Source organism: Hymenobacter aerilatus, assembly GCF_022921095.1.
Taxonomy (GTDB): Bacteria; Bacteroidota; Bacteroidia; order Cytophagales; family Hymenobacteraceae; genus Hymenobacter; species Hymenobacter aerilatus.
Window position 1 is genome coordinate 57,672 of the sequence record NZ_CP095054.1, and the last position, 56,981, is coordinate 114,652.

52 protein-coding genes (2 of these 52 cut by a window edge) are annotated in these 56,981 nt (G+C 59.4%); 38 read left to right on the forward strand and 14 right to left on the reverse strand.

The annotated features are described in order from the left end of the window. Positions 1 to 1,591: the 5' portion of a heavy metal translocating P-type ATPase gene (locus tag MUN82_RS21860; RefSeq protein WP_245097787.1), read on the reverse strand. It extends 677 nt beyond the left edge of the window; only the first 1,591 of its 2,268 coding nucleotides appear in the window; the start codon lies at positions 1,589 to 1,591; the stop codon falls past the left edge of the window. A gap of 134 nt (positions 1,592 to 1,725) precedes the next feature. Further along, complete coding sequence (locus MUN82_RS21865) at positions 1,726 to 2,637, reverse strand: S1 family serine peptidase (protein ID WP_196294784.1); 912 nt, start codon at positions 2,635 to 2,637, stop codon at positions 1,726 to 1,728. 520 nt (positions 2,638 to 3,157) lie between these two features. On the opposite strand from MUN82_RS21865, the gene MUN82_RS21870 reads away from it, so the two are divergent. The 16 genes from MUN82_RS21870 (at position 3,158) to MUN82_RS21940 (ending at position 19,453) form a co-directional block, all read left to right on the forward strand. Further along, positions 3,158 to 3,505 (forward strand): hypothetical protein, encoded by a 348-nt coding sequence (locus tag MUN82_RS21870; RefSeq protein WP_245097790.1) that lies wholly within the window; start codon positions 3,158 to 3,160, stop codon positions 3,503 to 3,505. Between the two features lie 128 nt (positions 3,506 to 3,633). Further along, entirely contained in the window at positions 3,634 to 3,765 is a 132-nt protein-coding gene (locus MUN82_RS22325) for a hypothetical protein (protein ID WP_262386163.1), read from the forward strand. Between the two features lie 49 nt (positions 3,766 to 3,814). Continuing rightward, entirely contained in the window at positions 3,815 to 4,762 is a 948-nt protein-coding gene (locus MUN82_RS21875) for a DUF8832 domain-containing protein (RefSeq protein ID WP_245097793.1), read from the forward strand. A 50-nt stretch (positions 4,763 to 4,812) separates the two neighbouring features. After that, complete coding sequence (locus tag MUN82_RS21880) at positions 4,813 to 5,640, forward strand: DUF305 domain-containing protein (protein WP_196294787.1); 828 nt, start codon at positions 4,813 to 4,815, stop codon at positions 5,638 to 5,640. 37 nt (positions 5,641 to 5,677) lie between these two features. Continuing rightward, positions 5,678 to 6,199 carry a heavy metal-binding domain-containing protein gene (locus MUN82_RS21885; protein WP_245097795.1) on the forward strand — a complete coding sequence of 174 codons (522 nt, stop codon included), beginning with the start codon at positions 5,678 to 5,680 and terminating at the stop codon, positions 6,197 to 6,199. 91 nt (positions 6,200 to 6,290) lie between these two features. Beyond that, positions 6,291 to 7,532: a TolC family protein gene (locus MUN82_RS21890; protein ID WP_196294789.1), complete on the forward strand. Its 1,242-nt coding sequence runs from the start codon at positions 6,291 to 6,293 to the stop codon at positions 7,530 to 7,532. Continuing rightward, positions 7,532 to 8,143 (forward strand): hypothetical protein, encoded by a 612-nt coding sequence (locus tag MUN82_RS21895; RefSeq protein WP_196294790.1) that lies wholly within the window; start codon positions 7,532 to 7,534, stop codon positions 8,141 to 8,143. The genes MUN82_RS21890 and MUN82_RS21895 overlap by 1 nt, the downstream gene beginning before the upstream one ends. Further along, positions 8,127 to 9,275: an efflux RND transporter periplasmic adaptor subunit gene (locus tag MUN82_RS21900; RefSeq protein ID WP_196294791.1), complete on the forward strand. Its 1,149-nt coding sequence runs from the start codon at positions 8,127 to 8,129 to the stop codon at positions 9,273 to 9,275. Before MUN82_RS21895 ends, MUN82_RS21900 begins: the two co-directional genes overlap by 17 nt. Positions 9,276 to 9,278: 3 nt before the next feature. Further along, positions 9,279 to 12,500, forward strand: coding sequence for an efflux RND transporter permease subunit (locus tag MUN82_RS21905; RefSeq protein WP_196294792.1), 3,222 nt, complete (start codon positions 9,279 to 9,281; stop codon positions 12,498 to 12,500). 10 nt (positions 12,501 to 12,510) lie between these two features. Continuing rightward, a complete protein-coding gene (locus MUN82_RS21910; RefSeq protein WP_245097680.1) occupies positions 12,511 to 13,107 on the forward strand; it encodes a helix-turn-helix transcriptional regulator in 597 nt (198 codons plus the stop codon). Positions 13,108 to 13,312: 205 nt separating this feature from the next. Then, complete coding sequence (locus MUN82_RS21915) at positions 13,313 to 14,278, forward strand: HNH endonuclease (protein ID WP_262922860.1); 966 nt, start codon at positions 13,313 to 13,315, stop codon at positions 14,276 to 14,278. Between the two features lie 62 nt (positions 14,279 to 14,340). Continuing rightward, a complete protein-coding gene (locus MUN82_RS21920) occupies positions 14,341 to 14,682 on the forward strand; it encodes a four-helix bundle copper-binding protein (RefSeq protein WP_196294795.1) in 342 nt (113 codons plus the stop codon). Between the two features lie 136 nt (positions 14,683 to 14,818). Then, positions 14,819 to 15,028, forward strand: a complete 210-nt coding sequence (locus MUN82_RS21925; RefSeq protein WP_196294796.1) for a heavy-metal-associated domain-containing protein — start codon at positions 14,819 to 14,821, stop codon at positions 15,026 to 15,028. Positions 15,029 to 15,149: 121 nt separating this feature from the next. Further along, positions 15,150 to 16,202 (forward strand): DUF2231 domain-containing protein, encoded by a 1,053-nt coding sequence (locus MUN82_RS21930; protein WP_245097685.1) that lies wholly within the window; start codon positions 15,150 to 15,152, stop codon positions 16,200 to 16,202. A 6-nt stretch (positions 16,203 to 16,208) separates the two neighbouring features. After that, positions 16,209 to 18,659, forward strand: a complete 2,451-nt coding sequence (locus MUN82_RS21935; protein ID WP_196294798.1) for a multicopper oxidase domain-containing protein — start codon at positions 16,209 to 16,211, stop codon at positions 18,657 to 18,659. Between the two features lie 170 nt (positions 18,660 to 18,829). Next, entirely contained in the window at positions 18,830 to 19,453 is a 624-nt protein-coding gene (locus MUN82_RS21940; protein WP_245097688.1) for a DUF6122 family protein, read from the forward strand. A 1-nt stretch (position 19,454) separates the two neighbouring features. Here MUN82_RS21940 and MUN82_RS21945 read toward each other — a convergent pair whose 3' ends face one another. Continuing rightward, on the reverse strand, positions 19,455 to 20,381 hold the full coding sequence (locus MUN82_RS21945) for a toxin-antitoxin system YwqK family antitoxin (RefSeq protein ID WP_245097690.1): 927 nt from the start codon (positions 20,379 to 20,381) through the stop codon (positions 19,455 to 19,457). A gap of 199 nt (positions 20,382 to 20,580) precedes the next feature. Between MUN82_RS21945 and MUN82_RS21950 the strand changes: the two genes are divergently transcribed. The 4 genes from MUN82_RS21950 to MUN82_RS21965 are packed head-to-tail and all read left to right on the forward strand — an operon-like array spanning position 20,581 to position 22,757. Further along, a complete protein-coding gene (locus MUN82_RS21950) occupies positions 20,581 to 20,958 on the forward strand; it encodes a hypothetical protein (RefSeq protein WP_245097693.1) in 378 nt (125 codons plus the stop codon). Next, positions 20,951 to 21,985, forward strand: a complete 1,035-nt coding sequence (locus MUN82_RS21955; RefSeq protein WP_196294801.1) for a site-specific integrase — start codon at positions 20,951 to 20,953, stop codon at positions 21,983 to 21,985. Before MUN82_RS21950 ends, MUN82_RS21955 begins: the two co-directional genes overlap by 8 nt. A gap of 38 nt (positions 21,986 to 22,023) precedes the next feature. Then, positions 22,024 to 22,395 carry a hypothetical protein gene (locus tag MUN82_RS21960; RefSeq protein ID WP_196294802.1) on the forward strand — a complete coding sequence of 124 codons (372 nt, stop codon included), beginning with the start codon at positions 22,024 to 22,026 and terminating at the stop codon, positions 22,393 to 22,395. Next, the gene (locus MUN82_RS21965; protein ID WP_196294803.1) at positions 22,392 to 22,757 is read left to right on the forward strand and encodes a hypothetical protein; all 366 of its coding nucleotides are present in this window, start codon (positions 22,392 to 22,394) and stop codon (positions 22,755 to 22,757) included. Before MUN82_RS21960 ends, MUN82_RS21965 begins: the two co-directional genes overlap by 4 nt. Here MUN82_RS21965 and MUN82_RS21970 read toward each other — a convergent pair. Continuing rightward, positions 22,754 to 23,791 carry a hypothetical protein gene (locus tag MUN82_RS21970; RefSeq protein WP_245097696.1) on the reverse strand — a complete coding sequence of 346 codons (1,038 nt, stop codon included), beginning with the start codon at positions 23,789 to 23,791 and terminating at the stop codon, positions 22,754 to 22,756. The genes MUN82_RS21965 and MUN82_RS21970 overlap by 4 nt on opposite strands. 413 nt (positions 23,792 to 24,204) lie before the next feature. Continuing rightward, positions 24,205 to 25,338 carry an ATP-binding protein gene (locus tag MUN82_RS21975; protein ID WP_245097699.1) on the reverse strand — a complete coding sequence of 378 codons (1,134 nt, stop codon included), beginning with the start codon at positions 25,336 to 25,338 and terminating at the stop codon, positions 24,205 to 24,207. Between the two features lie 237 nt (positions 25,339 to 25,575). On the opposite strand from MUN82_RS21975, the gene MUN82_RS21980 reads away from it, so the two are divergent. The 6 genes from MUN82_RS21980 to MUN82_RS22005 all read left to right on the forward strand — a co-directional run bounded on the left by MUN82_RS21980 (position 25,576) and on the right by MUN82_RS22005 (position 33,463). Further along, a complete protein-coding gene (locus MUN82_RS21980) occupies positions 25,576 to 26,052 on the forward strand; it encodes a LexA family protein (protein WP_196294806.1) in 477 nt (158 codons plus the stop codon). Between the two features lie 2 nt (positions 26,053 to 26,054). Further along, complete coding sequence (locus tag MUN82_RS21985) at positions 26,055 to 27,413, forward strand: Y-family DNA polymerase (protein WP_245097702.1); 1,359 nt, start codon at positions 26,055 to 26,057, stop codon at positions 27,411 to 27,413. A gap of 96 nt (positions 27,414 to 27,509) precedes the next feature. Further along, a complete protein-coding gene (locus MUN82_RS21990; protein WP_196294808.1) occupies positions 27,510 to 29,612 on the forward strand; it encodes an AAA family ATPase in 2,103 nt (700 codons plus the stop codon). 216 nt (positions 29,613 to 29,828) lie between these two features. After that, complete coding sequence (locus tag MUN82_RS21995) at positions 29,829 to 30,986, forward strand: dsDNA nuclease domain-containing protein (RefSeq protein WP_196294809.1); 1,158 nt, start codon at positions 29,829 to 29,831, stop codon at positions 30,984 to 30,986. A gap of 3 nt (positions 30,987 to 30,989) precedes the next feature. Next, positions 30,990 to 31,556, forward strand: coding sequence for a hypothetical protein (locus MUN82_RS22000; RefSeq protein WP_196294810.1), 567 nt, complete (start codon positions 30,990 to 30,992; stop codon positions 31,554 to 31,556). After that, on the forward strand, positions 31,556 to 33,463 hold the full coding sequence (locus MUN82_RS22005; protein WP_196294811.1) for a hypothetical protein: 1,908 nt from the start codon (positions 31,556 to 31,558) through the stop codon (positions 33,461 to 33,463). Before MUN82_RS22000 ends, MUN82_RS22005 begins: the two co-directional genes overlap by 1 nt. A gap of 30 nt (positions 33,464 to 33,493) precedes the next feature. On the opposite strand, the gene MUN82_RS22010 is transcribed toward MUN82_RS22005, so the two are convergent. After that, positions 33,494 to 33,865, reverse strand: coding sequence for a hypothetical protein (locus MUN82_RS22010; RefSeq protein ID WP_196294812.1), 372 nt, complete (start codon positions 33,863 to 33,865; stop codon positions 33,494 to 33,496). Beyond that, on the reverse strand, positions 33,835 to 35,781 hold the full coding sequence (locus tag MUN82_RS22015) for a DNA topoisomerase (RefSeq protein WP_245097703.1): 1,947 nt from the start codon (positions 35,779 to 35,781) through the stop codon (positions 33,835 to 33,837). Before MUN82_RS22015 ends, MUN82_RS22010 begins: the two co-directional genes overlap by 31 nt. A 94-nt stretch (positions 35,782 to 35,875) precedes the next feature. On the opposite strand from MUN82_RS22015, the gene MUN82_RS22020 reads away from it, so the two are divergent. From MUN82_RS22020 to MUN82_RS22045, 6 genes are all read left to right on the forward strand, one after another. Then, the gene (locus MUN82_RS22020; RefSeq protein ID WP_245097706.1) at positions 35,876 to 36,739 is read left to right on the forward strand and encodes a hypothetical protein; all 864 of its coding nucleotides are present in this window, start codon (positions 35,876 to 35,878) and stop codon (positions 36,737 to 36,739) included. Between the two features lie 19 nt (positions 36,740 to 36,758). Beyond that, positions 36,759 to 37,142, forward strand: a complete 384-nt coding sequence (locus MUN82_RS22025; RefSeq protein WP_245097709.1) for a hypothetical protein — start codon at positions 36,759 to 36,761, stop codon at positions 37,140 to 37,142. Between the two features lie 142 nt (positions 37,143 to 37,284). Then, positions 37,285 to 37,809, forward strand: coding sequence for a hypothetical protein (locus MUN82_RS22030; RefSeq protein ID WP_245097711.1), 525 nt, complete (start codon positions 37,285 to 37,287; stop codon positions 37,807 to 37,809). Positions 37,810 to 37,812: 3 nt separating this feature from the next. Next, on the forward strand, positions 37,813 to 39,270 hold the full coding sequence (locus MUN82_RS22035) for a hypothetical protein (protein ID WP_245097713.1): 1,458 nt from the start codon (positions 37,813 to 37,815) through the stop codon (positions 39,268 to 39,270). Positions 39,271 to 39,358: 88 nt separating this feature from the next. Beyond that, complete coding sequence (locus MUN82_RS22040) at positions 39,359 to 40,042, forward strand: recombinase family protein (protein WP_245097716.1); 684 nt, start codon at positions 39,359 to 39,361, stop codon at positions 40,040 to 40,042. A gap of 12 nt (positions 40,043 to 40,054) precedes the next feature. Beyond that, entirely contained in the window at positions 40,055 to 43,075 is a 3,021-nt protein-coding gene (locus MUN82_RS22045) for a Tn3 family transposase (protein ID WP_245097717.1), read from the forward strand. Positions 43,076 to 43,090: 15 nt separating this feature from the next. Here the strand turns inward: MUN82_RS22045 and MUN82_RS22050 are convergent, their stop codons facing one another. Further along, positions 43,091 to 43,501, reverse strand: coding sequence for a toprim domain-containing protein (locus MUN82_RS22050; protein ID WP_245097720.1), 411 nt, complete (start codon positions 43,499 to 43,501; stop codon positions 43,091 to 43,093). Between the two features lie 266 nt (positions 43,502 to 43,767). Here MUN82_RS22050 and MUN82_RS22055 point away from each other — a divergent pair, with 266 nt between their 5' ends. After that, positions 43,768 to 44,370 carry a hypothetical protein gene (locus tag MUN82_RS22055; RefSeq protein WP_196294814.1) on the forward strand — a complete coding sequence of 201 codons (603 nt, stop codon included), beginning with the start codon at positions 43,768 to 43,770 and terminating at the stop codon, positions 44,368 to 44,370. 31 nt (positions 44,371 to 44,401) lie between these two features. Here the strand turns inward: MUN82_RS22055 and MUN82_RS22060 are convergent, their stop codons facing one another. The 6 genes from MUN82_RS22060 to MUN82_RS22085 all read right to left on the reverse strand — a co-directional run bounded on the left by MUN82_RS22060 (position 44,402) and on the right by MUN82_RS22085 (position 46,694). After that, positions 44,402 to 44,716, reverse strand: a complete 315-nt coding sequence (locus MUN82_RS22060; protein ID WP_196294815.1) for a hypothetical protein — start codon at positions 44,714 to 44,716, stop codon at positions 44,402 to 44,404. Positions 44,717 to 44,772: 56 nt separating this feature from the next. After that, complete coding sequence (locus MUN82_RS22065) at positions 44,773 to 45,267, reverse strand: hypothetical protein (protein ID WP_196294816.1); 495 nt, start codon at positions 45,265 to 45,267, stop codon at positions 44,773 to 44,775. Positions 45,268 to 45,342: 75 nt separating this feature from the next. Continuing rightward, positions 45,343 to 45,678, reverse strand: coding sequence for a hypothetical protein (locus MUN82_RS22070; RefSeq protein WP_196294817.1), 336 nt, complete (start codon positions 45,676 to 45,678; stop codon positions 45,343 to 45,345). Positions 45,679 to 45,710: 32 nt separating this feature from the next. Then, the gene (locus tag MUN82_RS22075; RefSeq protein ID WP_196294818.1) at positions 45,711 to 46,040 is read right to left on the reverse strand and encodes a hypothetical protein; all 330 of its coding nucleotides are present in this window, start codon (positions 46,038 to 46,040) and stop codon (positions 45,711 to 45,713) included. Positions 46,041 to 46,050: 10 nt separating this feature from the next. Next, entirely contained in the window at positions 46,051 to 46,341 is a 291-nt protein-coding gene (locus tag MUN82_RS22080; RefSeq protein WP_245097721.1) for a hypothetical protein, read from the reverse strand. 8 nt (positions 46,342 to 46,349) lie between these two features. Next, entirely contained in the window at positions 46,350 to 46,694 is a 345-nt protein-coding gene (locus MUN82_RS22085) for a hypothetical protein (protein ID WP_245097724.1), read from the reverse strand. A gap of 1,298 nt (positions 46,695 to 47,992) precedes the next feature. On the opposite strand from MUN82_RS22085, the gene MUN82_RS22090 reads away from it, so the two are divergent. The 5 genes from MUN82_RS22090 to MUN82_RS22110 all read left to right on the forward strand — a co-directional run. Continuing rightward, positions 47,993 to 49,135, forward strand: coding sequence for a replication initiation protein (locus MUN82_RS22090; RefSeq protein WP_196288757.1), 1,143 nt, complete (start codon positions 47,993 to 47,995; stop codon positions 49,133 to 49,135). Between the two features lie 65 nt (positions 49,136 to 49,200). After that, positions 49,201 to 54,240, forward strand: a complete 5,040-nt coding sequence (locus MUN82_RS22095) for a hypothetical protein (protein ID WP_245097727.1) — start codon at positions 49,201 to 49,203, stop codon at positions 54,238 to 54,240. A 23-nt stretch (positions 54,241 to 54,263) separates the two neighbouring features. Then, the gene (locus MUN82_RS22100; RefSeq protein ID WP_245097730.1) at positions 54,264 to 55,508 is read left to right on the forward strand and encodes a hypothetical protein; all 1,245 of its coding nucleotides are present in this window, start codon (positions 54,264 to 54,266) and stop codon (positions 55,506 to 55,508) included. A 455-nt stretch (positions 55,509 to 55,963) separates the two neighbouring features. Beyond that, entirely contained in the window at positions 55,964 to 56,104 is a 141-nt protein-coding gene (locus tag MUN82_RS22105; RefSeq protein ID WP_179225616.1) for a hypothetical protein, read from the forward strand. Between the two features lie 88 nt (positions 56,105 to 56,192). After that, positions 56,193 to 56,981 carry the 5' portion of a LysR substrate-binding domain-containing protein gene (locus MUN82_RS22110; protein WP_073285409.1) on the forward strand. 123 nt of this gene lie beyond the right edge of the window, so only the first 789 of its 912 coding nucleotides appear in the window; it begins with the start codon at positions 56,193 to 56,195; its stop codon lies beyond the right edge, outside the window.

A 56,981-nucleotide genomic window follows, 5' to 3' on the forward strand; every position in this document is an offset into this window, starting at 1 on the left:
CGGCCAGCAGGCGGCGGTTGCCAATCAGCACGGCCTGGCCGTTTACGGTGGCGGCGGCCCCTTTGCCCTCCACGGCCCGGAAGCCGGTGGCGGTCAGGCTGGCGGCACCCTGGGCGTCGGCGTGGCGCACCACGGCCTCGGCCAGTGGGTGCTCGCTCTGGCGCTCCACGGCGGCCACCACCGGCAGCAGCTGGGCGGCCTCCTGGCCGGGCAGCGTCCAGAAGTCCGTCACGGCGGGCTCGCCCTTGGTAATGGTGCCGGTTTTGTCGAGTAGCACGGTGTTTACCTGGTAGGCTTTTTCCAGCGCCTCGGCGTTGCGCACCAGCACGCCATGCTCCGCCCCCTTGCCGGTGCTGACCATGATGGCCGTGGGCGTGGCGAGCCCCAGCGCGCAGGGGCAGGCAATGATGAGCACGGCCACGAAGTTGACCAGCGCCAGCGGCAGGCGCGTGCCCGCCGGGGCCAAATCAAACCAGATAACGAACGTGAGAATGGCAATGACCACCACCGTGGGCACGAAGATGGCGCTGACCTTATCGGCCAGTCGCTGAATGGGGGCGCGGCTGCCCTGGGCATCTTCCACCAGCTTCACAATCTGCGAGAGCATGGTATCGGCCCCTACTTTGGTCACGCGAAAACGGAAGGAGCCGGTTTTGTTGAGCGTGGCCCCGAACACGGGGTCGCCCACCTGCTTCTGCACCGGCAGGCTCTCGCCCGTGAGCATGGCCTCGTCCAGGGCCGAGCTGCCTTCGGTGATGAGGCCATCGGTGGCCACCTTCTCGCCGGGCCGCACCACCACCAGGTCGCCCAGCTGCACCTGCTCGATGGGCACGTCGACCTCCGCGCCATCGGGGCGCACCACGCAGGCGGTTTTGGCTTGCAGGCCGATGAGGCTGCGCATGGCGGCCGAGGTCTGGGTCTTGGCCCGCAGCTCCAGCACCTTGCCCAGCAGAATCAGGGCAATGATGGTGGCCGTCGTGTCGTAGTACACCTCGGGCATCAGGCCCCGGCTGGTGAAGAAGCCAGGCACCACCGTCGCCGCCAGGCTATACAGAAACGCCGCGCCGGTGCCCACGGCAATCAGCGTATCCATGTTGGCGGCCCGGTGCTTGAAGCCGTTCCAGGCCGACACGTAGAACTCGCGCCCGCTGTAGAGCAGCACGGGCAGCGTGAGCAGCAGCAGGGAATAGTTGAGCCACTGCATGTTGACGCGCGCCATCATCGCCGGCCAGAGCATGAGCATGCTCAGCGGCATGATGATGACGGCCAGCCCCACGGCCACCCAGAAGCGGCGCTTGAGCTTCTGGTAAGCCAGGGCTTTCTGGCAATCGATTTCGGCGCTGCGCTCGGCGGCGCTGGTATCGGGGGCGCGCTCCACCACGCCGTAGCCGGCGTTGATAACGGCTTCCTTCAGCGTAGCCGGAGAGGCCTGGGTGGGCACGTAGTCCACGGTGGCCTTCTCGGTGGCAAAGTTGACCATCGCCCGCTGCACGCCGGGCGTGCGGCTGAGCGACTTCTCGACGAAGGACGCGCACGAGGCGCAGGTCATGCCTTCGATGTCGAGGGTTTCGGTTTTAGTGGCAGGTTCCATAAAAAGTAGCGTAGGGAGTGGTTTTTGGGCGGTTCGGCCAGCTGGCGAAAGCCCAGAATCACGCTACAAAGGAACGGCTACCCCATGGCGAAGTTAGTACTAAATACCGCCGCAGAATTGCATAATTTGACGGCCTATACCGCCGTACCACCATCCTTGGCAGCCTGTTTTGCCTGCCATTCAGCGTAGCGCCACCGGGCAGACCCCAAGTTTACCTTAACGGTCGTGGAAACGGGAATTTGCAAGCCGAAGCTCTGGCGTAAAAACTCCAGCAGCACGGTGGTTCGGGTCACAAGCAGGTACTTCTTTCGGTTGAGCGTCAACTCTTCGGTTACGATGCCCACCAGCTTCTTTTCCAGGGCAGGGTCGTGCAGCAGATAGTTGCCCGTATCCCAGAGGCCGCTGCCGCTGATGCCTTCCATTTTGGGGCGCTTGTGCGGCTGGGGATTGGTGGCCGACAGCACGTCGCCCGTAAAGTCGAGCACGAGGTGAATAGCCGGGTGGAGCCCAGACCGGGCATAATCAAATTCACCTGTTAATTGGGTCTGCAGCGGGTACGGTGCTGATTTCACTTGGCCATCAAAAGACCTGGTCTTCGCCGCTGGAAAGCCAACGGACAGGTAAACATCCGTCAGGTGCCTGGGACTCGTGGAGAGTTCCGAAAGGGTTAGGAAGTGGTAGGCTTCCTGCAGGCGGGCAAGTTGGGATTCGTCGGTCAGCTCCAACGCAGCTAGGTCTATTTTGTCGTCCTTCCGTTTGCCAGAGGCAGGCAATGAGGTAATGCGCAGCTCACCGGCCAGGGTGACTTCGTGCGGGGGCAGAATCACGAACGTCTCGTAATACTTGCCGGCAATAACGTGTGCCGCCGTCACCACAAAATACCGACCATCCAAGGTTAGTAACACCCCGCTGCCGCAGGCGGCGATGCGGCCCTTGTGCGTGTAAAAGAACTGGATGGTCGATTTGAGGATTGCTGCGGTAGCAATACTGAGAGGTTGAGTTTTGACTTCTTGTAAAAGCGAAGGAGAGGTAGGCGTAGAGGCCATGGGTAAAGGGTTAAAAAATTTAGTTATTGATTGGGGGCACCAAGAATTAAGCTTACTAACCCCTCTCACAGATAAATACGAAATCCACCCTGCCACTTGGAAAATGGCCCTGAATTATTTTTGATGCCCCTTGGCTTTATCAGGCAGTTACCAGCAAACAGCTTATAAAATCACGCCAGCAACTTGCATAATTTTGCTTTTCCGCTCGGACTAGGGTGTATCCAAAATGGAAGCTGATGGCCCTGAGTTGCTCAGTAACGCCATTTTATCAACCTGCGCCCACCTTGCGCAAACCACCACCGGAACCCTTTCGCGGCATTGCGGGTAAAGAAGCAGCTCTACTCTTCTGAGGAGATAAGTCTAATTTTGCGGTTGCTTCATGCCCGTTATGTTCCGTAGCCTGTACCCTTTCCGCCGTTTGCTGGCGACGAGCTTCCTGCTCGTCTTCGTCAACGTGTTCGTGGGGCAGTGCTGGTGCGCAACGGTCAATCCGCTGCCGCCGGCTCCGCCGATGGCGGCCATGGACCACCACCAGGCCGAGAAGCCGGCGCACCCGGGCTGCCACGGCCACGGCGCGGTGGCGAAGCATTCGACCAAGCAGCACGGCCACGGCCACCCGACCAAGCCGGGCACCAGCCACGACTGCTGCAAGGACAAATCGGCGTCGCTGCTGTCCTCGCTGACGACGCCCGCCCAGAAGCACTTATTCCTGCCTGCCCCGGCTGTACTGCCGGCGGCTATCGAGTTTCATTTCCGGCCCCTGGCTGGCAAGTGGGACCGCACGGCTACGGTGGCCCTGGTTCCGCCCCGGCACCTCAAGCCCAAAATACCCGACATCCGCATTTTCATCCAGTCGCTGACTGTCTGATTCTTCCGACGCGCTAAGGCTCGCGCCGGCATAGCTATGCTATGTCCGGGGCGGGCCTTTTCGTTTGCTCGCTCGCGTGGCTAAGCTGCGCCCCCTTCCCCTATTTTCCTGGTTTTCCCTCCCCCGCAATGAAGAGTTGCTGTCAGGAGGCCGGTGCGCCGCCCCCCCGTGGGCCGGGCCGTCGCTGGCTGTCCTACCTGCTCTACGCCGGGCTGGCTGCCGCGCTGGGCTTCGTGCTCTGGCAGCAGTGGCAGGCGTAGGCCCCAACGGCCTTTTCGGCCCCGCATTTCCCATTCCATACCCGTTTTCATGAACCGCTTTCTTGTTCCGCTGCTGGCCGCTGCCAGCATTTTCACCGTTGCCAGCTGCTCCTCGGATTCGTCCAGCAGCAGCGCCACCAACACCGTTACCACGCCCACCGGCACCGCGCCCGACAGCACGGCCGCGCACGCCGGAGGCCACACCTACGCCTGCCCCATGCACCCGGAGGTGACCAGCACCAAGCCCGGCGAGAAGTGCCCCAAGTGCGGCATGGAGCTGGTCCACAACGACCAGGTGAGCAACGGCAAAAGCTACCAGATACAGTTCGAGCCGAAGCCCATGCAGCTGGTGGCCGGCCAGCCCGCCACGCTGACCTATACCCCGCAGGAAGTCGGCAACGAGAAAGCACCGGTGCCGCTGGCGGTGGTGCACGAGAAGAAAATCCACCTCATCATCGTCCGCAAAGACCTGTCGGTGTTCGACCATGAGCACCCCGAGTTCACGGCTGATGGCAACTACAAAGTACCGTTTACCTTCCCCAAGGGCGGTGAGTACGTGCTGTTTCAGGACTACACGCCCGACGGCAGCGGCCACCAGCTCGGCCGCCAGGTGGTGAGCGTGCAGGGCCCCAAGTACACGCCCGTCAAGTTCAGCAAAGACCAGCTGCAGTGGAGCAAGAATGGCTATCAGGCTACCCTCGCATTTGACAAAGAGCTGAAAGTTGGCCAGCTGCTGGGCATGAAAATCAGCCTGAGCAAGAATGGGCAGCCGGTGACGGACCTGGATAAGTACCTCGGGGCGCTGGGCCACGTGGTGGTCATCAGCGAAGACACCGAGCGCTACCTGCACGTGCACCCCAACGACCAGGCCGACAAGGGCCCGGTCATCGGCTTCAACACCAACTTCGAAAAGCCCGGCCTGTACCGCGTTTTCCTGCAATTCAACCACGGCGGGCAGATTCACACCGGCGACTTCACCATCAACGTGAAGGCCTAGCCCGCGCCCATACACCTCATTTTTTCACCTTCAATCCCAACCCAAACCCCATGAAAAAGTCTGCATTTATCCTCGCCGCCCTCTGTTCGGGCACCCTGCTGCTGGGCAGCTGCAACGCCGACAAATCGGCCGACTCCACGGCTACTGAGACGACCTCGGCCACGGCCGACACCACCGCTGCGGGCGGCGACATGGCCGGCATGGACCATTCGACAATGGCGGACGGTGCCGCCGGCGCTTCGCCCCTGATGGCCTCCATGAACGACATGATGGCTAAGATGGACGCCATGAAAATGAAGGGCAACACCGACCACGACTTTGCCCACATGATGCTGGAGCACCACAAGGGCGCGGTGGCCATGGCCGACATCGAGCTGCGCGACGGCAAGGATGCCACCATGCGCCAGATGGCCGAAAAAATCAAGGCCGACCAGCAGAAGGAAATCGGCGAAATGGAGCCTATTGCCGAGCGCCTCGACTCGGCCCCGACCAACTACAAGCCCCAGGACCCGGCCGACCCCTTCACCGCCCAGATGAAGGCCTCGATGGACGGGATGATGAAAAACATGCCCCAGATGGTGGCGGACCCCGACATGAACTTCAACATGCTCATGACGGTGCACCACCAGAGCGCCGTGGACATGGCCAAAGCCGAGCTGGCCCACGGCAAGGACAGCAAGCTCAAGGAGATGGCGCAAATGATGATTGACGCCCAGCAGAAGGAAATCCAGCAGTTCAAGGACTGGCACACCAAGAACGAGGGCAAGATGAAGACCTCGGCCGCCGTGTACGAGTGCCCGATGGGCTGCGAAGGCAGCCGCAGCAACAAGCCCGGCAAGTGCCCCACCTGCGAGATGGATTTGGTCAAAAAAGCCTAATCCCACTCCAAATACACCGCTACAGTCCTCCATGAAAATGCTTCGCACCCTCTTCGCCGCGCTGGCTTTGCTGGCCGCCGCGCCCCTCGCCCACGCCCAGCACGCCGAAATAGCGGCGGGCGAAACCCACGCTCACGTAGCCCCCCACGGCGGCGTGGTGCGCTCGGCCAGCCCCTACCACCTGGAGCTGGTGGCCCAGCCCACCGAGTTGGCTTTTTACCTGCTGGGAGCCAAGATGAGTGCCGTGCCCAACAAGGGCATGAGCGGCTCGGTGCTGGTGCAGCTGACCACCAATGCCACCGTGACCGTGCCGCTGGCCCTGGCCGGCGACGACCACCTCACGGCCAAGCTGCCCGCCGGGGCCAAGGTGCGCACGGCCATCGTGACGCTGAACACGGCCGATGGCAAAGCCCTGACCGTGCGCTTCGACAAGCTGGACGAGGCCCACGGCCACAAAGCCGTGGGCGCGGCTTTCGCCTGCCCCATGCACCCCGAAGTGGCCGCCACCGCGCCGGGCAAATGCCCGAAGTGCGGCATGGCGCTGGTCAAAAAATCCTAGCTACCGGCGCGGTCCGACTCCGGGCCGCCCTTCGTGTCCCGCTCCCCTCCGTCGGCTGCCGGCGGAGGGGCCAGCGGCCTAACTCATGCTTATGAACAATCTTCCCATTCGCCAGCGCCGGTTCAGGCTCTTGCTGCTCCTGCTGGTACTGCTGGCCGGACCGGCGGGGGCGCAGCAGGTCGTGGTGCGCCTCGACAGCGCCGAGCAGCAGGCCCTGCGCCGGCACCCGCGCCTGCGCCAGTCGGCTGAGGAAATCGCGGAGCAGCGCGCCCTGAAGCGTGGCAGCTTCTCGCCCACCAACCCGGACTTTCTGTTTTCCGCGCCCACGGGCGAGCGGTGGGCCCCGGGCGTGGTGCAAACCATTGATTTCCCCACGGTGTACCGCCGGCAGGCCCAGGCCGCGCAGGCCGGCATCACCCTGGCCGAGCGGGGCCTCGACGTGAACCGGGCCACCGTGCGGCGCGACGTGCGCCAAGCCTACCTGAGCCTGCAGTTTGCCGAGGCGCAGGTGCGCCAGCTCACTTATCAGGACAGCCTGTTTCGGGCGTTGCAAGTGGCCACCGACCGCCTGTTCAAGGCCGGCGAGGTAACGGCCTTGCAGCGGGTGAGCACCGAGGCCGAAGCCCGGCAGGTGCGCAATCAGCTCGACCAGGCCGTGGTGGACCAGCGTTCGGCGCAGCGCCGCCTAGGCCTGCTGCTCGGGCAGCCGGAAGCCAACCTCACCGCCGATGCCGACCTGCGCCAGACCGGCCCCGAGCTGGCCCGCGCCGGCGCGGAGCTGCTGGGCACGCTACCCCAGCAGGACAGCGCCGCCGTGGCCTTGAGCCCCACGCTGGCTTACTACGGCCAGAACGTGGCGCTGAGCCAGTCGGGCATCAGCCTGGTGCGGGCGCGGCGCACCCCGGCCCTGACGCTGGGCTATCAGAATCAGGCCTATGAGAACTCGCTGGTAAAGTACCGCTTTCAGTTCGGCGTGTCGGTGCCCATCTGGTTCTGGACCTACCGCGCGCAGCTGCAGGCGGCCACGGCGCGCAGCAAGGCCGCCCAGGCCCAGCTGCAGGTGCAGCGCCTCGACCTGGGCACCCAGTACCAGCAGGCCCTAGCCGACACGCGCAAGTTTGCCGCCTCGCTCACCTACTACGAGCAGACCGGCCTGCCCCAGTCGCGGGCCATCATCAGCCAGTCGCAGCGCCTGTTCAAGGCCGGCGAAATCAGCTACCTGGTGCTGATTCAGAGCCTGAACCAGGCCTTTACCATTCAGAATACCTACCTGACCACCATCCGCGACTACCGTCAGGCCATCGTTGCACTTAACTACCTGCGGGGACAATAATGAAGAACCTCCTCCTGCTTTTGCTGGCCCTGCTGCTGGCCACCGGGGCCCGCGCCCACGGCGGCGAAGACCACGGCGACGCGGCCAAACCCTCGGCCGGGCCGGTGGCCACCACCTTCTCGGTGGCGGCGCTGTCCGAGAGCTTCGAGCTGCTGCTGCGCTTCGAGCCGTTGAAAAAAGGTGAAGACGCCGACATGCGACTGTTCGTGTCGGACTACGCTACTAACGCGCCCATCAAGGGAGCCAAGCTGACGGTGACCTGCCCGGAAGCGGCCGACCTGAAATTCACGGTATCCGAAAAGTCGCCGGGAGCCTACCTAGTCGAGGGCACGTTTCCGGCCAATAAGAAGTACAGCCTGGCCGTGAACATCGTGGCCGGCGACAAGGCCGACTTGATGCTGCTCTCCGGCATTGAGGTCGGCAAGCTGCTGCCCGTGGCGGCGGCCCCGGCTCCGGCCGCCGCGCCCCTCATCGGCTCCTGGAAAACCGTGCTGCTGCTCTTCGGGGCCTTCGCGCTGGGCATTGCCCTCACTGCCCTGGTTATGCGCCGCCGTCGCCCGGCCGCTGCCGTCCCCACTTCAACGCCCGCTGTTTATGAAAACCACGCATAAGTTTCTCGCCGCTACGGCCGCCCTCGGGCTGGCCTTTTCCGTGCTGCTGCCCCCGCCCGCCGCGCTGTGGGCGCACGGTGGCGAAGACCACGGCGACGCGGCCCACGCTTCCAGCGGTGTGGCCATGACCGATGCCGTGGCGTTGCCCAAGGAAAGCCAGTTCCTGTTCGGGGTGCGCACGGCCCTGGCCGGCTACTCCGATACCTATAACCGGCTGACCCTCTACGGCACCGTGGCCTCAGCCGCCGGGGGCGAAGGCCGGGTGGTGGTACCCCAGACCGGGCGCATCGTGAGCCTCGCGGCCAAAGTAGGGCAGCCGGTGCGCGCCGGGCAGGTGCTGGCCGTCATCGACCAGACCCTGGACGCGACCCAGCAAATCGGCCTCAGCACCGAGCGGGCCAACGCCCAGGCCGAGCTGCGGGCGGCCCAGCAGGACTACGCCCGCCTGCAGACCATCGCCGACATCGCGGCCCGCAAGGACGTGGTGGCCGCCGAGCTGCGCCTGCGCCAGGCCCGCCAGAACGCGGGCATTCTTAACGGGCAGGCCAGCAACCGCCGCGTCACCATCACTTCGCCCATCAGCGGCACGGTGGACGTGTTCACCCTCGCGGTGGGCCAGCAGGTGACCCAGGGCGACGAGCTGTTTCGGGTGCTCAACCCCGGCAAGCTGCGGGTCGAAGCCCAGGTGTTCGCCCAGGACTTGGACAAGATTCCGGCCGGGGCCCAGTTTCAGGTGGAAGGCCTGCAGGGGCAGGCCGGCAGCGCCCCGGCCCGGCTGGTGGTGTTCAGCAACGTAGTGAACCCGGTGAACCAGGCCCGCCAGCTGGTGCTGGAACTCGACCCCACCGGTACCAACCTATTCCGCGCCGGCCAGGCCGTGAACGTGCAGGTGCTGGGCCGCAGCGGCGGCGGCAAAAAGCAGCTGGTGGTGCCCACTTCGGCGCTGACCGATTTGAACGGCAAGCCCGTGGTCTTCGTGCACACCGACCCCGAAACCTTCAAAATCCGCTACGTGCAGCCGGGTGCCGCTAACGGTGCGCAGACGGTGCTGCTGGCCGGCGACGTGAACGAAAACGACCGGGTGGTGAGCGTGGGCACCTACCAGCTCAAATCCATCTACTTGAACCAATAGCGGATGCTCGATAAAATCATTCGTTTTGCCCTGCAAAACCGCCTGCTCATGCTGGCCTTTGCCGCGGGCCTGCTCATCGCCGGCACCTACACGGCGCGCCAGCTGCCCGTGGACGTGCTGCCTGACCTCGACCGCCCCCGCGTGACCGTGTTCCTGGAAGCGGCCGGCATGGCCCCCGAGGAAGTGGAAGCCCTGGTAACGCTGCCCGTGGAAACGGCCCTGAACGGGGCCACCGGCGTGGCGGCCGTGCGCTCCAACTCGGCCATCGGCTTAGGGATGGTGTTCGTGGAGTTCGACTACGGCACCGACATTTTCACGGCCCGCCAGATTGTGGCCGAGAAGCTGCAAACCGTGAGCGGGCAACTGCCCACCGGCATTACGCCGGTGCTGGGACCGATTTCCTCGGTGATGGGCCAGATTATGCTGGTGGGCCTCTCGGGAGGCCAGCAGACCAACGCGGCCGACCTGCGCACGCTGGCCAACTACACCGTGCGCCAGCGCCTGCTCAGCATTCCCGGCGTGGCCCAGGTCATTCCCATCGGCGGCGATAACCTGCAGTACCAGGTGCTGCTGGACATGCCCCGCTTGAACGCCACGGGCCTGACCGTAACGCAGGTGGAAGAGGCGCTGCGCCGCTCCAACCTGAACACCACCGGCAACTTCTTCGACCGCAACGGCTCGGAAGTGCTCATTCGCAACCTGGGCCGGCTGCGCTCGGTGGCTGACATCGAGAACATCATCGTGGGCTACCGGCAGGGCTCGCCCATCAGCGTCAAGCAGGTGGCCAATGTGGCCTTCGGGGCGCGCTTCAAGCGCGGCGACGGCAGCGTGAACGGCAAGCCCGCCGTCATTCTCAGCATCGAAAAGCAGCCCGGCACCGCCACCGTGGGCCTGACCCAGGCCGTGGAAAAGGCGCTGGTCGAGCTGAAGCCCTCGCTGCCCAAGGACGTGCAGGTAAACACCCGCCTGTTTAAGCAGGCCGATTTTATCGAGTCGTCGATTACCAACGTGGAGGAGGCCCTGCGCGACGGGGCCATTCTGGTGGTCATCGTGCTGTTCGCCTTCCTGCTGAACGTGCGCACCACCTTTATCTCACTGGTGGCCATTCCGCTCTCGCTGCTGGTGACGGCGCTGGTATTCCGCGTGGCGGGCATCAGCATCAACACCATGACGCTGGGCGGGCTGGCCATCGCCATCGGCGAGTTGGTCGATGACGCCATCGTGGACGTGGAAAACGTGTTCCGCCGCCTGCGTGAAAATCAGCACCTGCCCCAGCCCAAACCGGCCCTGCAGGTAATTTACGCTGCCTCCTCGGAGGTGCGCAACTCCATTGTGTACGCCACCATCATCGTGGTGCTGGTGTTCCTGCCGCTGTTCGCGCTCGAAGGCATGGAGGGGCGCATTTTTGCCCCGCTGGGCATTGCCTACATCACCAGCATTGTGGCGTCGCTGTTCGTGTCGCTCACCATCACGCCGGTGCTCTGCTACTACCTGCTGCCCAAGATGAAGCAGATTCGGGCGGCCGAGCAGGAAGGCGGGCTGGTGCGCTGGCTTAAGCGCAAGGATACCGGCCTGCTGGGCTGGGGCCTGACCCACCCGAAAATGGTGCTCACGGTCACTGGGCTGCTGTTCGCACTGGCCGCCTCGCTGGTGCCCTTCTTTGGCACCGAGTTTCTGCCGCCCTTCAACGAAGGCTCGCTCACGGTCAACTTCTCGGCCCCGGCCGGCACCTCGCTCACCGAATCCAACAAGCTGGGCACGCTGGGGGAGGAGCAGATTTTGCAGCTGCCGGAAGTAGCTTACACCGCCCGCCGCACCGGCCGCGCCGAGCTGGACGAACACGCCGAGTCGGTCAACAATTCGGAAATCGAGGTGGCCTTCAAAACCGAGCAGGAGTTGGAACAAGCGGGAAAAACAATGCGCAGCCGGGAGGAAATCCTGGCCGACCTGCGCCAGCGGCTGGGCCTGATTACCGGCGTCAACGTCAACATCGGCCAGCCCATCAGCCACCGCCTCGACCACCTGTTGAGCGGGGTGCGGGCGCAGGTGGCCATTAAGGTATTCGGCAACGATTTGCTGGAGTTGCGCCGCTACGCCAACGAAATTCGCACGGCCGCCAGCTCGGTGCCCGGCGTGGTCGACCTGCAAGTGGAGAAGCAGGTGCAGATTCCGCAGCTGCTGGTGCGCCCCCGCGACGCCGCCCTGCGCGCCTACGGCCTGGAGCGGGGCCAAGTGGTGGCCACCTTGGAAACGCTGTTTCAGGGCGACGTGGTGTCGCAGATGCTCGACGGCCAGAAGCGCTTCGACCTCATCGTGAAGCTGCCCGAAGCCCAGCGCAACGACATCGCCACCATCGCCCAGACCCGCATCGAGACGCCCTCGGGGGCGCTGATTCCGGTGAGCCAGGTGGCGGACGTGAGCTACGAGCCCGGCCCGAACACCGTCAACCACGAAAACACCCAGCGCCGCATCACCGTCTCGATGAACGTGGCCGGGCGCGACCTGGGCAGCACCGTCAAAGAGGTGCAGGCCCGCATCAATCAGCAGGTGAAGCTGCCAGCGGGCTACTACCTGACCTACGGCGGGCAGTTCGAAAGCCAGCAGTCGGCCTCGCAGAAAATTCTCTGGCTGAGCTTGTTCTCGCTGGCCGGCATCTTCCTGGTACTGTACTCGCACTTCAAGTCGGGGCTGATGGTGGGGCAGATTATGCTCAACATCCCGCTGGCCCTCATTGGCTCGGTGGTGGCGGTGCTGCTCACGGGCGGCACGTTCAGCATTGCCTCGCTGGTGGGCTTCATCACGCTCACCGGCATCGCCTCGCGCAACGGCATCATGATGATTTCCCACTACATCCACCTGGTGGAGCACGAGGGCGAGAGGTTCAGCAAGGAGATGATTATCCGCGGCTCGCTCGAACGCCTGGTGCCGGTGCTGATGACAGCCCTGGTAGCGGCGCTGGCCCTGGTGCCGCTCACGCTGGCCAAGGACGCGCCGGGCAAGGAAATTCTCTACCCCGTGGCCACGGTCATCCTCGGCGGCCTGCTCAGTTCCACCTTCCTCGACATCGTGGTGACGCCGGTCGTGTTCTGGCTCTTCGGCGAAAAGGCCCTGGCCCAGTACCAGCGCGGCCACCACGAAGTCAGCCTCGATGCCCACCCGCAGGAGTTGGACGCCCAGCCCCTGACGCCGCCCGCCGACCTGAACCCGGTGCAGCCGGCCGTCTAAGTTTTTGGTTATGTCCCTCGCTCCACTCTCCCTGCCTAACGATGCCGGCTGTGTGCTTTACATCAAGCACATGGTCTGCGCGCGCGGTATTCGGGTGGTGCGGCGGGAGCTGGAAGGCCTGGGGCTGCAGGTGCTCGATGTGCGGCTGGGCGCGGCCACGGTTTTGGACCAGGCTGGGCAGCTGGACTGGGCCCGTATTCGCCAGGCGCTGGCCACGGCCGGCTTTGCCCTGCTGGAAAGCCCCGCGCAGGCGCTGGTGGACCGGGTAAAGCTGGCCGTGGCCCAACTGCTGCGGCGCTCCGGCAACACGCTGCGGCACCGCGAGTTCGTTCCCGCCCTGGCCCGGGAGGTGGGCCTGGACAGCCGCCGCCTGCACGCGGCCTTCGCCCAGCTGCCCGGCCACGAAAGCCTCATCAGCTACATTACCAGCCAGCGGCTGGCCTACGCCCAGGAATTGCTGCAGACTTCCCGGCTCGACATCGGGCGCATTGCCCGGCAGCTAGGCTACGGCAGTTTGGCGCACTTTTCCGGGCAGTTCCGGCGGTTTGCGCAGTGCTCCCCCTCGGCCTACCGGCAGCAGCTGGCCTTTACACAGAGTGTTGATTAGCAGGCCAAATTGTGGTTATCCAATATGAAAGTTCGACTGTAGAAACTTACCTGGCTCCGTTCCACGTTTTGCTTCTCTTTCATCTTTCACAGCACCACGTCCTTCTATGGCCAGAATTACCAAAACACTGCAACTTCCCATGCCGGCCGATGCAGTAAATCAACAGCGTGCCCTACAATTTTTCGAGGCATACAACTGTCAAATGATGGTTGGCCCCTCAGACACACCCTATTATCTGGGGACGCCCACGCCTCGGGTTTGCCGGTTTTGTGGCAGGACGGAACCAGAGGTGTCGTTCCGAAAGGATGCGCATGTGATGCCCGATTTTATGGGCAACCGCAACATTCTATCCTACTTCGAGTGCGACACGTGCAACGCGTTGTTTGCGAAGTACGAAGACTCCTTCGCCAACTACTTGGGCGTAGCCCGAACCTTTAACCAGATTAAAGGCAAGAACAAGAAAGTCCCCAAATTCAAGGACAATAAGACCGGGCTGGAGGTATCCATGGGCGCGGAAGGTCTGCACATCAAGACGATTCAGGGCCAGGACCCGCTCATCATTGATGCGGCTACAAATTCTGCGCAGCTGGTTACCACACGTCCGAGCTACGTCCCAATTCATCTGGTCAAGCTCTTGTTGAAAATGGCCCTCTGTTTACTTGATGAACAGGAAGTGGCCGATTATGCGTGGGCCAGACGGTTCGTTACTTCGGAGGAGCACGATGCAGCAGCCCAAGGAATGGACCTGCTTAGCGTGATGATACACTCCATTCCCGGTCCGCCGGTGTTTCCGGCACCCTTTGCCCAACTCTACACCCGTAGCGAGACAGCGCCGGCTAACATTCCGGAAAAGGTGTTTGTGCTCTACTATGCCAACTACTACTTTCAGTTGGCACTGCCCTTCAGTCGAGTCGATAAGGTTCGTTTTTTAGCCATTACACCCCCTTTGAAGACCATTGACATCCCCGTTTTCCCGCTTTTGATTGGGGAAACGTGGTTGGCCGATTACGGCCCCGCCTCGTTTAAACGGGTCGATTTTACCTCAAATCAGAAGCGTGTAGGCGAAGAGCATCGGTTTTCTCTTTCCTTCGAGAAAATGGTGGAGCTACCGCTTGACCCGGTAGCGCCAAATGATGCAAGCCACGAGGCAATTGATGTAAAACCAGGCTAAGCCCGACGGGTATAAGCAGGAGTAGCTTCGGCTTACTCCCCTCCACTTTAACGCTTTTACCCATGCACGCCCAAAACCAATCCCTCCTCGACGCCCTCAACGCCTGCATTGCCGCCTGCGAGCACTGCGCCACCGCCTGCCTGCAGGAAGACGATGTAAAGATGATGGCCCGCTGTATTAGCCTCGACCGTGACTGCGCCGACGTGTGCGCCCTGACCGCCCGGCTGGTAGCCCGCGGCTCGGAGCATGCCGCGCACCTGCTGCGCGAGTGCGCCGAAGTCTGCAAGGCCTGTGGCGACGAGTGCGAAAAGCACGGTGCCCACATGCAGCACTGCAAGGAGTGCGCCGAGGCCTGCCGCCGCTGCGAAGAAGCCTGCCGCGCCGGCATCAGCGTAGCCGCATAAACTCGCTGCTGATGGCGGGGGACGGGAAATCATGCAAGCCCCCTGCGCAATTCTGTACCCCGGTGGTGCCACCTTGGCCGCAGCTTTGCGTGTTGTATTTGCACGAACCCGGTGTGGGTTCTTAACTCAACTCGTCATGAAAACGCTTCAATTCAAAACCAACATCAACTGCGGCGGCTGCATCAAGGCCGTCACGCCCACCCTCAACGAGCAGGCCGGAGCCGGCAACTGGCAGGTCGATACGGCCAACCCCGACAAGATTCTGACCGTGACCTCGGACAAGCTCACGCCGGAGGAAGTCGTGCAGGCCGTCGAGCAGGCCGGCTTTAAGATAGCTGCTGCGTAAACAGCCTTTGCTCTCTTCAAAACGCCCGGCTTATGTCGGGCGTTTTTGTTGGCGCTGGGGTTGCCGGACAGCACTCGCCAGCCCGCAACTGCCCTTATTTACCCTACCTGACCGCCTGACTATGTTTTCAGATTTCCCCAACTTACACCCCCTGGTCGTGCACGTCCCCATCGTGCTCATTCTGCTGGGCGCGGCCTCACAGGCCGTGCTGGTTTTCAAGGACTGGGAGCAGGTTCGCTGGGGCACGCTGCTCATACTGGCCGGCGGTTTTGCGGGGGCGCTGGCCGCCAGCACCACGTTTCACGCCATGCCTACGGGCCTGGCTCCCCGGGCGGCGGCCGTGTTTGCGGCCCACGAGAAGTTTGCAGGCTACACGCTGTGGCTCTCGGGTATCACGCTGCTGCTGCGCGGCATTGGGCAGTTCTTTAAGATTCAGCGCCGCGCCTATGAAATCCTGGTGCTCGGGTTTGCCCTGGCGGCGGCCGGCGTGTTGTCGGTGGCCGGCCACCGGGGCGCGCAGCTGGTGTACGTGGAAGGGGTGGGGCCGCAGGGCCACCTGGTGTCGAAGCACCACGGCCACGAAGACGATGAGGAGGGCGCAATGCCCGGCATGGAGATGGAAACCGGTGGTCAACCCGCCAAAGCGGAAGCGGATGACCACACCGAAAATCCCGCGCCTGGCCACCAGCCTCCGGCTGAAAAGCCCAGCTCGGCCGACATGGCGGGGATGGATATGAGCAGCCCGCAGCCGGCGCGCCCGGTGGCCAAATCGGAGAAAATGGCCGACATGCCTGGCATGCAGATGTCCGCCCCCAAAACCTCGTCAAAGATGCCTCCAGGCATGAAAATGAATCATTCGGCCAGTCCGAATCAGCGGGAAGAGATGCCCGGGATGGCCAGTATGCCGGGCATGAAGAGCCAACCGGCGGGGGCGAAAAAGCCCGGCAAGGCGCAAGCCGGGATGGAAGGAATGGCGGATATGCCGGGTATGAAAATGCCCGTCGCCCAGCCCGCGCCGGCCCCGGGCAACATGGCCGATATGCCCGGCATGGAAAAGGGCCAGGTCATGCCCGCCACGGGCTCGATGCCCCGCATGCAGATGCCTAACCCCCTGGACAAGTTCCGTTTCAAGGACAACAACCCGGCCCGGAACCAACCCTCGCCTAAGCACTAGCCCCTTATGAGATTATTACTCCTACTCTCTTTTCTGCTGGCTTCTCTCGGAGCCGGGGCACAGTCGATGCCCGGCATGGCCATGCCCCAGCCGCAGGAATCCTACCTCACCCAATCGGTCCCGCCGGCTAAGCAACTGCAGGGCACCGTGGTCATGCCCCGGACGAGCTACGTGGGCAAGCGGGTTGAATACGACCTCTACGTGGAAGACCGGATGGTCAACTTCACCGGCAAAATGCGCCACGCCATTGGCATCAACGGCCAGATTCCGGCCCCCACACTGCGCTTCAACGAGGGCGATACCGCCGTTATCCGGGTGCACAACCAGATGGCCATGGAAACCTCCGTGCACTGGCACGGCCTGCTGCTGCCCAATCAATATGACGGTGTGCCCTACCTGACCACGGACCCTATTAAGCCCGGCACGGTACACACCTACACGTTTCCGCTGCGCCAGAGCGGCACCTACTGGTATCACTCGCACACCATGCTGCAGGAGCAGGCCGGGCTTTACGGCTCCATCGTGGTGCAGCCCAAGGAAATTCAGTATCAGCTGAAAGAGTACGTGCTGGTGCTCTCCGACTGGACCGACCACCGGCCCAAGGAAGTGCTGCGCTACCTCAAGCGGGCCGGCGAGTGGTTTGCCGTGCAGAAAGGCGCGACCCAGAGCTACGGCGAGGCCCTGGCCGCCGGCTACGTAAAGGACAAGCTCAAGCAGGAGTGGCAGCGGATGCCGGCCATGGACGTGGCCGATGTGTTCTACAACAAGTTTTTGACGAACGGGCAGGAACTGAGCTACTTTAAGGACGCCCAGCCCGGTGAGGTAGTGCGCCTGCGCGTCATCAACGGCAGCGCCTCGTCTTACTTCAAGCTGCAGTACGCCGGCGGGCCGATGCAGGTCATCGCCGCCGATGGCATCAACGTGGAGCCCTTTCCGACCAGCAAGCTGGAAATCGCCACCGCCGAAACCTACGACCTGCTCATCAGCGTGCCCCAGATGGGCGCGGCCGAGCTGCGGGCCACCTCCTCCGACGTGACGGGCTACACCTCCGGTTATTTCGGGCAGGGCGAGCCGATGCGCACCCCCGACCTGCCCAAGCTCAACTACTTCCAGATGACGCGGGAGATGAACAGCATGGGCAACATGAGCGGGATGCGCATGGGCGGAGCCGGCCAGATGAGCCCGAAAGGCGCGGCGGCCCCGGCCGGCGACAACATGAAAGGCATGGACATGAGTGGCAGCCAGGCCGCGAAAGCTCCTGCGGCGGAAGGCGGAGCCACCCCGGCGGGCATGGACATGCAGCACGGCACCGCGCCGGCCACCTCCACCGCCCCGCCCCGCAACCGCCCAATGAACCAGCAGGAGAAGGGCGGCATGGGCATGGGCAGCCTGCAGGATTCGGGCAGCATGGGGGGCATGGACATGGGCGGAATGGCCATGGGCGGCATGAGCGGCGACTTCAACTACAACCAGCTGCGCGCTCTGCACCCCACCACCCTGGACTCCACCAAGCAGTGGCGGGAAATCAACCTCACCCTGACCGGCAACATGCTGCGCTACGTCTGGTCGTTCGATAACAAAACCCTGTCCGAATCCGACAACATCCCCATCCGCAAGGGCGAAAACGTGCGCATGGTCTTTCAAAACATGACGATGATGCGCCACCCGCTGCACCTGCACGGGCACTTCTTCCGCCTCGTCAACGCCCAGGGTGCGTACTCGCCCCTGAAGCACACCTTTGATATTCAGTCGATGGGCAAGGTCACCATCGAGTTCGACGCCAACGAGGACCAGGACTGGTTTTTCCACTGCCACACCCTCTACCACATGATGTCGGGCATGGCCCGCGTCATCAGCTACGAGGGCAGCCCCCGGAACGAGTACGCCCGCACGGGCTACCGCCACCTCAAGCGCGAGGACAACAAGCTCTACCCCTGGGCCGATTTAGCGGTGCATTCGCAGGGCAGCTTTCTCGAAGCTAACCTCTCCAATAACAAGAACGCCCTCGAATTTGAGGGCCGGGTCAACTACCAGGGCAACTACGAAACCGAAACCCACCTGCTGCGCTACCTCGACAAGCGGCAGTTCCTGGCCGCCTTCGTGGGCTACGACCTGCGCGACAACAAAACCCTGCGCTCGGCGTCGGACAGCGAGGGCGGCAACCGCCGCACCGAGGACAACAACCGCAACTTCCGCCGGCAGGCCGAAGTCGGCGTGTACTACCTGCTGCCCCTGCTGGTGCGCGCCGAGCTGCGCACCGACCTCACCGGCCAGGTGCGGGCCCAACTGGAGCGCCGTGATATACCGCTGAGCAACAACGTCTTCATGGACATCCGGGGCAATACGGACCGGGAGTTTACCCTCGGCTTCCGCTACATGGTCAGCAAATACGCCTCGCTGAGCACGAACTACGACAACCAGTACGGCTGGGGCGCGGGCCTCACCTTCCACTACTAACGGCAGCTTGAAGGTAAGTAATGCCCCTACTGCCTGTTTTTCGCGTTATTCTATCCACTGCCGCCAGTTTGTCCCTGGCATTGGCCGGTTGCCGTTCGTCTGTTGTAGTCCCGAAGTTTCCCGCTACCGCCGGGTACCATCTCCCGCTATCAGCACAGCATTTTGATACGGTGGCAACCATCACCGCCCACGATGCGCCTACCATCCCGCAACGGCCGCTACCTACGAAAGTCCGGCCCCAGGTCGTGAGCACGCGGGACCACGTGCCCAGAACAAAACAGGAGCCGGCGAGGAAGTTGGGCAGCAGGTATGCCAAAGCAATAGCTAACGATACTACAGCCCGCTTTACCCAGCCCACTGCCCCGCGCCAGCCACGCAAGCCATTCAAATTATTTAGCGCCCAAACGCTGGTGCACTACAGCCTGCACTTTGCTTTCCCGGCCGTGCTGGCGCTGGTGTTTTTTCCCTTGATGTGGCAAACGGCTTACCTGATTATGCTGGCCACGATGCTCATTGACCTGGACCACCTGCTGGCCAAACCCATCTTCGAACCGCGGCGCTGCAGCATCGGCTATCATCCGCTGCACTCATTCTATGCCGTACCGGTGTACGCCTTGCTGCTCCTGCTGCCAGCGACGCAAATTGTCGCCGTGGGCATCCTGTTCCACCTGTTTACGGATACGGTGGATTGCTTGTGGAGCTTCAGCCACTGCCACGAGTGCTACCTCAACTCCCGTATTTACGCCCTGCGCAATTGGCTGCGGAAGCTCCTGGGACGCGAGGCTAGGGAGTAAGCTACTTACACGCCTGCACCAGGGCGCTCACGCTCAGCGTGGCCGTGGCATCGGTGGTGTAGTTGTCGTTGTTCACGCACACGAAAAGCTGACGGGTACCGGGCGGCAGCGTAATGGGCCGGGTTTCCTGGGGCGTATTCGACGCGGCCCGCAGGCACGCCTGCACGTTCGTGATGGTGCCTTTCGTGGCCAGAAACTGGTTGGCCGCGGCCGGGTCGGCAGTGATATACCAGTGGCACTTGGTGCTGACCGTGGGTGGGGCGTTGTTGCCTTGCTTATTCAGGGCGGAAGCGGCTGCGCCCAGCAGAGCCGGGGCCGCCGTGCCCCCGCTGCCCACCACCGCCGCCATGGCCAGGGCCGTGGACCACGACACCGGCGGCTGGCCCTCGTCGCGCACGTCGAGCTTGTAAACGATGCCCACCGTGCCGTCCGGAATATCGACCGTGAACACCTTGCGGCTGGAGTGCATGCAGTTGCTGCAATGAATGGAAGCATTGCTCAGCGGCAAGGCCTCTACCAGACGGGATGCACACTTGATTTCCCGCCCGTCCTCACGCCAGCTGCGAAAGTCGGCCTGCTGCACGCCGTTCAGATACGTACCCCGAAAACTGACCTGGCCGTTCTCGTGCCAACCGCAGCACAGGCCCGTGGGCTTGTCGGGCTTTTCGCTGGCCATCTTGCCTTCCCATTGCTTTTTCCAAGAAGGGTAAAAGTAGTCGCGCACGGTGCCCATCGTTTTGCCCGCCGCGTCGTGGTGCGCAATGCGGGCGTAGGCAACTTCTTCCAGCGTTTCGGTCCGTTCCCAGTCGCGGTCGAAATACACCGTGTCGGCCGGGGGCAAACTCACGGCCGCCGGCTTGGGCCGCTGGGCCAGCGCAGGGATGCTTATAATAAGGAGTAGAAAAAGCAGCGGGTAATTTTTGGCCATACAATAAAAGTGAGCAGCGGAGTGGGAATGCGGATGGTAAAAATAATGAGAAGATTTCGGGGCGCGCACCGCCTGGTTTTTCGGGCGGCTCCAATCACGTCCGTCTTCTCCCCGTTTCAGAGTTTAGGAACCATAAGACTTACTTATCGGCCCTAAACTCTCTGTATCTTTACCACATCCCACAACTACCTTTTTGCAATTGCAAAATATGCTGTACCAAGTCGACACTGCTTTGCTGGCCTCGCTGGTTCGCACGAAGCGCGCTACCCAGACCTTGCGCGAGGCAGCCGAGGAAATCACCCAGACCATCGGCCAGGTCAGCGTGGGTACGCTACTTCGGGTCGAGCAACAGCGCGTGCCCGACCTGCCGGTATTCCTGCACTTTTGCAACTGGCTCGACGTGTCGCCGGCCCGGCTACTGTACTGCGCCGCCGCGCCGGTGGCGGCACCTGCCGAAACCACGGCGGCGACGGTAGCCCGGCTGCTGCGCTCCGACCGCCGCTTGGAGCCGGCGATGGCCAACGTTCTTGCCATTATGGTTGAAGCCACTTATACGCACCTGGCCACCCATGAGTAAGCAGCAGCAAGAACCAAAGGGAGAAAAAGGCCTGACCGTAGTAGCTGCTGACCGGCCGGCGCTGGCCCTGGCCGCCGACCTGGCGAGCCGCGTGGCCCCCAATGTCGAACGGTATCTGCTACGTGGCCTCGAAGGCTCGGACAATACGCGCCTAGCGTACTCGGCCGATTTGCGCTCCTACGAGGCTTATTGTGAATTGCACCAGTTCGCGCCCTGGCCCGCCGCCCTGGAAACACTGGCCAGCTACGTGGCGCACCTGGCCGACGTGGGCCGCAAGCTGGCCACTATCAACCGGCACCTGGCGGCCATCGAGAAGAACCACCAGTTGCTCGGGCTGCCCTCGGCTATCAATGCGCCGGCGCTCGACGTGCTGCGCAAGGGCGTGGCGCGGGAAATTGGCAAAAAGCAGAAGCAGGCTCCGGCTTTCTCCGTGCCGCACCTCAAACGCACTATCGACCGGCTGAACCTATCGCGGCCGGACGGGCTGCGGGCGCGGGCGCTGCTGCTGCTCGGATTCGCGGGCGCCTTCCGCCGCTCGGAGCTGGTAGACATTAATCTGGAGCACCTGGAAATGGTGCATGACGCGACCGACGAGGTCTTGGTAATTACCCTGCCCAAAAGCAAAGCCAACCAGGCAGGTGAAGTCGAGCAGAAAATCATTTTCTACGGTGAGAATCCAGCGTATTGCCCAATCGGGGCCTATAATGCTTGGATAGCTCAACTCGGGGGCCGCACTGAGGGCCCGCTGTTTGTGTCACTCAAACGAAGCCGGCCGGGCGAGCCAGGCAAGCCCACAGACAAGCGCTTGGCTGACCGGCGCGTCAACCTGCTGGTGAAAGAGCACTTGGGCGCGAAGTATTCGGCTCACTCGCTACGGGTATCGTTTATTACGACTTCCAAGCTAGCTGGCCAGAGCAACGACTTTATTAAGAACCAGACCAAGCAGAAAACGGACGCTATGATTAGCCGCTACACCCGGCTCGATGACATTATCAAGTATAATGCGGGCCGCTCTCTGGGGCTATAGCCCCCAGTTCAATCGAGGTTGTTTCGCACTTTTACAGGATGGAACACCTGCTCCAGCCTCGGCACCCGCTTGATAAGTATCACCAGTCGCAACTGGAATTTTTAGCTGCGCTCCCCGAAGAGCAGCGGGCCGAGCACGCCCGCTTGTTCCGGCTGGGCAATGCCAGCTACCGCTATCAGCAGCAGGCCGTGGGCGAAATCACCGAAGCCGACTACTTGGACTGGCTCGAAGGCTTGCCCGCCAATATGCGCCGCGTGGTCGAGCAGGAAGGCTTCGAGCAAAGCAAAAGCAGTCTGGCGCTACGCCGGCACGCGCTTGAACGGCGCGACCAAGGCTATTCCGCCTTCATGCAGGCCATCCTGTCGCCCGCAGACTGGGCCTACCAACAAAGCTTAATCCCGGAATCGTGAATTGCCCTGCTCCCCTCGCTGCGGCGCTGCAAGCGGTGGCCGCCGGCTTGCCCGATGCCACCAACCACTACTTCGTAAAAGCCAACTACTACGACCACGTCGATGGCGACCAGGAACGGTGGTGGCTGGCCGTCATGTGGCTCAACGAGGAAACGTCGCGAAACTTTGAGCTAGGCCCGGATGCGCTGCAGCTTGATGTGCTACTCGATGGCCGCCGCCTCGCTCACTGGACGCGCGTTAGTATTCCTTACGCTGAAATCTGGGACATTCTGCACCAACGCACGAAAGGCAGCCCCAATCCCAATGGGTGGGCTACCCTTCATTACGACCACGCGGCCATGCGTATGCCCCCCGTGGGCTAGCTCACCGCCAACGTGGCCAGCTGGTGAAAAGCGGCCTCGTCCAGCCGAAACCGGTCATTGATAGAAAGTGAGCTACGGCTGTTAAACAGCGCATAGTTCACTGCGTTGTAGGCCAGCCACAGATTGGCCGGCGTTTCCAGCAGTTTTACTTCTTCTGCCAGGCGGTCCATCGCATTACGCGCCAACATCTTCGGGACGCCACTTTCGGCAATGACACTGGCCAAATCTTCGGGCGTGGGCTGCTTGGCCAATTCCTTGTAGACACTGATGGTGGGGCTCAGGGAATGGGCCTGGCGCTGGAAGGCCGTGAAGATGATGGCTAGTTGCTTTTTGAACACGTCCAGGTTGAGGCCTTTGTGGTGAAACTTCTTCTCCACCAGCACCTCCAACTCCCGGTGCTCCTTGCGCTCGGTTTGCTCGACCAACTCGGCATCTTTGATTTTCAAGGCATCCTTGTACTTTTTCGGCTTGCCGTTCAGCAGCCAAGTCAGGTACTGGTCTAAGCTCATGTAGTCATCGGCCCAACCCATCAGCCCGTTGGTGCACACCTTGCGGTAGTAACTCACCCGCATTTTCGACGTGGTGGTGGTTTCTAAGTGCTCCTTCAATGCCGTGCCTTGCAGGGAAAAAGGAGTTTTTCCTGAATACGAGTTATTAATAATCATCGACTTATACAGCCGGTCCTTCACTTTAGCATTCGCTGGGCCCGACGAGATATTGATTTCGTCCGGTAATATCAGGTTGATAGAAAACTCGCCCTGGGGCGTGAAGCTGGCATCAATCGTGTGCTCCGGTAGGTATAGTTCCGCCGCCTCGCGCAACACTTCGTTTTTAATCAAACTGTATTCACCGCTCTGCATGGCGAATATGTTTTTCGTCCCATCCGGCAGCTCCCCCACAATGGCCTGCTTGCGGTCGTTGGGCACAATGCGGTAGCCAACTGGCAGAATGCTTTCCAATGGTAAGGCCTCGACTGGAAAGCAAAGGGCGTCCCAGGTGGTAGCTCGGTCTAGTTTGATGCTTTGCTGGCTCATGGAATGGGTTTTATGGCTGATTGGCACACCTAAGATACGAATTTTATTTGCAATTGCAAAAACGCAATTGTGATTTTATGATTGTAAATAAGCAATTGCAAAGTCATGAGTAGTCACGTCCGATTACTTTAGAGCTTCACTCTGACACACGATGCTTTCATACTTACCCGCGCTACTGTTGCTTCTTTCGTCCTCACCCCGGCCCGCGCCAGTGTATGTATGTGAAGGGTCTGCTTCCTACGCCTATCACATTTCACCGCGCTGCGAGGGTTTGGCCTGGTGTACGCGAACAGTAAAACCACTCACCAAGGCTGCTGCTCTGAAACTGGGCCGCCGCCCCTGTGGCCGCTGCGCTTATAGGAAGTAATCGATGACCTCCCCCGCCCTGACTAGGGGGAAGCGGCAGCTGACGCTTACAAATCCCGCACAGGGCCTTGTCGCCAGGCCTCGTAGAGGACAACTACTTTGTCAATATCCAGAGGACTTATGGCAGCGGCGTTGCCCTCTTTCCGCATAAGCTCCGCTGCATGCCGGGCCGCGTAGCTAGCTTGGGCCTCCTCAAAGCGTGCTGCATTGGCTACCAGGAATTCATTGAATGCCTGTCGTTCATTCTCATGCTTGAAAATCAAAAATGGCGAGGTGCTCCCTCTCGACTCCATTCTGCCGCGTCCTTCGGTCAGGAAAATCAAGAACCGGCCCTCGGCCGTGCTCATGTCATAGAAGTAGTAACGCAGGTCCCGGTCTGGCAACTCTACGTAATCGACGTCCGGCGCTGGCAGCATGAGCCGCATTTCATCGAGGTAAACATAGTCCAACTCAAACAGTGTAGTTGAGTTAAGCTTGAAAGTAGCGGTGCCCAGAAAGGAATTCTTATTGGTAAAAAAGTAGCTGTAGGGCTCCCAGAAAGGCTCTGGTGCGGAAAACTTAATCCGATAATCGGGAAAGTTCTGGTGGTAGGCGTATCGTTTGTTGCCCAGGTCTTTGAACCACTCTTCGGGCTGGCCCAGCAGGTGCTTCATGCGCTCAACCGGCAACATATCCAGCCCGAGCCGCTGCCGCCACATTTTTTCGATGCGCAATAAGTCGGCTGATGAGTTCAGCGGCGTATTGGTATCTCCTACCCGCGTGTAGACGTGGTGAGCCATTACCTTCCGGCCCCTATCCTGATAATCCTGCGTCAGCCAGTAGGGCTTGTAGGGATTGTCGAAAATCACCAGCACGTCTATTTCCTTGCCGTCCAGCACCAGCGTTTCCAACTCAACTTCTGGTCGGATACTGCCGGCAAAATGCTGGTTTCGGATAAAGTCGATATAATTAGCCTGGCTCTTTCGACCAGGTTCCACTGAAGAAAGACCTACGACGTTTGCGCCCTTAGCTGGGTCCTCGACGCCAAAAATCAGGTACCGCCTACCCTGATACAGGGAGTTAGCTAGGCAGAGCAGGTCATGCAACAGGTCGGCGTTGTTGTCGTGGTGCTTGACCTTGAAATCCCAGTGTTCCCCTTCGCGCTTTGAGGCAATCAGCTTTCTAACAACGGATTCCAGCATACGTGAGGCTTAATGAGCATTAACTAGGAGAGTAAACCTTCCGCAAGGTAGCAACTTGCTTGCCCTGTCAAGGATAGCCATTAGCAGTGCGTAGCTCCGCAAAAGGTCGGCTTGATTCAGGGCACAAGGTCAACGGTGAATACTGCGCAAGTGTAACCTATTGCCAATTTTATTAGTTACTGTTCTACTAATTAAATTGGCACACGTTACTTTGCGCTCCACTTATCATGTTGAGCTATGCGCGAAATAGAATTAATACGAGTCCCAGCGCCTACTTCAGTTCCATTCCTGCTACCTTATTTCAGTTGCCTGGTGCCGGCTGGTTTTCCTTCCCCAGCGAACGACCACGCTGAAGTCGAGGGCTTATTCGACTTGAATCGGCTACTGTTGCGGCACCCGGATGCCACGTACCTAGTGCGGGTATCGGGCGAGAGCATGGCGGGCGCGGAAATTCACGCCGGCGACTTGCTAGCCGTGGACAAGCACCTGGAAGCGGACCATAACCACGTGGTGGTCGCGGTGGTCGAGGGCGAAGTAACCGTCAAGCGGCTGGTGCGCAAGGGCCAAACCTGGTGGCTGATGCCCGAAAACCCTGCTTATAGCCCCTACGAGATTACCGACCCGGATGGGCTGCGAATCTGGGGAGTTGTGACCCACGTCGTGCACGAGTTGATACCCGGCAAGCTGCACGCCTTACTTCATACCCGCGAATAAATATGTACGGTCTACTGGATTGCAACAATTTCTACGTCAGCTGCGAACGAGTCTTCCAGCCGCGCTACGAAGGCCGGCCCGTAGTGGTGCTTTCGAACAACGACGGCAATATCATCAGCCGCTCGGCCGAAGCCAAGGCGCTGGGTTTGAGAATGGGCGACCCGTATTTTCAGGTAAAGGAACTGCTGCACCAGCATGATGTGGCCGTCTTTTCGAGCAATTATGCCCTCTACGGGGACATGAGTCGACGGGTGATGTGGTATCTGGGCCAGACGGCACCGGCCGTGGAAGTGTATTCTATCGACGAGGCGTTCCTGGACTTGGCGGGGCTGGAAAAATACCACGGCAGTCTGGATACCTTCGCCCGGAAGATTCGGGCGGGCGTCAAGTCCCGAACGGGCATTCCTACCTGCGTGGGCGTGGCCCCTACCAAAACCTTAGCCAAGCTCGCCAACCGCATTGCCAAGAAGAACCCGGACCTCGGCGGGGTGCTCTACCTCGACAACGCCGAGCGCAGAGCTTGGGCCCTGACGCAAGTGGAGGTGGGCGACGTGTGGGGCATCGGCCGGCAGTACGCCGCCAAGCTCGCCGCGGCCGGCGTTGGCACGGCCGCCGACCTGGCCCGCGTACCGGATGCCTGGGCGCGCAAGCACCTGGGCGGGGTGGTGGGGGCGCGCCTGGTGCAGGAGCTGCAAGGCCGTCCCTGCGCGGGGCTGCACCCTTCGGAAGATGGCACCCTCAGCCGGCAAAGCCTCAGTTGCTCGCGTACCTTCGGCCGGCCGCTCAGCGCTTTCTCGGATGTATTAGGGGCGGTATCAGCCTTTCTCTCCCGGGCGGCCGAAAAGCTGCGGGCACAAGGTGACACGGCCCATGTGCTGACCGTTTACATCAGCAAAAACCGCTTTGCTACCAACGTGCAGCCGCCCTTTTCGCGGTCAGCCACGCTAACATTGCCCATCGGGCCAACTGCCGATACTACGGTGCTGCTGAGCTATGCCCGCGCGTTGCTTAATCGACTTTGGGAGCCAGGCACAGTTTACCATAAGGCCGGCGTGGTGCTTGATGGCCTAGAGCCACCCGGAGTAGGCCAACAGCTTACTTTATTCGCTCCCACGCCTCCTGAACCCGAAAACAAAAGGGAGGAAAAAACTGCAGCAACCGGCCGACCGGCTTTGATGGCCAGTCTGGATGCGCTGAATTCCCGCTTTGGGAAGGGAACTGTACGCCTAGCTGCCGCAGTCCCAGCCCCAGGGCGTGGTGGGGTAGTCGGGAAAGCCCACGCCGCTCCCTGGGAGGGTAAAGCGCAGTGGCGCTCCCCGGCTTTTACTACGCGGTTGGAGGATTTATTAATCGTTCAGTAGCAATTAATATCCAGCCTCAGCAAGCCAAATTCTTTAGCTTAATTTTGATTACGATGTGGCTCGCGCCTTATCAGCCTTTCTCCCTTATAACGTAGCATGAAACTCATTCGATACCGGGTTACCAACTTCCGTTCTGTTATGGATAGCGGATGGATTGATTGCGATGATGTTACTACGCTAATCGGAGTTAACGAGGCAGGAAAATCCAACCTGCTGCTGGCTTTGTGGAAGCTCAAGCCAGCACAGGGCGGGGCTATAAATCCTCTGCAGGACATGCCAAGGCGGCATTATGCCGAGTGGCGAGATGCGGAAGAGAAGCCGGTCTTTATCGAAACCCAATTTGAGCTGGCACCCGAAGTGGTGGCGCAGGTAGTGAAGCTTTCCAACGCTATTCCTGCAAATGTCAGATTCGTAGAAGTCTCGCGTGACTTCAGCGGCACGCGGTTTGTGCGCTTTCCAGACGCAACTACAGCCAGTGGCATCCCCGCTGAGCTAGCCAGTGGTATTCTGGCAGCATCCCTTGAGCAGTTGGCTGCTGCTACTGAAGTGGGCAAAGGCGAAGCAGGCATTAAAGACAAATCGGCAGCAACGCTGGCGGAAGCCAAAGCGCTACTAGAAGCAGGGCTAAGCGCAACTGGCCGCATCTATGAAAAAACGCTGAATGAAGTAATTCAGCTCTTTTCTGGGGTGACTAGCAGCGCGCTAAAAGGCTCCACTATTGCGCCGCTGATGCTGCAGGCGAAACAGAAACTGGAAGGGTTAAAAACCGCGCTGAATAAGCCGGCCCCGCACAACCTGGAAGAAGTTCGCAAGCTCATTGTTGCGAAGCTGCCTTCGTTCGTGTACTACTCCAACTACGGCAACCTCGATTCGGAAATTTACCTACCGCACGTAATCAAAAACCTCAGTCGCACTGACTTGAGTGGCACTACCGAGGCTAAAACCCGAACCCTACGGGTGCTATTTGACTTTGTGGGGCTCGACCCGAAGGAGATATTGACCTTGGGCAATGAGGCAAAACCCGAACAATACTCGGAGATAACAGAAAAACAGATACAGGAAGTAGCCGAGCAGAAGAAGGAGCGCGACGTGCTGCTGCAATCAGCTTCGTCGCTGCTGACGCGCAAATTCCGGGAGTGGTGGAAGCAAGGCGACTATACTTTCCGTTTTGCCGCCGATGGCAGCCACTTCCGCATCTGGGTATCAGACAATATGCGCCCAGATGAAATTGAACTGGAAAACCGCAGCACAGGCTTGCAGTGGTTTTTGAGCTTCTACCTGGTGTTCCTAGTCGAAAGCCGTGACGCACACGAAGGGGCCATTCTGCTGCTTGACGAAGCGGGCTTGTCCTTGCACCCAATTGCTCAGAAAGACCTTAGCAAGTTTTTTGAGCATTTGGCCACCACCAACCAGATTATCAATACCACCCACTCGCCTTTTTTGATTGATACGAATCACATTGACCGGGCAAAAGTGGTATTCGTCGACGACAATGGCTTCACGGTTACATCGAGTGATTTGAAGGCTCCGCAAGCCGAGCAGGTGCGGCAAGGGCGCTCGGTGTATGCCGTACATGCGGCGCTCAATCTGAGCATTTCGGAAGTATTTCTCCAGGGTTGCTTGTCCGTCATTGTGGAAGGCACTTCCGACCAATATTATCTGAGCGCAGTGAAGCTCTTTCTCATTGGGGAAAAGCTTATTGCACCTCATCAGGAAATCGTATTTGTGCCCTCGGGTGGGGTTCGTGGTATGCAGAGCTTGGCGTCTATTCTTTCGACCAAGGAAAACCAGCTGCCATTTATCCTGCTTGACTCTGATAAGTCTGGCCTGGATATGCGAACCAAGCTGTTGAGTGACCTGTACAAGGGCAGTGACGACCGGGTACTACAGGTGCAAGAATTCAACGGCATGGCCCAGGCGGAGATTGAGGACCTGTTCCCGATTGAGCTGCTGGCATTTGGCATCAATAAGCTGTTTCGTGCGGTAGACGATGAAGCTTTTGAAGACGTGTATGACCCTAAGCTGCCTATCATCAACCAGATACAACAGTTCGCTGCGAAACATCAGGTAATATTGCCTGGGGGCTGGAAGGTAGAGCTGGCTAAACTAACAAAAGCCCGACTACTTCAGCGTGGCCGTCGCGACTTGACCGACGAAGTGGTTGCCGCCTGGACTGCTCTATTTCAGAAGTTTCAATAGCCACCTGGGCGCAGAAAGCTGGCAACGCCTTCCGCTACTTTATGGTGTACGAGCGCCGCGTGGTGGACGGGGCCTATAAGCTAGACGACTTTTTGAACGTATTGCGGGAGGTATAGCAGTTGCTTTCTAATGAAGGCGTCTGAGAAAAACTGGCTTTATTTACAAGCAAATTTCCAGACTGGCATTCAGCATGGGCCGTTATAACTTTTGTGCTTAATGCCCGAGTCGATATTTGACCAGCCTTTATCCGACCAAAGCGGTCGAAACGCACAACGCGGCTTTATCTATCAGAACCATTTAGGGGCTCGGTTTTGCCTTGAAATGTTGCTGGATACCAGCCTGCATCAAGTGTGGATGGAAAGCCACGATGACATTACGTTGCTCTGGAACACTGGTACTCCAGAAGCGGTATGCGAGTTCGTGCAAGTGAAGCATATGGAATTACCATCTCGGTGGACGGTAGAGAAAATCACGCACCGGGATGGCGGTAATGCAGGCACTTCGCTATGCGAAAAATCTTTGGCGCAGAGCCGTCACCAGGAAATAGCTAGGTTCCGCATTGCTACTTCCTACGATGTCAACGACACGCTGAAACCCATTAAGCTACCTCTGGGTTCGCCTGAACGCGCCACCCAGCATTCGCAAATTCAGGCTCTCATTGCTAGTATTAGTCGGCGCTTTAATGGCAGCCCACCACTTAGTCCCAAAGGAGAGGATATCACCTACTGGGCCGAAAACTGCTGGTGGGAGAAATGCCCTGACAGTATTGAAGCCTTATGGGCTCTGAATATCCAGCAATTGAATAGGGTTTTGCAAGTAAAAGGGCTGCGCTTGGAAATCGAACATCGCGATGAGCTGTACCTCCAGTTGCTGAGTAAGGTAGAACTCTGCTCTTATCGGGAGCCTTATCGGGAAAGGACCAATTTTAAGCTAGAGCGCCAAGAATTAACTGACTGGCTGGCAGAGCGCGTATACAAATTCAACCAAGGGCTAGCCGATACAAATTCGCTCAGCACCAAGCTGCGTGCTGCAGGCTTTGCAGCAGAAACTATCGCCGCAGCGCAGGAACTGAAACTGAAATACTTAGGCGAATGCCTTTCCAATGATTTTTGCGAACCCAGAACCTTACGGTTGTTGGAGGGCGAAATCCTGGATGCTCTGCTTGCCCTACGAAGCGAAAAGTATGCCCCCGGCTCTACCTTGAGCCCAAGAGAATTCCATGACTTGTGCGCGCAGACGGCCAAGGCCATCTTGCAAGGAGAGATGCTACATAATGGTGCAATTGGGGATAAGCCTATTCCCGGGTTTTTGGCTGTGGGGTATATGTATCAAGCAACGGACCGGTGCTTCGTACAATTTATTAATCCCGCGTAGCTCATGGAATCGCTGAAAACTGCCGGCAGAATCTCCAAGGGATTAACCCTAACCTCGGATGATTTTATTGAGTCCCACGCTTCGCGTCTGCTGCTGCTTGTGTTACTGTGTGGCAGCAAAGACCGCGCTACCTCCACCCAGAAAATCGAAGGATTGACTAAGCTGGCAAAGCTTGATTTTTTTGTTCGTTATCCTGCGTTCTTTCAGCGAGCCGCCCAAGCATTGGGGCATAATACCGTGGCAACAGAAAACAATAACTCCGACTCCAAGATGATTCGCTTTCACTACGGCCCTTGGGATAAACGCTACTACCAAGTTATTCCCTATTTGGAAGCCAAAGGGCTGTTAACTGTTACTAAGAAAGGCAGTGCCTACAATTTTACACTGACCGAGTTAGGCACTCGCATTGCTCGGCAGTTAAGTGAAGGTACGGGTTTCGAATCCTTGGTAGCTAAAATGGCTAAAGTAAAAGAGGTAATGAGCCCATTAAAAGGGAATCAACTAAAAGAGTTGATTTACAAACTATTTGAGCAAGAAGTAGCCAATAAAAAACTTAACGACATCATCTAATGGCCCGGCTACTTTTCATCCAGCACATTACCCGTATAAAGGCTGATGGAGCAGAAGAAACCCTCGAATTTGAGCCGGGGGTTAATCTGCTCGTGGGGCCTACTAATAGCGGTAAAACGGTGTGGCTGTCGATGCTGGACTATCTACTGGGTGACCGTAGCGGCGTGGAGGAGGCATTTGGTGTTGAAGATGTCAACGGAATGCTTTTAACTGATTCCTATGTGGCGCTTCGGGCAGTAGTGCGAATTGGGGATGAAGAATTCCTGCTGGAACGACACTGGAAAGAGCCCGGCCTAAAAACCAAAACTATTGTCGATGGAGCAGCGCTCGGGCCAGAGGAATTCTCGCATTTCATGATGGAGAAGCTCGGCATTCCGTTACACCGGTTTGTCAAGGGCAATCCCTACGCTGACTCTAAATTGGTGGAGATAAGCTTCCGGATGATGCTTCGGCATATGTACTTGCAGGAGCGATTCTGGAACGATATTGCTGAACGCCAGCCTCCTGTGGAACAACATGCAGTGCTAGCCCAGATGCTGAGCTTGACAGATGCCATCTTCTCACCTATCACTGAGCAGATTATGGAACGCCGTAAGGCTTTGCTTGCTTTACAGGCAGAGAAAAAGCAGTTCGAATCTGTGCTTGACCGTATTGTGCGAGGATTTAATCACGAAGGAGGGAGCGACATTGTTTACTCCAATGATATCACAGCCCAAGCCCGTATTCAGGAGCTACAAGCTAAAAACGCCACTTTATTAAAGTTGCGTAACGATGTCATTTCGGGTGGGGTAAGCACAGCTCTTCAACGTACTGATATTGGTAATTCAGTCGAAGTCAATTTATCGCAGCTAAAAGCGTCACTCGTTGCCGACCAAGAACGGACTGCGGAAGACCGGGAGCGCCACACAACACGATTGCAGAAGTTTGAAGGTATTCTAGCCAACGTCGACCTGGAACTAGACCGATTAAACCGCTTGCAAACCGCCGGCAGTGTATTTGCCGACCTAAAAGTGACTCACTGCCCCGCCTGCGACCAGCCTGTTATTGACGATGAGTCTGACCCCGACAACTGTTTTTTATGTCACCGGCCCCTCCCTATTGAGGAAGTATCCAACCGGTTAGATTATGAATTGAAACAGTTAGGAGATGAACGCAGGGAACTACTGGAAATCATCGCTAAGATGGCTACCGAGTTAACGGCCATCCGAAATACAGAAGCTAGACTGGTGGAACAAGCAGCTCGTGTAGACCGGGACCTAACTCCTTTACGAGAGCAAGTTACAGCACTTGTTGACCCTCGCCTAAGTCGGATTGATGCTGAGCGCGGTCGTATTGCAGAGCAAATTGAGAATTATCGCCGCATTGCTCGGAGCTTGGAAGTACGTAACCAATTGGTACGTGATATCGAGGTGGTGACCAAGCAAATTCAGGTATTGGAAAAGAATGAAGCTCAACAAGCTCCAGTCGACTTCCAACAGCCTGCTGATGATTTAACAGCAGGTATGATGCACTATATCAATGAAATTGCGAAGAATAAGCCTGACCGATGGCCACTGCAAGGTCGAATTGACTTAACCATCAATGAGCGCGGATTTAATTTTAATATTGGTCGCACAAAATGGTCGTCTATTGGTGCTACCCTACGTGCTTACTTCTTGCTTGCCTATCACTATGGATTATTGCGCCTTTCGCTTAATGAACAATACAAGTACCCTGGCTTCTTAATCATTGATTTTCCAGCTGCTCTTGCTGATGGTGCATCCTTAGACGAAGCTGAAAACTATTTAGTACAGCCTTTCATCGACTTATGCAACGGCACGGAAGCAGAACTACAAGTTATCATTGCTGGCCGTTCCTTTGAAAATATTCAGGGAGCTACGGTTTATAAATTCAATAAGCAGCGTTGAGTTTTAGAGGTCGACTTCCTTTCAATGGCATCACGCTTGATTATTAACCGGACTTAGATAAGCCATTTGTTCCTGAAACGTAGCCAATGCTCTAGCATTCGGCAACAGGAAGCGTTGGCTGGGGCTGTCCGGTGGAAACTGTAGCAACTCGTTCGGCACGTCGAGGCTCCGTAACAGCCGGTGCAGCAACCGGGGCTCCTCCTTCTTCAAATTGCCGTTTTTCAGATTGATGATGGTGGTGTAGGGAAACTTGTGCGCCTCGCAAAACGGTAGCAACCCACCCCGCGCAATCATTTTCAACCGGCTCTGGGCGTAGTGCAGCGCGTCCTGATAAGGCAGGGCCAGGCTCAGGTCGGGAAAGCTCAGGGGCGCTACTTCCGGCCCGCGTTTTTCTTCTTCCATGCTTTGTAGCTTTTAATCATTTCGGCGGCCTGTTCGGCCGTGGTGGTTCGGGCCTGCTCTTCCGTACAGTCGGGCTTAAACTTAGCTTTTACCTCCCCATCGGTGACATAGAGGCCCCACTCGTTGCGGCCGATGGTGTACTTGCCCACGGTGGCCAGCACGTTTTTGGCGGCCTCGGCCTGGGCTTTGATGAGGTAATTGACGGCCAGCACCGGGGTAACGGCCGCGGCCGATATGCCGGCCGGCACGTTGAAGTACTGCTCGCGCCACTTCAGGTAAACGCCTTTCGGCCCCTGCCCTACTACCACCGGCTTGCCTTCATGCAGGCCCACCTCGCGGGGAGCCGACGCCCGGCGCTGGCTGATTAGGTCCCGCGCCTGCGCTTCGCTCAGCTGCGCGGGGGTGATGCTTTCGGGAATGTTGTAGTATTTCTCGGCGTGCAGAATGTAGGGCCCGTTTTTGCCGGTACCCACCAGCATTTCCGTGCCCTCGAACTGGCCGATGAGGCGCTTCTGCAGCTCAGCCCGGTCCGGCGTGAGCTGGTCGGCGGCGGCCACCCAACCCAGTAGGTTCTGGTCGAACATCGGCACGAACTGCTGGTAGGTCTGCTGGCCCCGGGCAATCTTGTCGAATACGGCCTCGCAGCCGGCGGTGAACTTGTAGTCCATCACCTTGGGAAAATTGCGCTCCAGAAACTCCGTGACCTGCGTGCCGGTGGCCGTGGGCAGCAGCTTGTCCTTATCCGCGCCCAGCGTCTCGCTGCGCTGGCTGGTACTCAGCTGCCCACCCTGCCAGGTCAGGACCTGCGCAGTGAGCTTCTTGCCCGCCACGCTGCCGGTGCTGATGTACTGGCGGGCGAAAATGGTGCGTAGGATGGATGCGTAGGTGCTTGGCCGGCCAATGCCTTGCTTTTCCAGGTCCGCGACCAGGGTGGCCTCGTTGTAGCGCTTGGCGGGCCGGGCAAAGCTCTGCCGCGCCTCCAGCTTTACCAGTGTCAGCGCCTCGCCCTCCTGCACCGGATGCTTGAGGGTCGTTTCCGCCTCGTCATCGGGCTCCTCCCCTTCTTCCTCGGCGTCCTGGTACACGGCCAGGTAGCCGGCGCGGGTGAGCACGCGGGTGGAGCTGGTGTAAGTGTCGGCAGCATCGGCCGCCGGCGCGAGGGCTATGGTGGTCTGGTCGTACTGGGCGGCCAGCATCTGCGAGGCCAGGGCGCGGGAGTATATCATCCGGTAGAGGGCCTGCTCGTCGGGCGTATCGCCGGCCTGGGCCTGCTCCCAGTGCGTGGGGCGGATGGCTTCGTGGGCTTCCTGCGCGCCGTCCTTGTTCTTGGTCTGGCGGGCCTGGAACTGGCCGGCCCCGAACTGCGCGGTAATCTGCGCCTGGGCCTGCCGGGTGGCTTCTTCGCCCAGGTTCACGCTGTCGGTGCGGATGTAGGTAATATGCCCGCCCTCGAAGAGCTTCTGGGCCAGGTCCGACACCTTCTGCACGGTAAAGCGCAGCTTTTTCACGCCCTCCTGCTGCAGCGTCGAGGTGGAGAAGGCCGGGGCGGGCTGCCGTTCCACCGGCTTTTTCTCCACGCTCAGCACCCCGAAGTCCGCGCCGCGGCCAATCTGCAACAAGTAGGCCTGCCCTTCATCGAGCGCCGCGAAGGGCGGGGCCGTGCGGCGGGCGCGCAGTTGCTCGCCTTGGCTGGTCTGCAGCGTGGCCACCACCGGCACCGTAAACGTGTCGGTGAACTGCTGAATCTGCCGCTCCCGCTCCACCACCAGGCGTACGGCCACTGACTGCACCCGGCCCGCCGAGAGGCCGGCCGCCAGCTTGCGGTTGAGCACCGGGCTGATGGTGAAGCCCACCAGCCGGTCCACTGCCCGGCGACCTTCCTGGGCGTGCACTAGGTGCAGGTCCAGGGGTCTCACTAGAGTAGGAACAGAAAACCCCGCTAAGGAAATTTAGCCAGCATCAGCCGGGGAAAAGCAAGTAACTTATCTTGCTTGCGCTAGCCTCTCCGTTATGTACCACACTGCTTCCGCCGGCCCCGACCAGCCCAATTACTTCAGCGACCCGGACCAACTTCCAGGGTTACTCCAGCAACTCGTCGCGGACCTGGATGACCCCGCCATTGCCTATCTGCTGGGAGGGCACTACTACGAGCGCACGAACCACCCACGCTACCGGCACTTCCCCGCCGTCTTTGCCCTGCGGCAGGGCGAGGTGACCAATGTGGAGGTCGGCCATGATTTCGTGGCCTTCGACACCGAATTCGTTCGCTACCCCGAACGAGGTGAATTGCACGGTCCGGGTCCGTGGGCCGACCGCTTCCGCGCCACCGTGCCCTTCGCCCAACTTTATCAACTCTGCCGCCAAGTGCTCACCCCGGCCGAGCAAGCGGCCGAAGAGGTGAGCTATGGGCCGGAAACAGTCCTCTACTATAATGCGGCGGTCTATAAGCAGCATCCTACCCCGGCTGACATTAACCAAGCCTATGCGGCCGTGCCCTCCTCGGGCGAGCACCCGCTGGTGGCCGTGCTCACGGCGGTGGCAGCGGGTCTGGCTGACCCCGACAACCACTACCTGATTAATACGACTGCTTTTGAGAGTCCGGACGGACCTGTGTTACTCGGCATGCTCCATGTACACGCCCAAACTACCCGCGACCTAGTTATCGAGGCGGACGCCTTCACCTGCTCGGTGCTCCTCGACCCGTACGACCGGCAGCGGTGGTCGACCATCCAGGTGAACTTTGCCCAGGTCTGGCAAGTGCTGCGCAGCGATAGTCCGCAGGCGGACCTGGAGGAAGTCGAAGACGCTGGCGGCTTACTCTATCATGCCCCGGAGGTGTTGAGTGCCTACGCCCAGCAGGGGCGGCTAGCTTAATCTATTTGCTACCTCCTCGATGGAAGAACTCCTCCGCCCCCGCCATCCTCTGGACAAATACCACCAGGCGCAACTAGACTTTCTCGCGACGCTGCCGGAAGCGCAACGCGCCTATCACGCCCGGCTGTTTCGCTTGGGCAACGCCAGCTACCGCTACCAGCAGCAGGCCGCGGGCGAGGTGACAGAAGATGACTTCCGCCATTGGCTCGAAGGCTTGCCTGAGAAGATGCGAGCAGCTATGGAGCGCGACGGCTTTGAGGCGAGCAAGAGTTGCCTGCCGCTGCGGCGACACGCCCTCGAACGCCGCGACCTGGGGTACGATGCGTTTCTACAAGCCATCCTCTCCCCCGAGGACTGGGCCTATCAACAGGAAGTAGCGCAGGCCTCAGCTCCCAAGCCTTAACTCAGCGACGGGAAAAGAATAACGGTCGACGACCAAGTTTGAGTGGTCGAATAGGTGTTTCAGGTAAAAGTTTCATGCTAAGAATGGTCGTTCTTATCTTGAAACCACCTAGATTTGGGAGTCTTTCATCTCCTCTTACCCCATGCCTGCGCAGCCGACTTACCCGCACTTCGTGTATGACCCCCGCATCCGTACCCACTTGCGCTATAATTCACCGGTGTGGGTTTTCCTGGCGGGGGAAAGTCAGCTGCAAGTGCAGCACCTGAGCGAGCCCCGATTGCTACATTCGGCCGAGGCCTCGCCCTGTACCGAGCAGGCATTTCGGGAGGCGGCGCAGGCCGCCTACACGCGAGTCGTACTCGGCCCTAATCAAACAGCAGCCAACTCGTCCGGGCAGTACCAGCGCCGGCGCGAGATGCCCAATGCGTGGTACTACCAGCTGCTAGGTCCAGGGGTAGAGTTGCGCCTTAACTTGAGCGAGGTTAAGGACCAGGGTTTAAATGTAAATCTTCTGCTAGAAGATATGGGCACCATTCCGGGCCTCGTCGTTGGGCCGGCGCGCAGTACCGACCCCCGCCGGGTGGCCATTGCCGCAGCGGAATTTCAGGCTGCGTTGCAGCGGGCCGTGCCGGCGCTGATAGCCGCTGCTCAGGGTAGGCCAGCTTAAAAGATGAAAGTCGTCGACCCACCCCACCTCAATGACCGGCAGCGCCAGTACTTGCTGGCCGCCTATCAAACTGACCAACAAGTCGAGCAAGACCGCAAGCTAGACTATCTGCGTGGCACGAACGACCGACGGCGAGCGGCAGAATGGCGCTGGCTCCCCTACGGGTGCTGGGAGCATTGGATGGGCCGGCCACCGACTCCCCTCCGCGAACAATTAGCGAGCCTCGACGCTAGGCTGATTAGCGAGGGTACCGGTAGCACGTGGCGGGCGCTAGCTCAGCGGGGGTTGCTGGAAGTAGAAGACCAATTGCCTTACCTGGTTGCTGACCTACCCGAGGTCATGCACTATAATTTGCCGCATATCCGCCTGACCCCGGCCGGTCGCAAGCTGGCCCGGCAGTTGCTGGGCGAGGTGCGGGCCAAGAAGCCGAGCAACGTGTTGGCCCGAGCTACCTGGCAACTGCTGGGCCAGCTGTGGCAGCGCGACCCGAATGCCACGCACCAGACGCCGGCCTACGCCAGCGACGACGTGTTTAGCCGGCTCGAACGGGGCGTCCCTATGCAAAAGGTGCTCGGGCAGGCGAACCACGAACGCTTGGTGGTGGGGTGGCCAACCTATGGCTTGACGACGGTAGGCCGCATTTATTACTACCAGCACTACGCCGCCAACGTGGCCGCTCACCCCGAGGTGGCCGCGCCGGACCCGGGGCCCCTGCCCACCGAGCTGGTGACTCGCCTCGAGCAACTGGATGAACAGGCGCGGGCATTGGTGCACATGCCCCCAGCTGGCCTATTCGAGCAATGGCAGTACGCGTTGCGCACCGGCTTTTCGGCGTTTCCCGTGTATTTGGAACCCTACCAGCGGCAGGACTGGGTACGGCGCGGCCTACCTGACTCCCCGCCGGTGGCAGGCTTGCGGGAGTTGGGGCGCTGGGGCAGCAATCTCTACGCGAGCTGGCGTCTCTACGTGCGCGACTGGTACCTGCGCCACCAACTCGCGCCGGCCGACTGGAGCCGGTACTGCCTCTGGCAGGCCGTGGAGCTGGTAGCCGGCAAGCTGGCGTGGCAGCGCAACCGCCTTCAGATTACGGCGTCTTACTCGGAAAGGCTAGGAGTGGTGCGCGGCTCGCTGGGCCGCTATACGTCGAACTACCAGGTCCGTGAACTCGGTAACACTATGCGGCAGCTGGCCTGGCAGCATCACTGTTCCCGGTGGCTGGTCAACCTGCGGCACGTAGAGAACATCAATGTGCCGTTGCTACGCCGAGGCTTGGTGGATGGCTTTATTCAGGCCGGCGTGCAGCTCGCGCCAGCTGCTGCCCTCCGGGTGGCGGTCGTGGCCCCGCCCCTTTCGCTCACCGACTGGCAGGCCAGCTTGCCGGCCGAGCTAAACTGGGGCGCTTTTACCTGGCACGAACTACCGAACGAGCCAGCGGCGGAAGCGTGGCTAACCCAGCTATGAGCCCGCTCGCGACGCTCCCTTCTAGGCTGCCCTGTTTATAGCTGGCTGTAAGCAACATAAATAGACTTTTTTGAAAAAGAATTAGTTAATGGATTACGTGCTCTATCTGCGCGCCTCCACGCAGCGTCAGGGCCTGAGCGGGCTGGGCCTGGAAGGCCAGCGCCTAATTGCCTATCGCTTCTTACAGGCCGGTGACCGTATTCTGTCCGAGTACATTGAGGTGGAGAGCGGCCGCAAAAATAACCGGCCTGAGATGGCCAAAGCCATTGTGGAAGCGCGCACCACCGGGGCTATCCTATTAGTAGCTGAAATGTCGCGCCTGGCGCGCAGCGTCTACTTCACCTCGAAGCTGATGGAGGAAAAGGTGCGCTTCAAGGCCTGCGACATTCCCCATGCTGACGAGTTCACCATCAATATCCTGGCGGCCGTGGCGCAGAAGGCAGCTAAGGATATTTCCGAGAGCACGAAACGCGGCCTGGCGGCCAAAAAGGCCCGCGGCTTTGAGCTAGGCAACCCGCAGAACTTCACCAGCGACTCGCGGGCACTGGGCCGGGCCGCCGTACAGCATAATGCCCAAGAGAATGTGGCCAACAAGCAAGCCCGACGGCTGGCGATGCTGTTGCGCCGCGATGGCCTGACGCTGGCCGCCATCGCCGACGAGTTGAACACCCACGGCTACCGCACCCGCCGGGGCCAGCTCTTTCGCAAGAGCACCGTCTACCGGCTGCTGCCCCGTAAGCAGCCGCTGGCAGCAGAACCAGTAACTACCTAAGAACTGCTTCAGATGCCCGTAGAGTTTCTGAGCGACGAGCAAGCAGCCCGCTACGGGCGCTACCAGGCGGACCCGAATGCGGAGCAGCTCACCCGCTACTTCTACCTCAGCCCGGCCGATGTCCAGTTTCTGGCACAGCGCCGCCGGGCGGCGAATAAGCTGGGCTGCGCTGTGCAAATAGGTACGCTGCGGTTCCTGGGTACCTTCCTGCCGGAGCCCACCCAGGTACCTGCCGTGGTCGTGCAGACGCTGGCCACGCAATTGGGCATCGACCCCGCTGAGCTCGCCGGGTATCGCAAGCGCCCTAACACCTGGCACGAGCACCAGCCCCGCATCCTGGCGTACTTGGGCTACCAGCCTTATGACGCCCAGCAATCCTTTCGGCTGACCCGCTGGCTCTACGCGCAGGTGCTGACCAGCACCGTGCGGCCCAGCGTGTTGGTCGATTTGGCCACGGCGCACCTGGTGGCGCAGCGGGTGGTCTTACCCGGCGTCACGGTGCTGGCCCGCCTGATTGCCCGGGTGCGCGAACGCACAGGCCGCCACCTCTACCGCCAGCTGCACGCGCGCCTCACCGGGCCCCAGCGAACCGCGCTGGCCGCGCTGCTGACTGTGCCGGCCGGAGAGCGACTTACCCAGCTGGAGTTGCTGCGCACCTCGCCCACCCGCGTTTCGGCGCCGGCCCTGGTAGCTGCGTTGCACCGCGTAGAGCAGATTCGCGCCCTCGGGGTCAGCACCGTACCCGTAGCTGACTTACCGGAGGCTCGCTTGGCGCGCCTGGCGCGCCAAGCCCAACTAGCCTGGGCGCAGACGCTGGTGCGCATGAGCGAAGAGCGCCGCCTGGCTACCCTATTGGTCTTCGGGCAGGCCCTCGAGCGCACGGCCACGGATGACGTGCTCGACCTTTTCGATAACCTGCTGACTTCGCTGGCGCTGCGCGGGGAAACCAAACGCCGGCGCGAACGCCTCCGCTCGCTCAAGGACCTGGACCAGGCCGCCTTGGTGTTACAGCAAGCTGTCCAACTGCTGCTCGACGAGGCCGTACCGGCCGCGGGGCTGCGCCAGCAGGTACTCGGCGCGGTTGGCGAAGAGCGCCTGCGCGCCGCGGCGGCCACCGTGCAGGAATTAGCCAGCCCCGCGGACGACCCATTAGCGGAAGCCCTGAGTAGTAGCTACGCCAGCGTCCGCCGATTTCTGCCGGCCTTGCTGACGGGCATCACGTTCGAGGGCACCCCCGCCGCCCGGCCGCTGTTGGAAGCCTGGGCTTTTTTGCAGCAGCAGGAAGCCGGTGGGCGGGGCCGCCCGAAGTGGGCCGCCGCGCCGCGTACCGTCGTGCCGGGGAGCTGGGCGCGGCGGGTGTTTCCCACCAAGGGCGAAGTCAACGTGCCGGCCTACACCCTCTGCGTCGTGGAGCGGCTGCACCAGGCCTTGCGCCGCCGCGAAGTCTTTGTGCCCACCAGCGAGCGCTACGCCGACCCGCGGGCGGAACTGCTGCGTGGCGCGGCCTGGGAAGCGGCGCGCGATTCCGTCGCCCGGGCGCTGGGCCGCTCCCTCGACCCGACCGTGGAGTTGGCTCGCCTACAAGAGCAGTTGCGGGCAGCCTACACCGAGGTAAGCGAGAACCTGGCACACAACACGGCCCTGCAACTGATTCAGCACGAGGGAGTCCCAGTGGTAATGCTTACCCCTTTACCCGCTCAAACCGAGCCCGTTAGCCTGGTCCGCCTGCGGACGCAGTTAACCAACCAGCTGCCGCAGGTCGAATTAGCCGCGCTGCTACTGGAGGTGGAAGCCTTTACCGGTTTCGCCGGTGCCTTTACCCACGTCGCTGATGGCCAGCCCGCTGCGCCGGACTTGCCGCTGAGCATTTGCGCCGTGCTGCTGGCCCAGGCCTGCAACATCGGCCTGAAAACGGTGGCCCGGGCCGACGTGCCGGCGCTGACGCTGGCGCGCCTGGCGTGGGTGCAGCAAAACTACGTGCGGGGCGAAACGCTGACGGCGGCCAATGCCTGCCTGGTCGATGCCCAGACGGGGCTGCCGTTGGCGCAGGCGTGGGGTGGCGGGGAAGTGGCCTCGGCCGATGGTATGCGCTTCGTAGTGCCCCTGCGCACCCTGCACGCGGGGTGGAACCGCAAGTACTTCGGGGCCGAGCGCGGGGTGACCTACTACAACTTCACCAGCGACCAATTCGCAGGCTTTCATGGCATCGTGATTCCGGGTACGTTGCGCGACTCGCTTTTTATTCTGGCCGGGCTGCTGGAGCAGCAGACCAGCCTGGACCCGCGCGAAATCATGGCCGATACCCACGGTTTCAGCGAAGTGGTCTTCGGCCTATTTGCCTTGCTGGGCTACCGCTTTAGTCCCCGGCTAGCCGACTTAGCGGACCAGCGCTTCTGGCGCTTGAATAAGGAAGACGACTACGGCCCGCTCAACGAGTTGGGTCGCCACGTGGTCAATGCCCGTCTGATTCACGACCACTGGGAGGATATGCTACGCCTGGCCGGCTCGCTCAAACTCGGCAAAGTCAAGGCCACCGCCGTGATGCGCACCCTGCAACGGTCGGGCTCGCTCTCGGGCCTGGGGCGGGCCGTGGCGGAACTAGGTCGGGTGGAGAAGACGCTGTATCTGTTGGCCTATGTGCAAGATGAGGCCTACCGCCGGCGTATCTTGGTGCAACTCAACCGCGGCGAGGGACGGCATGCGCTGGCCCGGGCCGTCTTCCACGGCAGGAAGGGTGAGCTGCGCCAGCGCTACCGCGAGGGCATGGAAGACCAGCTAGGCGCACTGGGGCTAGTTGTCAACGCGTTGGTGCTGTGGAATACACGCTATCTACAGCGGGCTCTGGAGCAGTGGCAACAAACGGAAGGGGAGCCGGCGGCCGACGAGGTAGCGCGCCTCTCGCCCCTGCTGCACGAGCACGTCAATATGCTGGGGCGTTACGATTTTACGCTGCCGGACCGCATTGCGGCCGGAGAGTTACGTTCCTTGCGCAGCCCCACCGCTTGGGAAGAGCACTTGGCACAAATTCCTTAGCGGGGTTTTCTGTTCCTACTCTAGTGCGACCCCGTCCACTGTGGTGGGCGCAGCCAGCGCGGCTTTGATGGCCTTCTCGGTGATTTCCTGGAAGGCAATGCGCTTGGTCGTGCGCGGGTCGAGGCCCAGCACTTCGCAGAGGTGAAACGCAATGGCCTCGCCCTCCCGGTCGGGGTCGGTGGCCAGATACACGCCCTGGGGGCCGGCGGTTTTGGCCAGGCGGCGCAGGTTGGCCACCACGGACTTCTTATCGTCGCTGACGATGTATTTCAGGGCGTGGCCGTGCTCGCGGTCAATGCCAATATCCGCCCCGCCCACGGGCAAATCCCGAATGTGGCCCACCGAGGCGGCTACTTCGTAATCGGGCCCCGCGTAGCCCTTGATTTTTTTAATCTTATTGGGGCTTTCGACGATAATAAGCTTCATGCTGGGTAGCTAGTACGCAGCGAAACTACCAAGCCCAATTAGCCCTTCTCGGAAAAAAGGACGAGTGGTAAAAAGTCGGCGGTGAAGTGCAGAAACTGGCTACGAGTGGTAGCCAAGTTGGTGCCTGAGTTATGCGTTTACTGACTAAAAACTAGTATTCCCCGACCGCACCAATAGTCTCGACTTGCGGCCTCTGTATAACTTGCCGCGAAGCAGGAACATAGCAAGGGGTTCCAACTCTACAGCCAATCAAGTAAACTTATACAATGAGTTGGATAGAAGCGAAACACCGACGTTCAGAGGAAAAGGCTGAACTTTTGCAAAGTGCAGAACTTGAAAAAATAAGGTTAGCCCGGAAAAGACTGTTTGAAAAGCTTTCAGCACTCGGCTATGATAATCATGGATTGTCAATTGAGGAGGTTGATGTAACCTATCTTTTTTTGTCAAACGATACTGATTGTTCTGATTATGGAACAGATACTTATCGGTTGGCAAAGGAGCTTAACGGTCGTGGCAGAATCCTGAAACTAGAAACGCTCAGCCCGTCCATGCTGCATCAACATGGCCTATATGCGCATCTGGCTAATTCCCCCGCATCATCTGGCTTCCCTACTGCATGCAGCTACTCAACAGCGCTCAAGGCTCTTCTAGAACTTGAAAGGAAATACCAATACAAGTCTGCTCAGGTAATTGAGGCTTCCACTGTGTATATTACTTTCAAACACGAAGGGGCGACTAGTTTCGTCTCAACGGATGAAATTATGCCGGACGGGTCACCTCGTCAAGTAAACAAGCAGTTACCCATCGTTTGCGATAAGGATTATTTCAATGTGAGGACGCTCTTCTTATTGGTGAGCACACAGCATTAGTCCGAATAAATGCTGGTTAAGTTCATCACAATCAACTTACTTCTGGCTGATTTTTTTTAAAGCGCGGGCGGCCCAACGCCGGCGCAGGCGGCTCGATGGGGTTGTCCATCTGCTTCTGGGCCAGCTTGGTCATCGTAAGCAGGTCGGACTTGGCCAGCTCGGCCACCTTCACCAACTCATCCAGCGTGAAAGTGCCGGGCTTGGCCATACGCACGTTGAGCGTGTTGTGTGAGATGCCGATGTGCTTGGCCGTGTCGCTGCGCATGCCCAGGGCGTGAATCAGTTCGGCCAGCGAATTATAGGAACTTGGTTTGAGCATAGCCGGGGCCGCAAAGAGGTCTAACACGAGCAAAGATTAGTCAATTTTTGCAACATTACGGCCCCGGCCGCCCCGTAGTTCGGCTATTCAAAAAAGGTGGGTGCCTGGTAGCGGAGTATCTCCGCCCCGTCCGGCTCGGTGATGCGGTCGAGGTAGACCAGCACGTTGCCGTCGCGGGCCTGGCGCTCATCGGCGCGCTGCCAGACAGCGTACAACTCGGCGTAGGGGAAGAAATTCATCTGGTCAAAGCCGCTGGCGAAGCCCTGCACCATTTCCGCCACCTGCTCTCGCTGCTCGTGGGATACCTCATTGTAGACCCAACGCAGAAAGTCCGCCGTGTCGGCCGGCAGGTCGAAGTAGGCCACCGTCTGCGGCACCGTGTGGCTGCCCATGTAAAGCAACAGCTCCCAGAGCCGGTAGTGGTCTTTCTCCCGCTGCCAGTACTCCACGATGTCTCGGCGACCAGCTCCCACGGGCTGCCCGGCAAACTTCATCGTGCCGGGGTCGGCTTCGAGCGCTTTGCGGAAACCGTAGTCGGTAACCCAGTCCTTTTTTGTGAGGTTCTGAAAGTTGTACATGCGGGGCGAATAGTCAGGCGTTAGGGAGGCAAGTTAAGGCAAAGCCAGAACTGAAAAACCACTTTTTATAAGCGGCTATTCTAGCCTCAAGGTGGGTAAAGGGATATCCCACTCGCGGTAGGCGGTGGTATAGCGGTCGGCCACGATGGCCAGGCGCTCGGGCTGGTCGTCGCGCTTTATCCAAACGTGCGAGCTGCCGCAGTGCACGCAATAGCCAGGCCCCAGCAGCTGGCGGGCCGGCTCGGCAAACTCGCGCAGGTCGGCCGTATCGGGCGCAGCCTCGATAAGCTGCCGCAACTGCTCCAGGCGCTGCGCTTCGGTGGAATCGGTGGGCTGCTGCTCGACGGTCAGATAAGCCAGCTGCGGGGCAAAAACGGGGCTATTCAGGGGGTGCTGAGTGGTTGGGGGCATGGCAAGAAGAACAAATGAGAGAAAATGGCTACCTAACGGGTGCTGCTGCTGGCCAGCTCCCGCGCCAGCAGCAGCACCCGGGCGTTGTGGAAGGCCTGGCCGAACACGCCGCGCTGGTAGTCGCGGGCCAGCTGGCCCACGTTGGCAAACTCGTAGCGCAGGCCGGTATCGCCCAAAGGCTGCAGAAACTGGTCGGCCTCTTCGGCGCTGAAGCCGCTTAGGTCGCGCCCGTCGCTGAGCAGCAGCTGCACGCCGGGGCGCTCGTGTCGGCCCCGCTCGTAGGTGGTGTATATCAGGCCCACGGCCCGCTCCCGGGCATAATACACGGCTTCGCCAACAACTAAATCCTGGGATTGGGGCATGGCATGGGGGTTAAAGCAATAGGAAGGAAAACTGACCGCCCTGGTCCTCACGGGTAGCCCGCAGGGCCTCGCGGCCGATGGGGCGCACGGCCCGCACCAGGGCGTTGAGCACGTCGAAATCGGCTTGGGTATCGATGCGGAGCCCGAGCCGCTGCGCTACCTCGGCGGTCAGGCCGTCGCTGTCAAGGCCTTTGCCCAGCTGCAGCATCAGCATTTCCACGTCGGTAATAGTGGCAATGACCCGGCTGCGGTACTGGTTCCAGCCCGGGTGAACGATGGTGGGGGCCTCACTGGCTTGCATATTGGGCGCTAGAGATGGGTGTCGTAGCCCGTGACCGAGGTAAAGAGGGCGGGCAAGTCCTCCCCGTACACCATTTCAAACGTCTGCTGGTTGGTAATGACCGGCTCCCAATCGACCAGTTTCTGGTGGTAGAATTCCACCTTGTAGGTGTCGGTGGGCATGAGGGTAATTTTCAGGCGGTTCACCTGGGCTTGGTTGCGGCGCAGGTCCATGCGCAGCCAGGGATTGGGGTTGCTGGCCGTCCGTCCGGCAGCCATGAGCTTGTCGGCCCCGGTCATCACCAGGAAGCGACGGCCGCCTAACTGCGATAAAATGGTGTAAGCTTCTTCGACAATTTCGGGCTTGGCGCTCATAAGCAAAAGGCTGTTTTATTGCGTTGCGGACACTAATTAAACGCAAAAACCGATAATAATGTTTCAGTTTTATTTAAATTAAAGTTTCTATTATTGACTAAATCGATAGGATTTATCTATGCTCACGTATTATTATCCGTCCGTAACCCTTTCCAGCAACTTGGCATGGTCGACTAAGGCATCTGGTTCGGATTCAAAACCCACATTGTGGCTTCTGTGGGCATCTGAATCTGCTGATTATGCGCAGTATAAAACTGGTGATTTCAGCACAACAGCACAGGGCTAAGTCTTATAGCTAAGTGTCTGTTATTTTGTACTTTGATTGTGTTTAATTGGTACTTTCACAACTAACTAATAATTCAATTTTATTAATAATAAAGTGTCAAATTATGATGGTTTAGTCTGACCTGTTGGCCCATGCATTGATTTTTCCCTCTTGTTCATTTTTAAGTCAGCTTCTCAGCGTTTTTCTGGGCCACTATCGCCATAATGATGCCCAGGGCTTAGTTTTTTCGTTTTCAGTGAGCAATCTGTTAGTCGGATGCTATTGAGGGGCTGCCCGGCTGGGGTGGGCGCTCCAGAAACTGTTGCTGCTGCTTGTTTTCTGAGTTGATGATGCTTATTCCAGTACTTTAGCAGTACAAGAAGAAGTTATCAACTTGTAATAATAGTATAAAAAAGTAGAAAAGTGCAATCCCGTTTTTTTACTTTTTTAAACTCTGTTTTTTGTTTTCCTTTCGGCCCATATGCCGGTGGGGTATATCCCTTCGGTCCTAAATGCTTTCTCTTGGTCGACAGACTAAATAGTGGTCTTTTACTGATTAGTTAAAAAGAACATACTAGTTTACTATAAGGAGTAAACGGCCAAAAGCTAAGTTCTGGACAGGTAAAAGCTAAGGTTTGGACAGGTGCTGCAGTTTCAAAAGCTAAGTTCTGGACAGGTTTTCGCCATAAAATAGTAAGTTCTGGACAGGTAAAAAGTAAGGTTTGGACAGGTGGGTTATCCACATTGTTCGCTGGCTTCGACAGCTGCTGCAGGCTACTAAACTGAATAAACTAAGGTTTGGACAGGTATGCGGCTCGGTATAATTGCTTCCTGATAGGGGGCGTTTGGCTGCGCTGGGTGAATAAACTAAGGTTTGGACAGGTAGTGTCAGCAGCTTCCCGACCCGGCTTGCCGGCGGGTGATTGGAGCAGAGGCAAAGTAAAAGGTAAGATAGGCAAAGTAGTACCTTACCTTTTTAGCCGTTTTGGTATATCTTGCGTATGCTTCCCACCGCTACTTGCTGCTTAACTCCATGGCTGATAAACGTATCTCCCGCGTCCCGGCGGCTCCGATGCTGGAGCTGGACCTCAAGTACGAGCCTGAATACCGGGGGGAAGTCAAGCAGCACTGGAACGTCACGTTTGCCCACCAGAAGAAGATTTCGGTGTACGGCAAGCGCATCATGGCCCGGGTGATTGACCAGATTCGGGACAACGACTACCAGCTACGGGATTTCTACCAGCTGCACATCTCCTCCATTCTGGAGGGCACTGACATCGAGCCGGAAACGGCGTATTCGAAAATCAAGGGGGCGCTCTATGAGCTGGCCGACGTGAAATGGGAGTTTGAGAGCATCGAGAAGAAGGAATGGTACTTCCGGCACCTGCTCGACACCACCCGCGAGCAGCGCGTGGGCTACAAGGACGGCATTATTACCATCCTACTCAACCCGCAGCTAGCTCCTTACCTGGTGAAAGCGGCCCACTTCAGCAAGTTTCCGCTACACGGCTACATGAACCTGAAAAGCTGGTACAGCATGCGGTTCTTCGAAATCCTGGCCGCCTGGCAGGACAAGGGCTACTGGGAAGTACCCGTGGAAGAGTACCGGCAGTATATGGATTGCTGGTACGAGTACGACAAGCGCGGGCAGGTGAAGAAGGGCAAGACCGGCAAGGCGCTGATGAAGTACCCCAACACCATGCTGCTTATTGCCAACACCATGAAGGAGCCGGAAAAGGAGCTGGCCGGCACCGACTTCGAGTTCACCTTCACCCCCATCTACGAAACCACCCGGCCCACCCGGGGCCGGAAGAAGATTATCCGGTTTCGGTTCGAGTTGAAAAAAGGGCCGACGCTGAAAGACATTCCCGCATCCTGGCTGGAAAACGCGGCCACCGGCAGCATCATCGCCCGGCTACGGGATTGGAAGGTGACTGATGCTAACATCGTCAAATACGCCCCCATTCTCAAGCAGGAAGGTGCCCTGGAACTACTCAAAGCCTGGGAGCTGAAGAACCGCTCCAACCGCCACATTGATGACAAGCTGCGCTACTGCAACGCGGCCTTCGTGCGGGCCGGCAAGCAGGCACTGGAAGATGCCAAACAAGCCAAAATCGACGCGAAGAACGAGGCGGCGGAAGCCAAGCTTATTGTGCAGCAGGCGCTGAACCTATAAAGAACCAGCTTGGCTTGGCCCTTCTGCGCCAGCCTGCACCACCAGCCTTTCCCCACTGACCTTTTATGCCTGACCACAGCAGCGTTTCCTCTACTGGGGGCCTGGGTACAAATTTTGAGCAGCATATCCAAGCAGCCTTTCTGGTTGGTTTGCTGACAGGCGGTGCTCCACCGTGCATCTCGGATGCGCGAATTACGGCCCTGTATTTCCAAACCACTGACCTCGGGTACTGCACCGACGATTTGCTGGTGGTGACCCAGTCGAGGCTGGGCCAGCAGCACCGGTTGCTGCTCCAAATCAAGCACAACCTGACGCTCAGCGCCGCCGAAGACAATGAGTTTGAGAAGGTAATGCGCCAGTTTTGGCAGGATTACCAGGCGGCAGACCGGTTTGACCCCAATCGTGACCGGTTGGTCATTGTGAAGGGCGGCCTCAATGACGGTGAGCGGAACCACATCAAAATTGTTCTGAACTGGGCTCGGTTTAATGCATCCAGCGCCACCTTCTTTCAGGAAGTCAGAAGGTCGCAGCAGAAGAAGGACAAGGTTGAATTGTTTCGCACGGTGCTTGCCCGGGTCAGCCACCAGAGGATTACCGACGATGAATTGTGGCGTTTTCTGCGGTGCGTAGAATTGCTTGACTACGACTTAAAGTCCACCGGCAGCGCGGACGAAGCCTTTTTGCTGCAACTCATTAATTTAGCTATTCCCAATCCTGACGTTGTAGCCCCGCTCACGGTTTGGCAGGAAGCGGTGGCTGAGGCGACGGAATTTGACAACAATGGCGGCAGTGTCGAAATCACGAGCCTTCCGGACCGGCCTTTTTACCACCGATTTACCCAGACCCGGTTGCGGCCGGTTATGCAGGCCGTCCAGCGGCTGATTGATGACAACCAAATCGTTACCCGGAGGCTCCGAAACAGGGTAGGCAACGTGACCCTCCCGCGCCAGGACGATAAGGCGGCGGTATTGCAGGCGCTGGGGCAACACCAGGTGGTCATTGTGACGGGCGGTGCCGGCGTGGGAAAGTCGGCGTTGATGCGGGACGTATTAGACCAGTATGTCACGGGCAACGGCTATTGGGCATTCAGGGCTGAGCAATTCAGCGTGCCCCACTTGGGCCAAGTATTTGCCCTGCAAGGAGTTTCGGAGCCCCTCCCTGCCCTATTGGCCGCTTGGGCCCTGCTTCCGCAGAAAGTACTTTACATTGACAGCGCCGAAAAGCTGCTTGAGGGTCCACCCGATGATGCATTTCATCAACTGCTGGCTTTGGCGGCAACGTTTGGTAAGCTCACGCTTGTTCTAACGGCCCGTCAGTATGCTGTGGAGTTGTTGATACATCGCTACCAACTCGATGACAGCGCTTGCATTACAGTGCCCTCCCTGACGGACGAAGACCTGGCCAACCTGAGCCCGCAGGTACCCAGACTGGAGCAGCTGCTTCGCAACGAAAAGCTCCGCGAGCTCCTCCGCAGCTTGAAATACCTGGATTTGGCCATTAAGCTGCTAAGTAAAACGCCGGATGATTTGTCCGCCGCCTCCCGCACTGAATTCAAAAATGAGCTGTGGAAGCACGTGGTCGAAGATGCGCAAAACCAGCAGGACGCGCTGCATTGGAAACGCGGCCGGGCCTTTGAAAGCATTGCCCTGCGGCGAGCTCGGCAACTGGCCTTGTTTGTGGGTGCCGATTCCCAGGACGATAGGGCCCTACTCGCCCTGGTGCACGATGACTTGCTGTTCCAAGACGAGGCAGAAACCGGGTTTGCTCCGACGCACGACGTTTTAGAAGATTTGGCGCTGGTCCGATTTATCCGCGGCCAGTGGAACCCAGCGCTTGGGGTAGCGGCCTTCTTCACTGCCATTGGCAGTAGCCCGGCCCTGCGCCGCAGTTTCCGCCTGTGGGTAGAAGAAGTAGCCATGGAGGAGTCGGCGCAAGTAGTAGCGCTTATTGGCCAGGTACTCGACCAGAATACGCTGGAAAAGTATTGGCTGGATGAGTCTTTAATTGCCGTGCTGCGCTCAACGAATGCGGAGGTGTTTTTCACCAGCTTTGAGCAGGCGTTGCTCGACGAGGACGCCAAGTTTTTGACCCGCTGCCTGCGACTGTTGCACACCGCCTGCACCCAGCGTACGTATTCTGCATCAGAAGAAAGCGGGGTGCTTGTTCCCGTGGGCTCGGGGTGGGCCGCGGCCCTCGACTTTTGTGCCCGGCACTTAGACCGACTCGTACTCCTGCCCATTGAAACCGTACGCCTGCTGAGCGACTGGCAGCCTGGCCTTAGCCGTTCAGCACAAGCCTTGCCCGCGGGCGCCGAATCGGCGGCGGTTGTGGTGTTCTACATTTTGGAGCAAATCGAGCAGGGCGAAGCGTACTGGCGGGCCGCTGCCCAGGGCCCGGAGTTAAACCGCCTCGTAATGGTGGCGTACGAAGTAGCCGAGCTTGCCGTGGAACGATTGCGTGGGCTGCTGCAACGCGCGCTGGCATCAACGATGGCGGAAGGCGACCAGTGGGTGCCAAAACTCTACAAGCAATTAATCAAGCTCTGCGTGTCGGGGGTAGCCACAGCCCAGCTATGCCGTCACCTGCCAGAGCTTGTCGTCGACATCTTAAACCATGAGTGGCGAGCCCAGCCTCGCCAAGCGCGGCCGGGGCATTACAACCCACTTTGGTCACAGCTCGGCCAAGAAGAGCGATTTGGCTTGACTGCGGACCTGCGCACGGAGCCGCCGAGCATATACAGCACACCCGTGTGGGATTTACTTGGCTACCGGGCCGAGATTGGGATTCCTTTCGTCGTGGACTTGGTGAACTACTGTACCCGCACGTACCAACGCCACCAAGCAGCCCACGACCCGCTGGTCGTAACCGAATTCACAACGCCCGACGGCACTATGGTCAGGCAGCCTGGAAATAGTGAGCTATGGGCGGCGTATCGGGGAAGCGGGCAACTGCCTGCGGTGCTGGAATCCGTGTTGATGAGCGTGGAGAAGTTTTTCCTGGAAATGCCCTCTGCTGCATCCTCTGGTGAGTCAGCACCGCTAAACCAGTGGTTTAATTACCTGCTAACTCATGCTGAGTCGGTAGCCCTGTCGGGCGTGCTGGCCAGCGTGGCAATGGCCAAGCAAGCGCAGCTGGAGGGGCAATGGGTTCCGCTGGTCTCCGTGCGGGCGTTTCTCGAATGGGATGCCAGCCGGGTAGTAGCCGAATACATGCCCCATTCGTTGTTGGGCGTGAACAAAAGCTTGGTGGCCCGCCGGGAGCGCACGGCCTCGAAAAAGCTTCCGCACCGCCTGGGCTTCCAGCGAGGCCTGGGCAGCTTCGTCGCCCACTATCTGCTCCAGCAGGGAGAGTTCACTCCGCAGCTGTTGGCCATCCTCGACTCGCACGACGCGGCACTGGCAGAGACGACGAGCCTCTACTGGCGCAAGTTGCTCATTGAAACAGACCCGCGCAAATGGAAAGTAACTGTTGACGAAGAGCAGCAGCTGGCCAGCATCCAGCCCGACTACGATGGCCCGGTGCAGGCGATGCTCACCGCAGACGAGCCCGAACGGGCCGCCGAAAGCCTACGGCTGCACATGTCTTCTCAGATTGGCGATTTTCTAGACGGCAAGGAAGGGGCCTCTTGGGGCGTTGACACCTGGCTGACCATGTATGCTGCATATACTCGCCCGGGTCGGGAAGCCAGTACGGATTATCGCATGGCAGGCCTAGCGTTGCTGGGGCTCCGGCACTTCAGTAGCAGCCTCGACGCAGACCATATTCGCTGGTGCCGAGACACTATTTGCTCGTGCCTGGAATTCAAGCTGGAAACCATTCACCACTACGAAACCGCGCATATGTGGGAAGAGCGGTTCAGCTTGTTTGACGAACCACATTTGCTCAAAAGCTTCGCGCTTTTATACGGCTCCGCCGCCGATGAGCCGGCCCGTCAGGAGGTAGTGTTGCTCTTGCTTCGCACGGTGAGCGCCCCACTGCCTGAACACAAGCAAGTTCACCTTTTTGCGCATCTGCGGGATACCTTCTTCCCTCAGTACCCCGACTTACTGCCCGTGGTCTGGTCCGTCTTGCTCGAATATGCCCGGCAGGTCATGCAGGCCCGTGAAGCGGGAGAGTATCGCCGAACCAACGATACCGAATATGAAGCGGCTAAGACCGCAGCCCTGACGCCGTTGTTGGCGGGACCAGCTCCAACGATTGTCCTCAACCACCTCTCCCCCACCACCCATGACCCCAGTCTGCTGGTAATTGCACTGGAGCTGATACCGCCTACTACGCAACTGCCGCTTTTAAGCGGCTACATCACGCGGCTCACAACCCTAATGGTGCAAGACCTGGGAAGGCCGAAGTCTCCCGGCTACGCTACCCGTAACGAGGAAGAGCGGCAATTCAACATCGGCCAATTATTTGGCATTAGGGGCTCATTGCCCAGGATACTGCTTTTCAGTGACATCGACCAAGCGCGCGGTTTGCTGGACCTGCTGCTGCAGGGCCTAAACCAACAGCCCGCAACTCACTACGCGGCAGGAGATGACATGCAGGAGTTTGTCGGTGCCATCCTGGCGCAGGTAATCAGGGAGCGGGATACCCTTGTTGCTGCGCCAGCCGACGCGAGGAGCACCGCCCGAACACTTCATTTCTGGCAACTCTGGGAGCACCTGCTTGCCCAACTACCTACCCCAGCCACCGCACCGCTTGTGCCGCTGGCACTGCTGGATATTGGCTGGAAGCCCACCGCTACGCACTGGCAGCCGCTTGAAAGGGGGCAAGCCTATTACCGGCGGGCAATGCAGCAAGTTGGGGCTACTCATCTGCATTCCCTGTTAAAGGTATTATCGACGGTGGGCGACAAAACGCTGTTGCCCGATGCCCTGCTGGTCGTGGTTGCCATTTGCCAAAATCATCCCGACCAGTTGCTGGCGCTGTTTCAGACCGGTCCGGCGACGGCCTTCATCGAGAGGCTGCTACAGCACCATATGCGCCGCATCAAGACCAACCCCGAACTGTTCAACGGCTTTATGTGGCTATTGGACAAGATGGTGGATTTTGGCTCCCCAACCGCTTACCTCGTGCGGGAAGATGCCGTGACTTTTAAGAATCAGTAGCACTGGCGCAGTAAGCTTCTAGTATGAGAACTGACATCTCCCAGTGGGTTATCCATTTCATTCATCGGCGAAATCCTGAGACGGACCCGATGCTCTTCGTGGCCCCCACCACCCATGAGCCGGTTGCCCATCCCGACGGCTTTACCTACACCGGTGAACCCTTGTTTGTCTCGTCCTTGTATGACGGTGACCGGGACCAGGAGCCGGATATGTCGGCGTTTGGGGTGCTCCGGAAAATTCTGCACGATGGCTTTCTAAAAGCCGGCTGGTCTTATCGACAAACCAAGTCTGGTTTGCTGCCGACCATCTACGGGCCAAAGGCAGCGGTTTGCTTCACAGAGATGCCGCTGCACGGGCTGATTGATTATGCGACATCGAGGAACGCAGAGTATGCCGTGCAGGGCTACGGCCTGGCTTTTTTGAGAAATGAGCTGTTTGAGGCTGGCGCTCGGCCCGTGATATACGGGACCAGTGTCCAGCACCGGGAGGCGGATAAGCGGGACGCATTCGGCGGAATTGGGCTACGCACGCTGCACTCCTCACTCGGCATTGGCCTGCGAGAGCAATACCGCTACGTGGCCACCAACCTCACCCGAAAAATGGATTGGACGCACGAGCGGGAATGGCGTTGGGCCGATGTGCATGAGCGGTTTGAAGAGCCTGGCCTCCCCTTCTTCCTCCAGAATAAACATCACGGCTTCAGCAAGCTAATAATCCTGGTTCAGACGGATAAAGAAGCGGAGCAGATTGTGGAGGAATTGCGTAATCAATACGATGCCGGCTATAATGATTTCGACCTGGAGTACAATAAAAAACTGATTACCAACACCTCCGTTCTATCCGTTGAGTCGCTCGGCCGACTGTCAATCAATCTACAAACGGTACGGCTCGATGACTTACCATTGCGTGCCATCCCGAAGATTAAGGAGGTGAAAGTCAGCGACGCAACGCTCGAAAAGGTAGCCGCCGCCGTTGCCGAAGCTCAACGAAGAGCCCACGCCGCCTCGCAGGAGCTTTACACCAGAATTGGTGATGCGGGCATCGCCGGCTTTTCTAACCTATCTACCCACGACGGGCATTCGGAGATTACCCAGGCACTGCTTCAACTTGGCCACGCTGATGCAGCTGGAGGCAGCTATATGCTATATGGAATCACGAGTTTTCCGGTTCAAAGCATCGACGTCAACGAAGCCGGGGCCCGGGCCGCCGCTGCCTATCTGAGCGAAGCACTGGGACAACCCTTTTATGTACGGACGTTCTGGGACTAGTGGCCTTGGTTAAAAGTTTAGTACAAAGGTTAAACGCCCTTTGCCAAATTAGAACGGACGTTGGGCAGTAAGCTGTGCTAATGCTGCTGCGTCAGCGTCACGCTCTGGTTACCCTATACCTGCTTACTACACTCATTTGGTTGGCCGTAACTTGAGCCGTTGCTGGTACTGCGCCAGCGTACGCCGTACCTCGCCGACGGAGTGTAGACCATTGAGGGAGAGATAAGGAGTTTGGTCTGGATGGTAAGGGAGGCGGCCGGCACGGCTCCGCCCGGCGCACCGAAACACCTGTGTCTGCCACTCCGAAATGCGTCCGACCAATTTCTCGCCTACTTCGTGTCTATCAACCTGCTGCACCTCGGCGTAAACCAGCGCCTTGGGAAGGTAGTATCCGCTTCGTCAGGCTTTCGCTGGGCCTCGCCTCGCTGTACTATATCGGCCTCTGAAAAGCCGAAGTGCCTGCCCCATTCGATTCCAACTCCATTCTTGCCACCGTCATCATCGGCCCCGACGGCCAGGTGGTCACCTGCCACGACGGCATGGCCGCGTACTACACCCCCGAGTTCAAGGCCGCGCTGGAGAAGCTGGTTCGGTAAGCGGCGTTGGCAGGGTGGGCGGATGAGTGCCCGAAATGAGCGGGGAGGGTCCGCCCCGAGGTTATAGCAAACTGCCTACCTTGCCGCCATGTCCGATTTTCGTCTGCGCGTATTTGCCACCGTGGCCCGGCATCTGAGCTTTACCAAGGCCGGGCAGGAGCTGTTTGTGAGCCAGCCGGCCGTCACCAAGCACATTCGTGAGCTGGAAGCCCAGTACGGCCAGCGCCTGTTGGAGCGGCGCGGCAACCGCGTGAGCCTCACCGAGGCCGGCCGCCTGCTGCACGCCCACGCCGATGCCGCCGCCGCCGCCCAGCAGCAGCTCGAAGACCAGCTCCTGGCCCTGCGTGACCCCGAAGAGGCCGCCGGCCGCCTGCGCCTGGGGGCCAGCACCACCTTGGCCCAGTACGTGCTGCCGGGGTTGCTGCCCGCCTTTCAGGCCCGCTACCCGCAGGTGCAGCTCTCGTTCCTGAACGCCAATTCCGAGCGCATTGCCGATGCCCTACTACGCGGCGAGCTGGATTTGGGCTTTGTAGAAGGCCGCACCAAAAGCCACGACCTGCACTACGAGCCGTTGCTGCCCGACGAGTTGGTGGCCGTGCGCCGCGTCGCGCCCGGTTCCCCGCTCGCCACGCCGCTGTCCTTGGCCGAGGCCCTGGCCCACCCGCTGGTGTTGCGCGAGCGGGGCTCGGGCACGCTGGAAATTCTCGAATTTGCTCTGCGGGCGCAGCACATTAAGCTCAGCAGCCTTTCCGTAGCCCTTTACCTGGACAATACGGAAGCCATCAAGCGCTACCTCGAAGCCGCGCCGGCGGCCCTGGGATTCGTGTCGCGCCGGGCCCTGGACCGCGAGCTGGCGGCTGGACTGCTCGAAATCGTG

What these genes read in the sequence shown, in the direction of transcription:
- MUN82_RS21895 (WP_196294790.1), top strand. Translation starts at nt 7,532, where the DNA reads ATGAAGAACCTCCTCCTGCTTTTGCTGGCCCTGCTGCTGGCCACCGGG.
- MUN82_RS22095 (WP_245097727.1), top strand. Translation starts at nt 49,201, where the DNA reads ATGCCTGACCACAGCAGCGTTTCCTCTACTGGGGGCCTGGGTACAAAT.
- MUN82_RS21900 (WP_196294791.1), top strand. Translation starts at nt 8,127, where the DNA reads ATGAAAACCACGCATAAGTTTCTCGCCGCTACGGCCGCCCTCGGGCTG.
- MUN82_RS22085 (WP_245097724.1), bottom strand. Translation starts at nt 46,694, where the DNA reads ATGAGCGCCAAGCCCGAAATTGTCGAAGAAGCTTACACCATTTTATCG.
- MUN82_RS22030 (WP_245097711.1), top strand. Translation starts at nt 37,285, where the DNA reads ATGCCTGCGCAGCCGACTTACCCGCACTTCGTGTATGACCCCCGCATC.
- MUN82_RS21955 (WP_196294801.1), top strand. Translation starts at nt 20,951, where the DNA reads ATGAGTAAGCAGCAGCAAGAACCAAAGGGAGAAAAAGGCCTGACCGTA.
- MUN82_RS21990 (WP_196294808.1), top strand. Translation starts at nt 27,510, where the DNA reads ATGAAACTCATTCGATACCGGGTTACCAACTTCCGTTCTGTTATGGAT.
- MUN82_RS21975 (WP_245097699.1), bottom strand. Translation starts at nt 25,338, where the DNA reads ATGCTGGAATCCGTTGTTAGAAAGCTGATTGCCTCAAAGCGCGAAGGG.
- MUN82_RS22000 (WP_196294810.1), top strand. Translation starts at nt 30,990, where the DNA reads ATGGAATCGCTGAAAACTGCCGGCAGAATCTCCAAGGGATTAACCCTA.
- MUN82_RS22065 (WP_196294816.1), bottom strand. Translation starts at nt 45,267, where the DNA reads ATGTACAACTTTCAGAACCTCACAAAAAAGGACTGGGTTACCGACTAC.
- MUN82_RS22080 (WP_245097721.1), bottom strand. Translation starts at nt 46,341, where the DNA reads ATGCAAGCCAGTGAGGCCCCCACCATCGTTCACCCGGGCTGGAACCAG.
- MUN82_RS21930 (WP_245097685.1), top strand. Translation starts at nt 15,150, where the DNA reads ATGTTTTCAGATTTCCCCAACTTACACCCCCTGGTCGTGCACGTCCCC.
- MUN82_RS21885 (WP_245097795.1), top strand. Translation starts at nt 5,678, where the DNA reads ATGCTTCGCACCCTCTTCGCCGCGCTGGCTTTGCTGGCCGCCGCGCCC.
- MUN82_RS22035 (WP_245097713.1), top strand. Translation starts at nt 37,813, where the DNA reads ATGAAAGTCGTCGACCCACCCCACCTCAATGACCGGCAGCGCCAGTAC.
- MUN82_RS22075 (WP_196294818.1), bottom strand. Translation starts at nt 46,040, where the DNA reads ATGCCCCAATCCCAGGATTTAGTTGTTGGCGAAGCCGTGTATTATGCC.
- MUN82_RS21880 (WP_196294787.1), top strand. Translation starts at nt 4,813, where the DNA reads ATGAAAAAGTCTGCATTTATCCTCGCCGCCCTCTGTTCGGGCACCCTG.
- MUN82_RS21920 (WP_196294795.1), top strand. Translation starts at nt 14,341, where the DNA reads ATGCACGCCCAAAACCAATCCCTCCTCGACGCCCTCAACGCCTGCATT.
- MUN82_RS21980 (WP_196294806.1), top strand. Translation starts at nt 25,576, where the DNA reads ATGCGCGAAATAGAATTAATACGAGTCCCAGCGCCTACTTCAGTTCCA.
- MUN82_RS21945 (WP_245097690.1), bottom strand. Translation starts at nt 20,381, where the DNA reads ATGGCCAAAAATTACCCGCTGCTTTTTCTACTCCTTATTATAAGCATC.
- MUN82_RS22025 (WP_245097709.1), top strand. Translation starts at nt 36,759, where the DNA reads ATGGAAGAACTCCTCCGCCCCCGCCATCCTCTGGACAAATACCACCAG.
- MUN82_RS21960 (WP_196294802.1), top strand. Translation starts at nt 22,024, where the DNA reads ATGGAACACCTGCTCCAGCCTCGGCACCCGCTTGATAAGTATCACCAG.
- MUN82_RS21890 (WP_196294789.1), top strand. Translation starts at nt 6,291, where the DNA reads ATGAACAATCTTCCCATTCGCCAGCGCCGGTTCAGGCTCTTGCTGCTC.
- MUN82_RS22070 (WP_196294817.1), bottom strand. Translation starts at nt 45,678, where the DNA reads ATGCCCCCAACCACTCAGCACCCCCTGAATAGCCCCGTTTTTGCCCCG.
- MUN82_RS22055 (WP_196294814.1), top strand. Translation starts at nt 43,768, where the DNA reads ATGAGTTGGATAGAAGCGAAACACCGACGTTCAGAGGAAAAGGCTGAA.
- MUN82_RS22325 (WP_262386163.1), top strand. Translation starts at nt 3,634, where the DNA reads ATGAAGAGTTGCTGTCAGGAGGCCGGTGCGCCGCCCCCCCGTGGGCCG.
- MUN82_RS21870 (WP_245097790.1), top strand. Translation starts at nt 3,158, where the DNA reads ATGGACCACCACCAGGCCGAGAAGCCGGCGCACCCGGGCTGCCACGGC.
- MUN82_RS22100 (WP_245097730.1), top strand. Translation starts at nt 54,264, where the DNA reads ATGAGAACTGACATCTCCCAGTGGGTTATCCATTTCATTCATCGGCGA.
- MUN82_RS22020 (WP_245097706.1), top strand. Translation starts at nt 35,876, where the DNA reads ATGTACCACACTGCTTCCGCCGGCCCCGACCAGCCCAATTACTTCAGC.
- MUN82_RS21985 (WP_245097702.1), top strand. Translation starts at nt 26,055, where the DNA reads ATGTACGGTCTACTGGATTGCAACAATTTCTACGTCAGCTGCGAACGA.
- MUN82_RS22040 (WP_245097716.1), top strand. Translation starts at nt 39,359, where the DNA reads ATGGATTACGTGCTCTATCTGCGCGCCTCCACGCAGCGTCAGGGCCTG.
- MUN82_RS22005 (WP_196294811.1), top strand. Translation starts at nt 31,556, where the DNA reads ATGGCCCGGCTACTTTTCATCCAGCACATTACCCGTATAAAGGCTGAT.
- MUN82_RS21935 (WP_196294798.1), top strand. Translation starts at nt 16,209, where the DNA reads ATGAGATTATTACTCCTACTCTCTTTTCTGCTGGCTTCTCTCGGAGCC.
- MUN82_RS21875 (WP_245097793.1), top strand. Translation starts at nt 3,815, where the DNA reads ATGAACCGCTTTCTTGTTCCGCTGCTGGCCGCTGCCAGCATTTTCACC.
- MUN82_RS21925 (WP_196294796.1), top strand. Translation starts at nt 14,819, where the DNA reads ATGAAAACGCTTCAATTCAAAACCAACATCAACTGCGGCGGCTGCATC.
- MUN82_RS22050 (WP_245097720.1), bottom strand. Translation starts at nt 43,501, where the DNA reads ATGAAGCTTATTATCGTCGAAAGCCCCAATAAGATTAAAAAAATCAAG.
- MUN82_RS22090 (WP_196288757.1), top strand. Translation starts at nt 47,993, where the DNA reads ATGGCTGATAAACGTATCTCCCGCGTCCCGGCGGCTCCGATGCTGGAG.
- MUN82_RS21970 (WP_245097696.1), bottom strand. Translation starts at nt 23,791, where the DNA reads ATGAGCCAGCAAAGCATCAAACTAGACCGAGCTACCACCTGGGACGCC.
- MUN82_RS21915 (WP_262922860.1), top strand. Translation starts at nt 13,313, where the DNA reads ATGGTTGGCCCCTCAGACACACCCTATTATCTGGGGACGCCCACGCCT.
- MUN82_RS21910 (WP_245097680.1), top strand. Translation starts at nt 12,511, where the DNA reads ATGTCCCTCGCTCCACTCTCCCTGCCTAACGATGCCGGCTGTGTGCTT.
- MUN82_RS21905 (WP_196294792.1), top strand. Translation starts at nt 9,279, where the DNA reads ATGCTCGATAAAATCATTCGTTTTGCCCTGCAAAACCGCCTGCTCATG.
- MUN82_RS22045 (WP_245097717.1), top strand. Translation starts at nt 40,055, where the DNA reads ATGCCCGTAGAGTTTCTGAGCGACGAGCAAGCAGCCCGCTACGGGCGC.
- MUN82_RS21865 (WP_196294784.1), bottom strand. Translation starts at nt 2,637, where the DNA reads ATGGCCTCTACGCCTACCTCTCCTTCGCTTTTACAAGAAGTCAAAACT.
- MUN82_RS22010 (WP_196294812.1), bottom strand. Translation starts at nt 33,865, where the DNA reads ATGGAAGAAGAAAAACGCGGGCCGGAAGTAGCGCCCCTGAGCTTTCCC.
- MUN82_RS21995 (WP_196294809.1), top strand. Translation starts at nt 29,829, where the DNA reads ATGCCCGAGTCGATATTTGACCAGCCTTTATCCGACCAAAGCGGTCGA.